General features: G+C 33.3%; 36 protein-coding genes and 1 tRNA gene (1 of these 37 only partly in view). 21 read left to right on the forward strand and 16 right to left on the reverse strand.

Annotated features, from left to right (window positions below; all coding sequences use genetic code 11):
- From FND99_RS13245 to FND99_RS13255, 3 genes are all read left to right on the forward strand, one after another.
- On the forward strand, positions 1-2,422 hold the 3' portion of the coding sequence (locus FND99_RS13245; RefSeq protein WP_144338427.1) for a glycoside hydrolase family 3 N-terminal domain-containing protein. It extends 572 nt beyond the left edge of the window; the window shows 2,422 of its 2,994 coding nt (coding positions 573-2,994); its start codon lies off the left edge, out of view; its stop codon occupies positions 2,420-2,422.
- A gap of 89 nt (positions 2,423-2,511) precedes the next feature.
- Entirely contained in the window at positions 2,512-3,783 is a 1,272-nt protein-coding gene (locus FND99_RS13250) for an acyltransferase family protein (RefSeq protein WP_144338428.1), read from the forward strand.
- Between the two features lie 277 nt (positions 3,784-4,060).
- Positions 4,061-4,612, forward strand: coding sequence for a DUF4494 domain-containing protein (locus FND99_RS13255; RefSeq protein ID WP_144338429.1), 552 nt, complete (start codon positions 4,061-4,063; stop codon positions 4,610-4,612).
- Positions 4,613-4,695: 83 nt separating this feature from the next.
- Here FND99_RS13255 and FND99_RS13260 read toward each other — a convergent pair whose 3' ends face one another.
- The gene (locus tag FND99_RS13260) at positions 4,696-5,115 is read right to left on the reverse strand and encodes a hypothetical protein (RefSeq protein WP_144338430.1); all 420 of its coding nucleotides are present in this window, start codon (positions 5,113-5,115) and stop codon (positions 4,696-4,698) included.
- 360 nt (positions 5,116-5,475) lie between these two features.
- Here FND99_RS13260 and FND99_RS13265 point away from each other — a divergent pair, with 360 nt between their 5' ends.
- From FND99_RS13265 to FND99_RS13275, 3 genes are all read left to right on the forward strand, one after another.
- Complete coding sequence (locus tag FND99_RS13265; protein WP_144338431.1) at positions 5,476-7,002, forward strand: ArnT family glycosyltransferase; 1,527 nt, start codon at positions 5,476-5,478, stop codon at positions 7,000-7,002.
- Between the two features lie 3 nt (positions 7,003-7,005).
- A complete protein-coding gene (locus FND99_RS13270) occupies positions 7,006-7,530 on the forward strand; it encodes a DUF4269 domain-containing protein (protein WP_144338432.1) in 525 nt (174 codons plus the stop codon).
- A gap of 127 nt (positions 7,531-7,657) precedes the next feature.
- Positions 7,658-7,730, forward strand: a tRNA-Met gene (locus FND99_RS13275).
- Positions 7,731-7,847: 117 nt separating this feature from the next.
- Here the strand turns inward: FND99_RS13275 and FND99_RS13280 are convergent.
- Positions 7,848-8,264 carry a hypothetical protein gene (locus tag FND99_RS13280; RefSeq protein ID WP_144338433.1) on the reverse strand — a complete coding sequence of 139 codons (417 nt, stop codon included), beginning with the start codon at positions 8,262-8,264 and terminating at the stop codon, positions 7,848-7,850.
- Positions 8,265-8,680: 416 nt separating this feature from the next.
- On the opposite strand from FND99_RS13280, the gene FND99_RS13285 reads away from it, so the two are divergent.
- Positions 8,681-10,024 (forward strand): TlpA family protein disulfide reductase, encoded by a 1,344-nt coding sequence (locus FND99_RS13285; protein WP_144338434.1) that lies wholly within the window; start codon positions 8,681-8,683, stop codon positions 10,022-10,024.
- An 88-nt stretch (positions 10,025-10,112) separates the two neighbouring features.
- Here the strand turns inward: FND99_RS13285 and FND99_RS13290 are convergent, their stop codons facing one another.
- Together FND99_RS13290 and FND99_RS13295 are read right to left on the reverse strand one after the other, a co-directional pair.
- Positions 10,113-10,709 (reverse strand): hypothetical protein, encoded by a 597-nt coding sequence (locus FND99_RS13290; protein WP_144338435.1) that lies wholly within the window; start codon positions 10,707-10,709, stop codon positions 10,113-10,115.
- A gap of 23 nt (positions 10,710-10,732) precedes the next feature.
- Complete coding sequence (locus FND99_RS13295; RefSeq protein WP_144338436.1) at positions 10,733-12,346, reverse strand: T9SS type A sorting domain-containing protein; 1,614 nt, start codon at positions 12,344-12,346, stop codon at positions 10,733-10,735.
- 266 nt (positions 12,347-12,612) lie between these two features.
- Here FND99_RS13295 and FND99_RS13300 point away from each other — a divergent pair, with 266 nt between their 5' ends.
- Entirely contained in the window at positions 12,613-13,377 is a 765-nt protein-coding gene (locus tag FND99_RS13300; protein WP_144338437.1) for a ThuA domain-containing protein, read from the forward strand.
- Between the two features lie 27 nt (positions 13,378-13,404).
- Positions 13,405-13,938, forward strand: coding sequence for a hypothetical protein (locus FND99_RS13305; RefSeq protein WP_144338438.1), 534 nt, complete (start codon positions 13,405-13,407; stop codon positions 13,936-13,938).
- Positions 13,939-14,000: 62 nt separating this feature from the next.
- Here the strand turns inward: FND99_RS13305 and FND99_RS13310 are convergent, their stop codons facing one another.
- Together FND99_RS13310 and FND99_RS13315 are read right to left on the reverse strand one after the other, a co-directional pair.
- Entirely contained in the window at positions 14,001-14,306 is a 306-nt protein-coding gene (locus FND99_RS13310; protein WP_144338439.1) for a hypothetical protein, read from the reverse strand.
- 237 nt (positions 14,307-14,543) lie between these two features.
- Positions 14,544-15,398: a leucine-rich repeat domain-containing protein gene (locus FND99_RS13315; RefSeq protein WP_144338440.1), complete on the reverse strand. Its 855-nt coding sequence runs from the start codon at positions 15,396-15,398 to the stop codon at positions 14,544-14,546.
- Between the two features lie 178 nt (positions 15,399-15,576).
- Between FND99_RS13315 and FND99_RS13320 the strand changes: the two genes are divergently transcribed.
- Both FND99_RS13320 and FND99_RS13325 read left to right on the forward strand, forming a co-directional pair.
- Positions 15,577-16,065 carry a DUF1761 domain-containing protein gene (locus FND99_RS13320; protein ID WP_144338441.1) on the forward strand — a complete coding sequence of 163 codons (489 nt, stop codon included), beginning with the start codon at positions 15,577-15,579 and terminating at the stop codon, positions 16,063-16,065.
- A 118-nt stretch (positions 16,066-16,183) separates the two neighbouring features.
- Entirely contained in the window at positions 16,184-17,329 is a 1,146-nt protein-coding gene (locus FND99_RS13325; RefSeq protein WP_144338442.1) for a peptidogalycan biosysnthesis protein, read from the forward strand.
- A gap of 105 nt (positions 17,330-17,434) precedes the next feature.
- On the opposite strand, the gene FND99_RS13330 is transcribed toward FND99_RS13325, so the two are convergent.
- Positions 17,435-18,304, reverse strand: coding sequence for a diacylglycerol/lipid kinase family protein (locus FND99_RS13330; RefSeq protein ID WP_144338443.1), 870 nt, complete (start codon positions 18,302-18,304; stop codon positions 17,435-17,437).
- 61 nt (positions 18,305-18,365) lie between these two features.
- Between FND99_RS13330 and FND99_RS13335 the strand changes: the two genes are divergently transcribed.
- Positions 18,366-19,325 (forward strand): App1 family protein, encoded by a 960-nt coding sequence (locus FND99_RS13335; RefSeq protein ID WP_144338444.1) that lies wholly within the window; start codon positions 18,366-18,368, stop codon positions 19,323-19,325.
- Positions 19,326-19,555: 230 nt separating this feature from the next.
- On the opposite strand, the gene FND99_RS13340 is transcribed toward FND99_RS13335, so the two are convergent.
- Positions 19,556-21,469, reverse strand: coding sequence for an ABC-F family ATP-binding cassette domain-containing protein (locus FND99_RS13340; RefSeq protein ID WP_144338445.1), 1,914 nt, complete (start codon positions 21,467-21,469; stop codon positions 19,556-19,558).
- A gap of 317 nt (positions 21,470-21,786) precedes the next feature.
- Here FND99_RS13340 and FND99_RS13345 point away from each other — a divergent pair, with 317 nt between their 5' ends.
- On the forward strand, positions 21,787-22,170 hold the full coding sequence (locus tag FND99_RS13345) for a DUF983 domain-containing protein (protein ID WP_144338446.1): 384 nt from the start codon (positions 21,787-21,789) through the stop codon (positions 22,168-22,170).
- Here the strand turns inward: FND99_RS13345 and FND99_RS13350 are convergent.
- From FND99_RS13350 to topA, 8 genes are all read right to left on the reverse strand, one after another.
- The gene (locus FND99_RS13350; protein ID WP_144338447.1) at positions 22,136-23,224 is read right to left on the reverse strand and encodes an NAD(P)/FAD-dependent oxidoreductase; all 1,089 of its coding nucleotides are present in this window, start codon (positions 23,222-23,224) and stop codon (positions 22,136-22,138) included. The genes FND99_RS13345 and FND99_RS13350 overlap by 35 nt on opposite strands.
- A 78-nt stretch (positions 23,225-23,302) precedes the next feature.
- A complete protein-coding gene (gene porN, locus FND99_RS13355; protein ID WP_144338448.1) occupies positions 23,303-24,295 on the reverse strand; it encodes a type IX secretion system ring subunit PorN/GldN in 993 nt (330 codons plus the stop codon).
- Between the two features lie 166 nt (positions 24,296-24,461).
- Positions 24,462-25,451 (reverse strand): type IX secretion system ring subunit PorN/GldN, encoded by a 990-nt coding sequence (gene porN, locus FND99_RS13360; protein WP_144338462.1) that lies wholly within the window; start codon positions 25,449-25,451, stop codon positions 24,462-24,464.
- Positions 25,452-25,496: 45 nt separating this feature from the next.
- Entirely contained in the window at positions 25,497-27,035 is a 1,539-nt protein-coding gene (gene porM, locus FND99_RS13365) for a type IX secretion system motor protein PorM/GldM (RefSeq protein ID WP_144338449.1), read from the reverse strand.
- A 52-nt stretch (positions 27,036-27,087) separates the two neighbouring features.
- Positions 27,088-27,735, reverse strand: coding sequence for a type IX secretion system motor protein PorL/GldL (porL, locus tag FND99_RS13370; RefSeq protein ID WP_144338450.1), 648 nt, complete (start codon positions 27,733-27,735; stop codon positions 27,088-27,090).
- Between the two features lie 56 nt (positions 27,736-27,791).
- The gene (gene porK, locus FND99_RS13375; RefSeq protein WP_144338451.1) at positions 27,792-29,192 is read right to left on the reverse strand and encodes a T9SS ring complex lipoprotein PorK/GldK; all 1,401 of its coding nucleotides are present in this window, start codon (positions 29,190-29,192) and stop codon (positions 27,792-27,794) included.
- A gap of 262 nt (positions 29,193-29,454) precedes the next feature.
- Positions 29,455-30,606 carry a formimidoylglutamase gene (locus FND99_RS13380; protein ID WP_144338452.1) on the reverse strand — a complete coding sequence of 384 codons (1,152 nt, stop codon included), beginning with the start codon at positions 30,604-30,606 and terminating at the stop codon, positions 29,455-29,457.
- Positions 30,607-30,620: 14 nt separating this feature from the next.
- The gene (gene topA / locus FND99_RS13385; protein ID WP_144338453.1) at positions 30,621-33,137 is read right to left on the reverse strand and encodes a type I DNA topoisomerase; all 2,517 of its coding nucleotides are present in this window, start codon (positions 33,135-33,137) and stop codon (positions 30,621-30,623) included.
- A gap of 433 nt (positions 33,138-33,570) precedes the next feature.
- Here topA and miaB point away from each other — a divergent pair, with 433 nt between their 5' ends.
- The 8 genes from miaB (at position 33,571) to FND99_RS13425 (ending at position 40,321) form a co-directional block, all read left to right on the forward strand.
- A complete protein-coding gene (miaB, locus tag FND99_RS13390) occupies positions 33,571-35,016 on the forward strand; it encodes a tRNA (N6-isopentenyl adenosine(37)-C2)-methylthiotransferase MiaB (RefSeq protein WP_144338454.1) in 1,446 nt (481 codons plus the stop codon).
- A 44-nt stretch (positions 35,017-35,060) separates the two neighbouring features.
- Entirely contained in the window at positions 35,061-35,450 is a 390-nt protein-coding gene (locus FND99_RS13395; RefSeq protein ID WP_144338455.1) for a GxxExxY protein, read from the forward strand.
- A gap of 175 nt (positions 35,451-35,625) precedes the next feature.
- Complete coding sequence (locus FND99_RS13400; RefSeq protein WP_144338456.1) at positions 35,626-36,882, forward strand: sigma-54 interaction domain-containing protein; 1,257 nt, start codon at positions 35,626-35,628, stop codon at positions 36,880-36,882.
- 102 nt (positions 36,883-36,984) lie between these two features.
- Complete coding sequence (locus FND99_RS13405) at positions 36,985-37,503, forward strand: LptE family protein (protein WP_144338457.1); 519 nt, start codon at positions 36,985-36,987, stop codon at positions 37,501-37,503.
- A 225-nt stretch (positions 37,504-37,728) separates the two neighbouring features.
- Positions 37,729-39,129 (forward strand): tetratricopeptide repeat protein, encoded by a 1,401-nt coding sequence (locus tag FND99_RS13410; RefSeq protein ID WP_144338458.1) that lies wholly within the window; start codon positions 37,729-37,731, stop codon positions 39,127-39,129.
- 3 nt (positions 39,130-39,132) lie between these two features.
- Positions 39,133-39,468 (forward strand): preprotein translocase subunit SecG, encoded by a 336-nt coding sequence (secG, locus tag FND99_RS13415; RefSeq protein ID WP_144338459.1) that lies wholly within the window; start codon positions 39,133-39,135, stop codon positions 39,466-39,468.
- Positions 39,469-39,611: 143 nt separating this feature from the next.
- Entirely contained in the window at positions 39,612-39,887 is a 276-nt protein-coding gene (locus tag FND99_RS13420; protein ID WP_012023920.1) for a co-chaperone GroES, read from the forward strand.
- A gap of 83 nt (positions 39,888-39,970) precedes the next feature.
- Positions 39,971-40,321, forward strand: coding sequence for a four helix bundle protein (locus FND99_RS13425; RefSeq protein WP_144338460.1), 351 nt, complete (start codon positions 39,971-39,973; stop codon positions 40,319-40,321).
- Positions 40,322-40,480: the final 159 nt, after the last annotated feature.

A 40,480-nucleotide genomic window follows, 5' to 3' on the forward strand; every position in this document is an offset into this window, starting at 1 on the left:
GCCTGTTTTGGACATCAACACTAATCCTAAAAACCCAATTATTGGAAACCGTTCTTTTGGCGAAGACAAAGTTAATGTAGCCAACAAAGCCACTGCTTTAATGAAAGGCGTGCAAAGTCAAGGCGTTTTCAGCACCGGAAAACATTTTCCTGGGCATGGCGATACCTCAACCGATTCACATCACGCGTTGCCTTTGGTTAATTTTTCAAAAGAAAGAATCGATTTAGTCGAATTGTATCCTTATAAAAAATTATTTGATGAAGGTTTAGTTTCTGTAATGGTCGGACATCTAAATATTCCGAGTTTAGAACCAACTCCAAATTTGCCTTCTTCCGCTTCTTATAATGTGGTTACGAATCTACTTCAAAAAGAATTAGGTTTTGAAGGCTTGATTTTTACCGATGGTTTGGCCATGAAAGGTGCAAGTAATTTTAAAGGCCCGGGCGAACTTGAAATTGCAGTTCTTCTAGCAGGAAATGACATTTTATTGTGTCCAGAAAATGTTCCTGTGGCGGTTCAAAAGTTAGAAGAAGCGTATGCAAACAACATCATTACTGAAGAACGTTTAGCGCATTCGGTTAAAAAAATTCTGCATTATAAATTCAAAGCGGGCTTAAATCATTACAAACCTATTGAAATAGCAAATATTTACAATGATCTTAATCCGTCGCAAAATGACGCGTTGCATTATAAATTATATGAAAATGCTGTTACGGTTTTAAAAAATGAAAAAGAAATACTTCCGATAAAAGAACTGGATCAAAAAATTGCTTACATAAAATTAGGCGATGACACCAACAGCGCTTTTATTTCTACTTTAAAAAAATACACTGAAATAACTGAAGTTAAAGACACGAATCTTGACAGCTTGAATCAGGAATTGAAAAAGTTTGATAAGGTTATTATCAGTTTTCATAAAGTAAACAAGCCTTGGGAAAAACAAGATTTTTCGCTAACAGAAATGCTTTGGCTGAAAGAAGTTGCAAAGCACAACAAAGTGATTTTGGATGTTTTTGCCAAACCGTATTCCTTATTATCAATCACTGATTTTGATGACATTGAAGGTTTGGTGGTTTCGTACCAAAATTCAGATATAAGCCAAGTTGTTTCTGCCGAATTGCTTTTTGGAGCTATTGATGCCAAAGGAAAATTGCCAGTCTCTATCAATAATTCTTTCCATGTAAATGACGGATTAACAACTCAAAAACTAAATCGTCTGGCTTTTAACGCTCCTGAAAATGTTAATATGAATCCTGCAATTCTTTCAAAAATTGATGCCGTAGCGCAAAAAGCAATTGACGGAAAAATGACACCTGGAATGCAGGTTTTGGTTGCCAGAAAAGGGAACGTTATTTTCCAAAAATCATACGGAGCACAAACCTATAATAACGGAAAAAAAGTAACGGACACCGATTTATATGATGTAGCTTCGATTTCAAAAATGATTTCGACTTTGCCAAATGTGATGCAATTGTACGATAAAAACAAAGTGACTCTGGATACGAAATTGAAAGATATGATGCCTTTTTTTGCAAAAACGAACAAGGAAAACATCAGCTTTAAAGATTTGCTGAACCATTACGCCGGACTTCAAGCTTGGATTCCTTTTTACAAAGCAACGTTGGACAGCAAAAATTATCCTTCTCAAAAATACTATCGAAAAGTAGCTGAAAACGGTTTTACGACAAAAGTTGCCGACAGTCTTTATTTGAGAAATGACTATCATGACACCATTATGAAAATCATTGCTAAAAGTCCAGTTTCTTCAAAAATTGAATACAAATACAGCGATTTTACTTTTATCATTCTGAAGGAATATCTGGAAAGAAAAACACATGAAAAAATAGAAGATCTAAGCAAAGAGAATTTCTACAATACTCTAGGAATGAATTATACGCTTTATAATCCGCTAGATAAATTTGAAAAAAGCAATATTGCTCCTACTGAAATCGACAACTATTTCAGACATCAAACAATTCAAGGTTATGTTCATGACATGGCAGCGGCGATGGAAGGCGGCGTTGCAGGACATGCCGGAATTTTTTCAAATGCAATGGATGTTGCCAAAATGATGCAGCTGTTTTTACAAAAAGGAAATTATGGCGGTATTCAATATTTTTCGCCACAAACTTTTGATGTTTTCAATACTTGCTATTACAAAGACAAAGGCGTTTTAAGAGGCTTAGGATTTGATAAAAGAATTGGCAAAGACGGTCCAACTTGTGGTTGCGTTTCTGAAGCCAGTTTTGGACACACAGGATTTACAGGAAACATGGCTTGGGCTGATCCTCAAACTGAAATTGTCTATGTTTTTCTATCCAACCGAACTTATCCAAAAGTTGTAAATGATGAAAATAAATTAGCAAAAGGAAAAATCAGAGAAGAAATTCAGCAAATCATTCAAGACGCCATCATAAAATAATTCAAGGCAAAAGTCTTGCATCTTGCCTCTTTCTTCTTAAAATCTAACTATCTAAAAATCCAAAAATCTAAAAATCTAAAAAAAAACCAATGACAAAAGAACGTTTAACCTCGCTTGATGTATTTAGAGGATTTACTATTTTATTGATGACAATAGTGAATAATCCAGGAAGCTGGGACTCTATTTATGCACCATTAGAACACGCCGAATGGCACGGCTGTACGCCAACCGATTTAGTATTTCCTTTTTTTGTTTTTATAATGGGAACCGCAATACCTTTTGCAATGCCAGTAAAACATTTTGATGGAGCTGTTTTTAATAAAATCTTAGTTCGTTCGTTGCGCATTTTCTGTTTGGGATTGTTTTTGAGCGTTTTCAGCAGAATCCATTTATTTGGTTTGGAAGGAATTCCGCTTTTGGCAGTACGATTGGTCATTGCTTTTGCAGTCGCTTATGCCCTTTTGGGAAACTTTTCAATGAAAATCAAAACCATTCTTGCAGTCGGAATATTTTTAATACTTATTTCATTAGCATTTAGTGGTTTGGAACATTTTGAAGATACTAGAATACCAGGAGTTTTACAGCGAATTGCCATTGTCTATTTCTTTAGTTCCATTTTATATCTAAAAACAAATTTAAAAACACAGCTTGTTGTTCTAGCCACACTTTTAATTGGATATTGGATTTTAATGGCTTTTGTTCCCGTTCCCGGATTTGGTCCTGCCAATTTTGATAAAGGCACTAATCTTGCCGCTTGGTTAGATAATACACTTTTAAACGGACATTTATGGATCGCTTCTAAAACTTGGGATCCAGAAGGAATTTTGAGTACATTGCCAGCCATTGGAACCGGAATTCTCGGAATGTATATTGGGCAATTATTAAACCTTCAAATATGCAAAACCGAAATTATAAAAAAGACAGCAATCACTGGAGCTGCTTTAGTAATAGCCGGTTTGTTTTGGAACATCATTTTCCCAATAAACAAATCCCTTTGGACAAGTTCATATGTTTTATACACTGCCGGAATTGCAACAATATGCTTGACAATTCTATATTATATAATCGACGTTCAAGGTTATAAAAAATGGACGAAATTCTTTTTAATTTGGGGAGTTAACCCAATGATTGTATTTTTCTTTTCGGGTGTAATTCCAAGAGTTCTAACCGCCATAAAAGTTCAAAATCCGGAAATTGGAGGCGAAGAAATCAGTCTTCAAACTGCTATTTACAAACATGGAATTGCGCCATTGTTTGAAAATCCGCTGAATTCGTCATTGGCTTTTGCCTTGGCTTATGCGGCTTTCTGGTCGATCATTCTTTGGATTTTCTACAAAAAGAAATTGATTTTTAAAGTTTAGTTTTACTATTTTTTTGCCACGACCCGAGCGATAGCGAACTGGCGAAGCAATTCACTAATTTTCACGAATATTTATTTTGTTAGTTATTAAAATAAATTCGTGGAAGTTTGTGAAATTCGTGGCTGTTTTTTTTTAAATACCTTTTATAGAGACAGTATTAAACACTATAAAATATTCTGAGTGAACCAGATTTTCAAATTGTGAATATCTATTTGAGAATTTACACTTTATTTTATCGGTAAAATCTATCTTTGGCATCCTTAAAAATTACAAGAAAATGAGCGCAACTTGGTACGAATGCAAAGTAAAATATAGAAAAACTGACGAAACAGGTGGACAAAAGGTATTGACTGAACCTTATTTAGTCGATGCCTTGTCTTATACAGAAGCTGAAAAAAGAATGACGGAAGAAATGGCCACTCTTACTAGTGAAGAATTCAAAATCACGGCTATCAAAGTGGCAAATTATGCCGAAATTCATCCTTTTGAAAACGCAGACAGATGGTTTAAATCTAAAATCACTTTAATTGCTTATGATGAAGAAAGCGGAAAAGAAAGAAAAACAAGCATGTATATGCTGGTTCAGGCAAATGATGTTCGCGAAGCTTTTGACAACACACTTCACGTAATGCAAAATACAATGGGCGAATATTCTATTCCGGCTATTTCTGAAACAGCAATTATGGATGTTTTCCCTTATTTCAGTGGTGAAGAAGGCGAAACAGAAATGTTGGAAAGATTCAATACGCTTAAAGCTTCTAAACCAGTAGCTGCCGAAGTTCAAGATACAATGGAATTTGATGCTGCTTATTTAGAAGAAAGTCTTTAAATTCAAGACATTTTTAGATAAAATTGAAAATAAAAAAAGCAAAATAGATTACTATTTTGCTTTTTTTATTTTACACTATTTTTTTAGTAAAGCATTTTTGCCAACGGTGTTACCGCCGAAGCTGATTTTGGCAATAAGGCAGTAAGTGCATCAAATTGTGTTGGACTTATATTTTTTTTCATTTTGGCTATAAAAGACTCTCTTGTACTAGTCATTTTAGAAGTATAACCTGATTTGTCTGTAGCCATTGAAGGCAAAATATTCTTCTTTTTATTTAGAGTTTCATTTACCAATGAATTTACAATTGGTTTTTGAGCATCGGTTAATTTCAATTTTGGGGATAAAACGCCCATAACCTGATTCGAGAGACTGGCAACATCAAAAGCAGGAACTGCCGCTGTTGACGCCTTGCTCGCCGCTTTTGTAAGATCTCCCATACTTTGTGCATTTGCAAATGAAATCGTCCCTAAAAGGACAGCCAAAATCAATAATTTCTTTTTCATGGTATTTTCTTTTTAAAGTTATTGCTTGATATTAAAGGTAATAAAAATGTTAATTGAATCGACATTTACAAAACATAAATATCTAAATATCTGAACTTTACAGTGTTATTGTCGTTTTTTTATTCAACACATAGTCCCGAAGTCTCGGGATAGATTTATAGTTCCAGAAAAGAACTTAAAAAGAAACTAGTTTCTTACACATAGCCAACTATGTTTGTTAAAAGCCCCAAACAAGGTATATCAAGAAATATTCTGAATATTCCAAAATCAAAATAAATCCTATCTTAGCTTTACAATTATGCGTTGATTTAAAACCACTTGCAATACAAAAACCACACAAACCAAGAAACCGAAATCTCCATGAATAAAAAGACACTTATTTTAATTGGATTTATCATTTTAAAATTTGCACTTCAATACATTTTGCTGAGTCCTGAATACGATTTGCAGCGCGATGAATATCTGCATCTGGATCAGGCACATCATTTGGCTTGGGGGTATTTATCTGTTCCCCCAGTTACTTCCTGGTTTTCGTATATTATTTATATGCTTGGAAATTCCGTTTTTTGGGTGAAGTTCTTCCCTGCCCTTTTTGGTGCTTTGACAATTGTAGTTGTTTGGAAAACGATCGAAGTTTTAAAAGGAAATTTATTTGCATTGGTTCTGGCTTCTACTTGTATTTTACTGTCATCACTTTTACGATTAAATACGCTTTTTCAGCCCAACTCTTTAGATGTTTTATGTTGGACAGCTTTTTATTTTGCAGTTATTCAATATATTAATACCGAGAAAGCGAAATGGTTTTATGCTGGCGCAATAATTTTTGCTTTTGGTTTCCTAAATAAATACAATATTCTTTTTCTCTTAATCGGACTTTTGCCGGCGCTTTTGCTTTCGAAACAAAGAAAAATACTTGCCGATAAAAATCTTTATTTTGCTTTGATTTTGGGATTAATTTTAATTCTTCCGAATCTTTTGTGGCAATACAACAATCACTTTCCCATTGTTCATCATATGAAAGAATTGGCCGAAACACAACTCGTAAATGTCGATCGAGCTGGATTTTTAAAAGAACAGTTATTGTTTTTTCTTGGCGGTTTTATTGTTACTCTTTCTTCGTTTTATGCATTGCTTTTTTACAAGCCTTTTTCCAACTATCGATTCTTTTTTACGTCGATTGTATTTACACTTTTGATTTTTATTTATTTCAAAGCTAAAGCCTATTATGCAATTGGTTTATATCCTATTTACATGGCATTTGGCGCTGTTTTTCTAGCCGAAATTTCAAAAACGGGCTGGAAACGTTATTTACAACCTTTGTTGATTTTGATTCCGCTTTTGCTTTTTATTCCGATTTACAATGTCGCTTTTCCGAATAAAACGCCTGAGGAAATAATTGCAAAACCAGAAAAATATAAAAAACTCGGAATGCTGCGCTGGGAAGACGGAAAAGATCATGAATTGCCACAAGATTTTGCCGATATGCTGGGATGGAAAGAACTTGCCCGCAAAACAGATTCGGTTTATGCATTATTTCCGAAATCAGAAAACACACTTGTGCTTTGTGATAATTACGGTCAAGCCGGAGCTATAAATTATTACACTAAAAAAGGAATTCAAGCGGTTTCTTTTAATGCTGATTATGTCAACTGGTTCAATTTGAATATTTATTACACGAATCTAATTCGAATAAAAGAATTTGATCAAAACAATACGGAACTTGCAGAAACAAGTCCGTTTTTTGAAAAAGCGACAATTGGCGGTCAAATAACAAACAAATATGCGCGCGAATACAAAACCACCATTTTCGTTTTTACCAAAGCCAAAATCAATATCAACAACAGATTAGCCCAGGAAATTAAAGAAGAAAAAAATTACGACAAGTAAACAATGATTGATTTCACGACAATTGACTATTTAAAATCAGGAAACGAAAAGCAAATTCTGGCTTATGAAACTTTGACTAAAAATAAGGTTTTAGAAATTTTATCAGAATTTGATCCAATTCTAGTTGGTACAATTCCGATAAATATTGACATTGAAAATAGCGATCTTGATATTATTTGTTATTGGCTGAATAAAAATCATTTTGTAGAAAAAATCACTTCTCTTTTTAAAAAAAAACCTGATTTTAAAATCATTGAAACCATTATAAATCAGCAAGAATCTGTAATTGCAAGTTTCAAATTAGATGATTTTGAAATTGAAATTTTCGGGCAAGATGTTCCAACTCAAAATCAAAATGGCTATAGACATATGATTATTGAACATCAAATTCTGGAATCACGAGATGAAATCTTTCGGCAAGAAATCATACAGCTCAAGAAAAACGGCTATAAAACGGAGCCGGCTTTCGCCAAATTATTAGGTCTGAAAAACGATCCTTATTCCGAATTACTCGAATATAAAATCTGATTTTGAAATAAAAAAATCACAACCAATTAAACACCAAACAGTTAACGTTACAATTTCTTAATATAAAAATATTTCACTAATTCCTTTGAAAAACTGTATTTAGTGCTTATCTTTGCACCCGAAACATCGCGGGATAGAGCAGTAGGCAGCTCGTCGGGCTCATAACCCGAAGGTCACAGGTTCGAGTCCTGTTCCCGCTACTAAGACAAAAAGCTTCAGAGAAATCTGAAGCTTTTTTGTTTTAACTATCTTTAAAACCTCTCTTTTTCAATACCTTTTTGCGTTAACCGAAAGCAGAGTGCCTTACCAAAATCAACTTAGTCAATAAATTTACCATCCACAACTTTAATCAAGCTTACAAGGCATTTCGTGTTTTTATCTTTTGGATTTGGATATGATAGATTTATAATAGTCCCATCAATATGTTCGATTTTATATTCAAAATTTCCCCAGATTAAAATTGAATCATTTTTAACTATCCATTTTTTTGGAGCATTTGAAGAGTTTTTAATTAAATAATATCCATCTTTTAAATTGAATCCATATTGATGAGAAGTTCCATCTTTATCAAATTGAAAATTCACAGAAGTTCCAAAAGTGTTACTACATTCGCTATTAAACTGCCAATAATAGTTTTTAGAAGTGACAAAAATTTTCTCCTTTGTCTTTTCTTTATTGCATGCAACTAAAAAAGCAAAGAAAAGCATCATAAGCAGTTGGCTGATTTTTATCATCTTTTATTTTTTAATAATTAAAAATCTGAAATAGATTTTATAAAAAGTTATACCTCGCTGCGCAAATGTCTCCGACTTTGCGCCATTTTACAAATATGCAATTTAAAACGAAAAAGCCATAAAGTCTCCGACTTTAAAACTGAATTTCTTAAATGCAATTTATTGAAAAGAAAAAAATCAAAACAGCATTAAAACTGACAATAAAAAGTCAGAGACTTTTGAGACTCTTTCATTTTCTAAGAAACAAAAAAAATTGCGCAAAGTCAGAGACATTTGCGCAGCTTCTCAGTTGAACTCTTCACGGTGCGGGAGCTTCAGAATCCAAAAAATCTCAATTCATAAATTCATTCTTAAATAATAATCCCTATTTTTAACAAGATAATTTTTTCCAAAACTAACTCTTTAACCACCAAAAAATGAAAAAAATCTGTTTCTTATTACTAATTGCAGTTTTGTATTCGTTCACAACTTCTGAAGAAACCATAATTATTTCAGGTAAAATCACGAATACCGAAAATGGAATAATTAAAATTAAAGGAGAATTAGTCAATAAAGAAATCAAACTAAAACCAGACGGCAGTTTTTCGGAAAATCTAAAATTAGGTTATGATGGCATTTATAAAATTGAAACTGGCAAAAACAGCATCCCTTTATATTTAACCAAAGACTCTAAATTAATAATAGCAGCTGATGACGCGAACTTAGCTCCAACTTTAAAATTCACAGATAAAGGAAGTATAGAGAATCAATATCTTGCCAAAAAACAGCTTATAACTTTGGTAATTCCAAGCGAAGAACTTTATAAACTTGATGAAAATGAATTCTTGAAAAAACTTCAAGAGATAAAAACTTCAGTCAACACGTTGTACCTCAAAACAAAATTCACTGATGCCGATTTCAAAACAAAAGAAGCCAGAAGTATTCATTATCTAGAACAGAAACATTTGCTTTATTATAAAAACCTCCATAATTTTTATGCTAAGCTAAATGGTTTTGAAGTTTCTAAAATATATCCAAAACTTGATGAGACAATCGATTTTGATAATGAATCTGAGTTTTTATTTTCAAATGAATATCAAGAACTTGCACTATACAAATTCTATGCAAACATAAACGGAGACGGCTCTCAACCGGCTAAAGATAGAATGACCGAAATTAAATCTTTAAAAAGCCAGAGCCTAAAAAATCATTTAATCGAAAATTCAACAAACGATGTTAATATGGAAAATCCTGATTTTGAAAAAACATATCAGGAATACTTATCTATAACAAACGATCCAATTATCAAACAAACACTGACGGCTAATTACAACGCAACAAATGCAATACAACCTGGCAATCTGTCTCCAAAATTTGATTATGAAAATCATAAAGGAGGAAAAACCAGTTTAGAAGATTTAAAAGGAAAATATATCTACATCGATCTTTGGGCAACTTGGTGTGGCCCTTGTCGCGAACAGTTTCCATTTCTTCAGAAAGTGGAGGAACAGTATAAAGAGAAGAATATTGAATTCGTTGCTATTTCTTTAGATGCAATAAAAGATCATTCAAAATGGAGCAAGTTTGTTACAGAGAAACAACTAAGCGGAATTCAGTTATTGGCTGATAATGAAATGAAATCAAAATTCATAAAAGACTATGGCATTTATGAAATCCCAACGTTTATCCTTATTGATCCTAGTGGCAAAATTGTCAATGCACGCGCACCAAAACCATCTGATCCTAAACTTATTGATTTGTTGAACAGTTTAAAAATATAATTCTGAATTTCTAAAAAACAAAAAACTGCGCAGTTTCGAAATTTTTCGGAATTACGCAGTTTTTTATTTGATCATTTTGAGAGCAGAATTACAACGCTTTTCTAGATTCCAGCAAAAGTTTTGAAGCCGTTTCAAAAACATCATGAATCTCTTTGTCTTTCTTAAATTCAGTGATTTTGTTTTCGTACAAATATTTCCCCCCTCCGGTTAAAACATATATTTTCATTTGGTTCTGTTCTGGTGCAGTTCTTTCGGTTGCAGGTGTAAATGAAGGCAATACTTTTTCAGCTTTTTCTATCAAAGAAATTGAAAGAGAATTAAAAGACTGCGGATTCTTTTCAAATTGCATATCCATATCATTTAAAAGAAAGCTGGCCTCACCAGATTTAAAAGCAACAATTGAAGTTTTATTATTATTTAAAGCCCAATCGACAATAACTGCATACACTTCTTTACTTTTTGGAAGAGAATCTTTACCATAGATTTCACTTGGCTTTAATTCAAAAGCTTCTGCAGCAGTAATTTTATTTAATGATTTTGGCGTCGCTTTTGGTTCGGCAACAACCGAAATTTCTGCTGAAGCACCATTTTCTACAACAACAGGAGTATCATTTTGCACTTCATTTTTACAGCCAATTGTCGTTAATAGAATAGAAATCAAAAGTAATTTTGAGACATTTTTCATTTTGGTCTTGGTTCAATTGGTTGCTAATTTTTTATTACTCTGAATGCATTTTCTTTTTCAGCCTTGAAAAAATAAACTCCAGAAGGCAAAAAATCAACATTTATTTCATTCAATCCTGTTTTCAGCTTTAGCCCTTTTATTTGATCTCCCATAACATTATAGATAGACATTTTGCATTCAGATTGCACATTGATATTTATTTTACCATTTGTTGGATTAGGATAAAAAGAGGTAGATGCTGAAATATGATTCTCATCAACAGAAAGAACACCGCATTTAGAAACCACTTCATCTCTATTATTACAATCTGTGGTGTTTGAACGAATCGCGGCGCTTGACTCAATATTTGCAAGATAATTGCATATGCTTGTAACGGCACAAGATGACAATAAAGCATTTAACTCAATAGTGACGTAACCAATTGTCTTATGGTCAATATTTTCAATACCTTTCAAACTAGTTAAATTGTCACAATAACTGACCGTCAACGGGCTATTATTCATGTTTTTTATACTTTCTAAACCAACTAAATTTTGAAGATTTCTACATCCAGATACGTAGAGATTTCCAATCGAAACTAAATTATTAACACCTTGCAAATTCACCATATTTAAATTATCTGATATTTCGAATGCAACTCCAACTTTAACTAAACCAGTTAATCCATTTAAATTTTTTAATTCATCACAAGCTTTTATTTGCAACATTCCATCAACAGAGGAAAGGTTTTCTAAACCACTTAAAGAAAGGAATTTATCATTTCCAAATAAGGTTAAATTTTCTTTTATAGTTTTAAGATTATCCAATCCTTTAAGATTAATTAGATTATCATTATCCACTACGAACAATCTATAAATCGTATTAAGATTTTCTAAACCACTGAAACTAGTAAGATTACTATTCTTCTCTACATCAAAAAATCGACCTGTTGTCAATAAAGCGCCTAGACCTTGAAAATTTTTCAAACCATTATTTGATGTAATTTTCAAATCTCTTTTTACACTCTTCAAATTATTTAAACCATCTAATGACGACAAAAGTGGATTTCCATCAATTACCAGATCATTAGTGATTTCAGTAACATTTATTAATCCACTTAATGTTGTAAGCTTGTTATTTCCGTAAATAATCAAATCTTTTCCAAAATTTGCTAAATTTTTAACACCATTAACATTAATTAGTTCACTATTACTGCTTATTTTAAAATCACCACCAATGGCAGTAAGTTTTTCAAGTCCATCAACATTATTTAACACATTATTATTTTCAATAATAAAATTTCCACCAATGGAATTTAAACTGCTAAGTCCTTTTAAATCAATCACCATTGAATTACCGCTGATTGTCAAATCACCGGCTACAGAAACCAAGTTATGCAATCCGTTAAAATCTTTTGATATAAATTTAAGAGTAAGGCTTCCTGAAATTGATTTTATTTGTGACAAACCAGAAAGATTGGAAACATTTTGTATTAATACATCTCCGCCAATATTAGTACAACCGGGATAATTTTTTGAAAAATTGTCAATTTGATTCTGATTAGTGAATGTTATACCTGATGGTAGGCAATTTTGCGCAGAGCAAATTGTAATTATAAGTATAGTTATCAAAAAAGACAATATTCCCTTTTTCATCATTTTATTTTATTGTTTAAAATTAAATTAATTTTCATCTCAAACATACAATAAAAAAGTAGTTTTAAAAAAAGGCTTTTTAAATTTATTATCAACATGAAGCTCTTCATTATATTCTATAAACATCATTTTTATTTCAAACTACTATCAAACAATCATCGAACATTTATTCAACGCGATGTCGCGCAATAAGGTTTAGAAAATAGACTTAAAAACAAACACCTTTAAAAAAGATTTTTTTCTATCTTCCTAAAATAAAATTTTCAAAAATGAACCAACTATTTTCAATAAAAAAATCATTTTTATTTGTCTTTATTCTAGTGTCGAGTTTCTTTCTGGTTTCATTTCATTCAAAAAATACGGAAGAAATCACTTCAGCTAAAATCAAAAAAGTGCTGATTTTTTCTAAAACCAACGGCTTCAGACATGAAAGCATAAGTGCTGGAATCACAGTAATAAAAAAACTTGGACAAGAAAATAATTTCCTCGTTGATGCTACCGAAGATTCTCTTGCCATTAATTCGAAAAACTTAAAGCAGTACAAAGCTGTTATATTTTTGAGCGCTTCTGGCAATGTTTTAGGCGAAAATCAGAAATTAGCTTTACAGAAGTTTATAGAAAAAGGAAATGGTTTTGTTGGCATTCATTCGGCAACAAATTGTGAACCTGATTGGAATTGGTACACACAAATGATCGGTGGCATTTTTGAAGGACATCCTGAGCCACAAAATGCAAAACTTATTGTTGTTGATCATGAACATCCAGCTACAAAACATCTTCCTGAAATTTGGGAACGAAAAGACGAATGGTACAATTTTAAATATCTAAATCCTGACGTACACGTGCTCATAAAAATTGACGAATCTTCGTATAAAGGAGGCAAACATGGCAATAATCATCCTTTGGCTTGGTATCATGACTATGATGGCGGTAGAGCGTTTTATACCGCGTTAGGACACAGCCCGGAAAGCTACAGCGATCCGCTCTTTACGCAGCACTTGCTTGGCGGAATTATATATGCTATTGGGAAATAAATTTGCTAACTACTATTTAAATAAAATATGAACTCAAATCTGAAAACTCTATTTCTTTCTGTCTTTTTAATCTTAACTATTTTAGGATGTTCAGATAGAAAAACAAAGTCTATTCCGCAAAATCCTTATTTAAAGGAATTAACAGAGAAACAAATTGGAGAAACCAATTATTATATTTCTATCCCGAAAAAATATACAATTAAGGAAAACAGAGGTCCAGATTTTTCTGTTTATTATTTCTTTCCTATTGATACAACAGATACTGCTAGCTTTTCAGGCGGTTTTTATTTTGGTAATTATCCTAGTCTGTTCGAAGCATCTAGCGACAGCTGTAAAACTGAAAAAAGAAAAAGCAATATCTTAAATAAAGATACAGATTGGACTGTCTATAACTGCAACGGCAAATATTCTATTCAGTCAATCGTTGAGAGCGGAAGCAATGAAGGCTGGAATCACTACATTCATGCCTTTGCAAATGCAAATTCTACTGCAGATTTAAAAAAAATATTTCTGATTTTGGAAACAATGAAAAGGAAGAAATCAAACAAACAACCAAAATAATTATCAAAACAAAAAAGACCGTTCAAATCGAACGGTCTTTATATTTTTATTTATCTCAAAACTTATGCTCTGAACAAAGCATATTTATTGTAATTGAATAAAACTCTGTCGTAAGGAACGTAAAGCGAAACTATTTTCTCTGAAGATGCATCAAATGTGATTCCGTGATGTTTTCTGAACAAATAAATTTCTTTTAAACAATTTGAAAGACTTTGATGAATTTCAGTTGTAAAAGTCGGCAGTTTTTTATCTCCTACCAAAAGATCAATTTGATAATTTGAACTGCTTTTTGATAAATTATTTCCAATAATTCTCAATGTAAATGTTGTTGGCTTTCCGTATTCTTCGCCTTGATATTTAAGTATCATAATTCTAACATTAAAAGGTTAATTACTTTCTCTCTCCGACTTTAACCAAAAGACCGAATCTAATTTTAAAGTTAAAGAAAAAAAACAAAGATTTTCAAAAATATTTAGACAAAAATAAACAATAAATCGAAAAAAAGTAGGAGCATAAAAAAACCGTAACGAGTTACGGTTTCGGCAATTAACTAAATATATTTAATCAACTTTTTTTCACGAGTAAAATTCATTCCATAAGCACGATTAATTTTCGGTAATATTTTTTTGTCTTTCAGCATTTATCTCTAACAAAAACGGATTCCCATTTTCATCAAACATTGTCATATTTAAAGCGTCTAACAACGCCATTTTTCTTGAAACTCCTCCTTTAAATTTATTATAAGAAAGATTCATTTCAGAAAGATTGTGAAGCTTTCCAAGTCCTTCCGGAATTTCTCCGTCAAAACCATTATCAAATAAGCTCAAATTCTGCAAAGCTCCAAAATTCACAATTTCCTTGCTCAGGCTTCCTGAAAATTTATTGCTGTTTAAAAGCAATATTTTCAAGGTCGAAATCTTGTAAATTGAACTTGGCAATGCGCCTTCCATTTCATTATTAAAAAGCGACAGAATTTCCAATCGGCTTAATTTTCCGAGATCAGCAGGCAATTCACCCGATATTTGATTTTTAAAGAGCTCCAGATCTTTCAGTTTATTTAATTCGCAGATTCCTGCCGGAATTGTTCCAGAAAACTTATTTTCAGAAACATTTAAAACTTCAAGTTCTTTTAGGTTTTGGATGTTATTTGGCAAATTTCCTTCGAGTTTATTCTTCTGAAAATTCACTTCAACTAAATTTACCAAATCAAAAAACTCTGAAGGCAATTCGCCTTGCAGATTATTATTTGATAAATCGAGGCCAATTACTTTTCCATTTTCAGCACGGACTCCATACCAGGTTGATACCGAAAGGGATAAATCCCACTTGATCTTCCATTGAGAACCATTTGTTGCATGATACAACTTTATCAATGCCTCTTTCTCTTTGTCTGAAACAGTATCTGCAAAAGAATTCAGAGAAAAAGCAAATACTAAAAAAAAAGTAATTAAGCTTTTCATAACAGATTTGGGGTTTGTTACGAGCGTAAAAGTAGGAATTCTATAGATATAATGCACTAAATGTCGATAAACTGTTAACAAGTAAATATTTAGTAGCTAAAATACTACTTTTAATATAAATGTTAAATGAGCGTTTTTTTGATTAAATTTGACTCACCTAACATAAAAACCTCATATTATGGAAATTAACTTTATCGCACTGTTTTTAGCTGCTGTTACGACATTACTTACCGGTTTCATTTGGTATCATCCAAAGGTATTTGGAACAATATGGATGAACGAAAACAACTTCACAAGAGAACAACTTAGAAGCGGAAACATGTTAAAAATCTTCGGATTAACTTATGTTTTTTCTTTGATGATCACTGTTATTTTAATGGCTTTGACCATTCATCAAACTGGAGCAGTAAGCATGGTAGGCGGACCTCCAATGTTGGCAAACGCAAAACCATCATTTGCTGCCTTCATGGCCGATTATGGAACATCATACAGAACCTTCAAACACGGAGCGCTTCATGGTTTCATGTCTGGTTTATTTTTTGCTTTTCCTATTATTGGAATCAATGGCTTATTTGAAAGAAAATCTTGGAAATATATTTTTATTCACGCAGGATTCTGGATGTTGACACTAATGTTAATGGGTGGTATCATCTGCGCTTTTGCATAAATCAAAATTTACAAAACCCGTTTGAAATCAAAACTCAAACGGGTTTTTCTTAATAATAACTTAAAGAAACCAAGTTATTGTAAATATTATCTAATTTTGAAGAAATTAGCGCACACTTTTGAATACAACTTATTCTTTTCAAATCTACAATAGAACGGCTTCACTTCCTACAGAATGGAATTCGCTGGCTGCTGAAAACATCTTTTTGACACGGGAATATCTCGAAGTACTGGAAAATTCATGCCCAGTAAATATGATTTGTCACTTTATTGGAATTTTTGAAGAAGAAAAACTTTCAGGAATCGCCCTGACTCAATTTCTATTTGCGGAAAAACTGGAATCTTTTGGCGAACGCGATCAGTGTTTAAAAACTTCAGTCCGAAATTTTGCTTTCAAGAATTTTGCTTCGCATGTTTTGTTTGTTGGAAACAATATGCTTACAGGACAAAATGCTTTTGCTTTTGCAAAAAATATTCAATTGCCAAAAGCTATCAAAACGCTTCACAAAGCCATAAACCAACTAAAAAAAGATTTAAAAGCTGCTGGTAGAAAAGTCCATATTACCAGTATAAAAGATTTTACTTCAGAAGAAATAAAACCGCTTCAAGCTGAATTCAAAAAAAATTACACGTTCTCGACGCAGCCCAATATGATTTTTGAAATCAATAAAAATTGGAAAACCGAACAAGATTATATTGATGCTTTATCCAAAAAATACAGAGATCAGTACAAACGTGCCCGCAAAAAATCGGAAGGAATTGTAAAACAAAAAATGTCTTTATCTGATATTAAACAGTATGAAGATGTTATCTATGATTTGTATTTTCATGTGGCAAAAAATGCGCCTTTCAATACCTTTTTTCTAGCTCGAAACCATTTTAGTTTTTTCAAAGAAATCATGAAAGACAACTTCTTGTTTTATGGTTATTTTTTAGACGGAAAACTTATTGGTTTCAACACCTTGATTAAAAATGGTACTATAATGGACACGTATTTTTTAGGTTATGATGAAAATCTGCAACGCGAAAAAATGCTTTACCTCAATATGTTATACGACATGATCGCGTATTCAATAAATCAAGGTTTTTCTTCCATTGTATTTGCCAGAACAGCACTTGAAATCAAGAGTTCTGTGGGCGCAAAACCACTAAAAATGTACGGTTTAATAACGCACAGCAACGCTTTGATCAATCATAATATTGCAAAGTTATTTCAGTATTTGGAACCAAAAACAGAATGGCAGGAACGGAATCCGTTTAAATAACAATTTCAATGGCAATGGCAAATTTCAAAATCAATTCAAAATCAATTCAAAATCAATTCAAAATCAATTCAAAATCAATTCAAAATCAATTCAAAATCAATTTTATTACGGAACCGCCATTTTCATTTGTTTGTGCAGAATGTGAATTTCTAAATCGGTTTGTGCGCCACAATATTCACCATCAATTTGAAAATTAACCGGATAATCGGTTTTAATCGTTGCTTTATCTGTCGAAATAATTACAACGTCATCAGAATCAATTGGCATATTTCCAGTAATAATTTTCCCGATAAGCAATAAATCTAGGCTTTTTAAAATTACCAATTCAAATTTCCCATCGTTCATCGCGCCATTTGGATTAATGACTACACCAGTTCCATATTTCTGAGAATTAGCAATAACAATCATTCTAGCAGCATGTTCTACCGTTTTATTATTGGCAGAAATTGTAGCCGTAAATGGCTCTTCAGATTCGGTTAAAGTGGTAAAAGCCTGCAATGCATATCCCCAAAAACCGCGCACATCGCTTTGTTCGTAGTTTTTTACCAAACTCGCATTCAAACCCAAATCACTCAAATGGATGCTTTTTTTGCCATTTATACAAATCATGTCGATTTCAACATAATCATTCAAAAACGCAACTTTTAAATTCTCTTCTATTCCAGCTGGCAAATTCAAATCGACAGACAAACCGTTTGCCGATCCTGCTGGCAAAATACCAATAATAATATCGTATTCTTCCATTGCTTCGGCGACCATTTTGATTGTTCCGTCGCCTCCGGCAACAATAATTCGCTCAGGCTGAAATTCGTTATAAAGCGACTTGATTTTATCCAAATCATTTTTTCCCGTCGTTTCATATACTTTCAGATCTATATGATTTACAGTTGCAAATTCTTCCACAATCTCGATTAATTCACTTTTATCAAGGTCGCCAGAAATGGGATTTACAACAAATATGATGTTCTTTTTCAAAATTTTCTCTTTAAAATCAATTAAATTAAGTAATTTACAGTTACATAAATATACGTAATAAATGAAACCAATTTTACAATTATATCGAGGTTATGCCAACGAAGAAGAATTAATTGTAATGGGACATGTTTTTAAAAGAACGTACGAATATGATTTTCAAAAGAAAAATTTAAAAAATGCCACTTCGATAATCAACCAATTTCGGATAAAAACAATCGAAAATTTTGATGTTTATCTAAAATATGGGAACCAAGAAATTCACACTAAAACATTAGACGACGGACATTTTAAGTTTTGTATTCCGCTTGAAAAAGAAACTCACTTTGGATGGATGAATTATGAAGTCAGTATTAAAATCAACTCACAAATTATTACTTCAAAAGGCAGTTTCATACGTCCGCACACCGGAAAACTAGGGATCATTTCAGATATTGACGACACTTTTTTAATTTCTCACACCAATAATATTTTTAGAAAAATATACATTTTGCTTTTTAAAAATGTAAATGATCGTAAAGTTTTTAAAGATGTCGTGGCGCATTATCAAGCACTGAGTTCGGCCGGTAGAAAAAATAAGGAGGAAGTGAATGCCTTTTTTTACATTTCAAGCAGTGAGTGGAATTTATATCGTTTTATAGTTCAGTTTACCAAAATACATCATTTGCCAAGAGCGGTAATTTTGCTAAAAGATATTAAACGCGGTATGACCGATTTCTTCATGAGCGGACGCGGTAATCACAATCATAAATTTGAAAAAATAAAACATGTTTTGGAGTTTTATCCCAACTTGAAATATATCCTATTAGGCGATGATTCACAGCATGACCCCTTTTTATATGAGCAAATATGCAAAATATTTCCAGTCACGGTAATTGCCGTTTATATTCGCCAAACTGGAAAAACCCCAAAGGACGAAGTCAAAAAAATCATGAAGAATTTAGAGTCGCTTGATGTTGCTGCTTGCTATTTTAAAGAAAGCAGCAAAGCGATTGAGCATTCTAAATCTATTGGGATTATTTAGGTTTTTGTTTCAGGTTTCACGTTTCACGTTTCACGTTTTGAACTGAATGAATATTTAACCGCAAAACACGCAAAGTTTTTTGATCTGTTAGGTTTTATAAAACGCAAAGTTCGTAAAGCTTTGTAAAAAAACTTTGCGAACCTTGCGTAATCCTTTGCTTGCTTTGCGGTTAAATTTACTCGTCAAGATTGCAACTTGAAACTTGAAACTTGAAACCTGAAACAAAAAAACTAAGCATTAAAGCTATCAATCTCTTCTTGAACAATTTCCCAGTCTATAAGCAATTGTTCAAGAACATCTTTCTTTTTGTTGTAAGCAGTAAAAAATGATGCGTCTTCGATATGTTTATCGTAATTTGTTTCGAGCATTTTATCGTCGTGCTGAATGTCTTTTTCTAATTGCTGAATCTGACTTTCAATTTTGCTTAATCGATTTTGAAGCGATTTTCCTTTTTTCTGATCTTCGTAGGATACTTTTGAGTTTTCCTTTGGCGCTGCTGTTTTTACAACGTCTTTTTTCTCTACTTCGCGCATATTTTCAAGATTGCGCTGTTCTAAGAAGAAATTAATATCTCCTAAATATTCTTTGATTTTTTGATCTTTGAATTCGTATACAATATTTGACATTCCTTGAAGAAAATCCCTGTCGTGAGAAACCAATAATAAAGTACCGCCAAATTTTTGAAGTGCTGCTTTCAAAACGTTTTTAGATTTGATATCTAAGTGATTCGTAGGCTCATCCATCAGCAAAACGTTTATTGGTTGCAACAACAATTTACACAATGCCAAACGGTTACGCTCACCTCCAGAAAGTACTTTTACTTTTTTCTCCACATCATCACCACGGAACAAAAATGACCCCAGCATATCACGCACTTTCATTCGGTTTGTATCTGTTGCCGCGTCTTCCATAGTTTGCAGCAAAGTGATTTCTCCGTCTAAATATTCGGCTTGATTTTGAGCAAAATATCCTAATTGAACATTGTGTCCTAATTTGATATTTCCTTCGTATTCAAACTCATTTACCAATGCTTTGATAAATGTCGATTTTCCTTGCCCGTTTTGACCCACAAAAGCAATTTTACTTCCTCGTTCAACAAGTAAACTAATATCTTTTAAAATCGTTTTGTCTCCGTAAGCTTTTGTTACGTTTTCGGCTTCGATAACCACTTTTCCTGGCTCTTTTGAAACTGGAAATGATATATTCATAACTGAATTGTCATCTTCATCAACTTCAATTCTTTCAACTTTGTCTAATTTTTTAATCAACGATTGCGCCATTGAAGCTTTTGAAGCTTTTGCACGGAATTTCTCGATTAATTTTTCAGTTTCTTCAATCTTTTTCTGCTGATTCTTTTGCGTAGCTAATTGCTTCTCACGAATTTCATGACGCAATTCTAAGTATTGAGAATAAGGCTTATTGAAATCGTATGCTTTCCCTAACGAAATTTCGATAGTTCTATTGGTTACATTGTCCAAAAACATTTTATCGTGCGAAACAATCACGACAACGCCTGGATAATTGCGAAGGAAATTCTCTAACCAAATGATACTTTCGATATCTAAGTGGTTGGTTGGCTCATCCAGAAGCAAAACATCATTTGACTGCAATAAAAGTTTTGCTAATTCGATACGCATTCTCCATCCGCCAGAAAATGTTTCTGTCTGATTATTGAAAACTTCTCTTTTGAAACCAAGACCTAAAAGAATTTTTTCTGTATCTCCTACATAATTATAACCTCCAAGAAGATCAAAACGATGTGTATAATCAGATAAATCTTCGATAATTTGTCCGTATTCTTCACTCTCATAATCGGTTCTGGTAACCAATTGATGATTGATTTCTTCCAGTTTTTTCTCAACAATCTTAATTTCAGTAAAAGCTTCATACGCTTCTTCTAAAACAGTTCTTCCTTGTTCAAAATCAATATCCTGACGCAAAAAGCCCATTTTGATGTCTTTTTCCTGAGAAATTACTCCAGAATCTGGTTTAAAATCTCCTGCCAGCATTTTAAGCATTGTCGATTTACCCGCTCCGTTTTTACCAACAAGACCTACGCGGTCGCCGGCGCCTAAACGAAAAGTAACTTCTTCAAATAAATATGTTCCACCAAAAGAAACTGAAAGATTGTGTATATTAAGCATAATGTTTTGCTGAAAAATCTAGAAATTAAAAACATTGCAAACTGGCTCATTGCCGTTTACAATTTTGAAAGTGCAAAAGTATAACTTTTAATTGGAAGTTTTAGGACTGAAAGAATTCCTTAACCAATATTTCTGAATTTCAATTATTTTGGCTTTCGCCAAAGAAAAACAGTTTAAAAATCTATTGGCATTATTTTAAAAGAATGACCTACATCTTTTCAACCGTAAAATCTTATATTTGCAAAAGAAGTCCTATAATTACACTGCTCTATTAAAAATCAATTTATTTGATTTCAGCATTAAAAACTACACAAAAAATGTTTAAAAAAGGGTCTAAAATAAACAGTATTTTTACTGGAAGCTGTCCAAGATGTCAAAAGGAAAGCATGTATCAAGACAAGAATCCGCTTCATTTGACAAAAGTTTTGAAAATGAATGAAAACTGCGGTCACTGTGGTCTAAAATATCAAATTGAACCTTCCTTTTTTTATGGTGCAATGTATGTGAGTTACGGACTTAATGTAGCTGTCGGAATAGCTGCTTTTATTGTTTCGTTTGTATTTTTTGGAACCACTATCGAACAATCATTTATTGCAATTGTAATTACTTTGATTCTTTTATTTCCGTTTGTTTTAAGGCTTTCCCGCAATTTATACATCAATATGTTTATTTCTTACGATCCGAAGGCTGGTCAGAAATAATACTTTTCAAATATCTTTTATGAAATCGCTTGATGTCGGCTTCTTGTGGCAACGGAATTTGGTTCTCAATGTGATCATATAAAGCCAATGCCAAAGCGGGCCCTAGAATCACCCCACGAGTCCCAAGTCCGTTAAGAATATGCAACGATTTGTGAACTTCATGAGTTCCTAGCAATGGTCTTCTGTCTGCAACAGTCGGACGAACGCCAGCAAAATGTTTTACAATTTCAAAATCGCAGGTAATTATTTCTTTTATTCGCTCTAAAAGTTCTTGTTTGCCTTCTTCTGTTGGTAAATCGGTTTTGTCGTGCCAATTGTAGGTTGCACCGACTTTGAACAAATTTTCGCCCATTGGCAAAATAAAAACACTTGTATTTACGATTAGATCCAAGTTTAAATCGGGTGCTTTTATAATAAACAATTCACCTTTTGTTCCATCCAAAGGCAAATAATTAAAAAACGGATTTTTGTGCATTCCAAAACCTTCCGCAAAAATAATATGTCGTGCTTGAATATTTTTGTACTGAATCCCAGTTTCTAAAAATCGAATATCCTCAATATTAAAATCTTCTTCGAGAAGTAAATTGTTTTCACGTAAATATTCTTGGTATTTATCAAGCAACAACGCCGTATTTACATATCCTGTATGCAATACTTCTCCATAATCGTGCGGAGAATCAATACTTGAGTATTTCTTTGTAATTAATTTAGTAGATAAAAATGGCGCTAAGTTTATTTTATCTGATGCTGCGAACCAATTATTCTGCTCTTCGATTGAGAAAAACTTTCTTAGAATAGGCATTTTAAAATTGAATTTTTCTTGCAATTTCTCCTCTACTCTATCATAGAAATCATTCATTAAAGCCAATTGTTCTTTCGCATTCCAAACTTCACTGAAACGCTTTAAGATTACAGGATTATATAGACCACCTGCCACTCTCGATGAATGCTGCGATTTATTATCGATTAACAAAATAGATTTATTGTTCTTAAGTGCTACTTCGGCAAAAGAAATTCCGGCCAATCCAGATCCGACAATTAAATAATCAAGCATTGGTGCAGTGTATAGGTAAAATAAAAAACTCTTACTACAAAGATAGTAAGAGTTTGTCTTATAAATTCGTTAGGAAACTTAGTAATTCCACATATCTTCTTCGAAGTTGCGAATCTTCTCTTTTACTCTTTCTGATTCCAACAATTGACTCTGCGCATTATCTTTAATATAATCCTTGATTTCTCGGTCGCCATAAACATTCTCTTCTTTATATATAATAGAATTAAAACGTCGCGAATTCAAGATTTGATCAAACGAAATTGCTGCTGCGGTATTGGTTTCATTAAAAGCTTTTGCTTCATGCAGCACCGTCCGAGCATTGGGGAAGAAAACCCAAAACAATTCAATATAATCTTTTTCATCACTGTTCATAGTATAGACATCAGGCGTGACGGGACAAATTCCAATTAAGCGATATTTCAATTCACTCTCACGCTTATCAAAATACCAATAGCCTTTAATTTTATATTGAGAAACATCCTGAGCAGTTAAATCTTGTTTTAAGATATATTCGGCAGGAACCGTTCTAGTTGGCCCAACATTCTCGTCAACATACGTTACAGATTTCTTCTTGCCAGTTCCAGTGACCACTTTTTTCTTCACGACACGTGATTTATAATCATCTGGATTTTGATTGATAAGTTCCCTTCCCGCATCAGTTGTATCAACGCGAGACAAGGAAGCTTCAATATCTTTCATTGTCTTTTTGGTATTGAAATAACTGTCTGTGTATACTTCTGTTATTCTGCCAGTCCTTATTCCCTTTGTCAAAACATCATAAAGAGAACGCCTGTCAGGACCAATATTTACAGTATCTACAGGATAATAAAGAGGGAAGTTGATTTTTTCATTCAAATCAATAATTTCCCAAACCATTTTTCCCATCAAAATATCTCTGTCTTCAACATAGCCATAAGCTAACGGTTTATCATTATCAGAGATTAATTGTGCGGGTGTCTTAATACCAATTTCGCTAGCGGTTTTAGCATTGAGTAAATTAGGTTGTGCATTAGAAACAATATTTCCAGCAACAAAAACCATAACGATCAAAAAATTTCTTACTTTCTTCATAACAAACAGTATAAGAAACTAAACGAAAAATTATACAAAACATTGTGTGCGTGTTTTCTTCCAAATTAAATCATGTTGATTTACTTAACCGTCAAAAAGTTCTTTCCAAAAAAAAACTCTTACTACAAAGGTAGTAAGAGTTTTTATTATAATGTAATACTGGTACTTAGTAGTTCCACATATCTTGTTCGAAGTTACGAATCTTCTCTTTTACTCTCTCAGATTCTAACAACTGATTTTGAGCGTTGTCTTTCATATAGTCGCTAATTGCTCTGTCTCCGTAAAGATTTTCTTCTTTGTAAACTACAGCATTAAAACGTCTAGAGTTTAAGATTTGATCGAATGAAATTGGCAATGCAGAGTTATTATCGTTGAACGCTTTTGCTTCATGCAAAGCCTCTCTTGAATTTGGGAAGAAAACCCAGAACAACTCAATATAATCCTTTTCATCACTGTTCATTGTATAAACGTCTGGAGTTACAGGACAAATTCCAAGCAAACGATATTTCAATTCACTTTGACGTTTGTCAAAATACCAATATCCTTTAATTTTGTACTGTGTAACATCCTGAGCAGTTAAATCTTGTTTTAAGATATATTCTGCAGGTACAGTTCTTGAAGGAGGCACAGTTTCATCAACATAACTAACAGATTTCTTTTTACCAGTTCCAGTAACCACTTTTTTCTTCACAACGCGTGTCTTATAGTCGTCAGGATTTTGGTTGATAAGCTCTCTACCAGCATCAGTAGTATCAATACGAGATAATGATCCTTCGATGTCTTTCATAGATTTTTTAGTATTAAAATAACTATCTGTATACACTTCAGTTATCTTACCTTTTTTGATAGCTTTCGTCAAAACGTCATAAAGAGAACGTCTATCAGGGCCAATGTTAGCTGTATCTATAGGAAAATATAATGGAAAATTGATTTTTTCATTCAAATCAATGATCTCCCAAGTTGTTTTTCCCATCAAAATATCTCTATCATCAACATAACCGTAAGCTAAAGGCTTATCATTATCTGAGATAAGTTGCGCAGGAGTTTTAAGTCCTATTTGAGCAGGTGTTTTCGCGTTAAGCAAATTAGATTGTGCGTGAGAAGCAAAACCTCCAGCGATAGAAACAATAGCTATTAAAAAATTTCTTACTTTCATCATGATATCATTATAAGATATTGAGTGTAGTTTTACCTACATTTATTATTGTATTTCGAAAATTACTGGAGCAGTTCTTGGTAATAAATAACTTCCAGCTCCAACAAGTTTAGTTTTAATTTCAGAAATAGTAACTTGATCACCTCTACCAGCTCTTGCAAGTACTTGTTTACATTGTGCATTTAATTTATTACCAGTAACAACAACTGTAGGCTGTCCAGCAATTTTGAAGTTAAATCCAACAACATCTAAACCAACTTCAAAATCAAAATCCATTAATTTCGCACCAATAGTCGCAACTTCTAAATTAGATTTAGGCCCTTTAACAACACCATAATCACCTCTAATTGTACCTGTTGGCCCAGGAATACCTTTAATTCTGAATGTTTTCTTATCTGAAACTTTATCACCGTTTGGCAATGTACCTGTAACTGCAATAGTCGTTTCAGTACCTGCACCTGGGCTCATGTTATATTTACCTGGTTTACCAGCTGAACTTAATCCTGGAGCACTAGCAACCACTTTATTGTCAGCAACACCAGCGAAAGATACAGAGATTGGGTTAACAACACCTCTATATACTACGTTCATTTTATCTGCAGAAATTGTAGCAGAGTTTGGTCTTGGAACTACAACATACTTTCCAGCGAATTTAAGAGGAATGTTTTTTCCATCTTCCAAGAAAGTAAATTGTCCGTTGATATTTTGCTCTCCAACACCTCCAGCAGTTAATGAGATAACAGCTTGTCCGTTTACGATTTGTCCAGGACCTTGGAAAGAAGTTGGTTTAGTATTTTCGTCATAACGACCTAAAACTACCTTACCAGTAACTTTTTCACCTTGGAAGTAAGCATTTTTATCTAAAACTACAATTGCTTGGTAATTACTATAAGATGCAGCAGCAACCGCAGCTTTTCCTAAAGCACTGTTGTAAACATCAGTTTCTGCTTTTTGAACATCATTTTGCCAAGCTGAAAGTTTAGCTAATGAAGCAACCGCAGGGAAACCTTTAAAGTGGTAAGCTAAATATTTGTCTTTTAAACCTTCTTTGTTTTTTACGTCAGAAACATCAAATTTCTTTTCAACCTCAGCTAAAATTGCAGCATATTTTTTGTCTGACAAAGCAGCTTTCATGTCTGCTTTATATTTTTCGATGTGAGCAATGATTTCATTACCTTTTTTAGTGTATCCTTCACCAGTAAACCAGTTGTCGATATTATCACCTTTGTCCATAGACTCGTAAGGTAATTTTCCAGTCTCTTTATCTGTTTCAAAACCTTTTAACACATCACCTTTCAAAGATCCGATGTATGCATAAAATTCTTTTGATGTTGTTTCAACTTTATGTGCCGTAACCGCAGCAACAGCAAATTCTCCTTTTGCTTCAGAAGCTTTTTGATCTAACGACGTTAATAAACCTGCATTTGATGTTTCAGAAGACGTGTTAGCGCTTTCAAATTTTTCATTCATTAATCCAAAAGCAGATAAAACTTCTTTGGACATGTTCATTGCTAACATTGCGATGAAAACCAGATACATCAGGTTAATCATCTTCTGTCTAGGGGTTAATTTTCCTCCTGCCATTTTTTTCTAATTAGTTCTTATTAATAATTTTAATATAATAGTTAAAAACTAATTATCCTTTGTTACTCATTGCAGAAAGCATACCACCGTAAACGCTGTTTAAAGAAGCGATATTAGCAGTCATAGATTGCATTTGCTCTTTTAATTTAGCTGCGTTCTCAGCGATTTCGCTATTAGCTTGTGCGTTTCTTGAAGCACTTTCTAATTGAACTTTGTATAAACTGTTTAATGATTCCATTTGTGCAGCTGCCATAGACATCTCTTCAGCATATTTCTTTTGTCCTGCGATAGAATCTACAGTTGGAGAGATTGCTTTTGCAGCTCCTTCGAAGTTTTTGATTGAATTTCCTAAGCTTGCCATTAACTCACCGTCAACTTTAGCTTCTTTTAACATGGCATCTAATTTTTGAGACAATAAACCTTGAGCATCAGTTGGAGCCTCAGCTTTAGCCTCTTTTTTTCTAGCTTGTCCGTTTGCTAATTCTGGGTAAACAAGAGTCCAATCTAACTCATCTTCAACTGGTTCGAAAGCAGAAAGTGCAAAAATTAACGCTTCTGTCACCAATCCAACAGAAAGCATAACAGTTCCTGTCAACGGTCCAATTTCAAAGTGAGTAATTTTGAATAATGCTCCAATAATTACTACTGCCGCTCCCATACCATAAGCGAAATTCATTGCTTTTTTACTTAATAATGCCATAATACTTTTTTTTAGGTTTTAAAATAGATTTGTTGGTTATTGAATTTAATTATAAATTACTTTTTTTTGCTGCTTCCAGTTACTTGAGTTCCCATGTAATCTTGTACAGTTCTGAAACCAATATAACTTCTTGCTGAATCAGCGTATTCGTGATCACGAGTACTTACTTGTAGGAAGTAAGCAACATCTTTCCAAGATCCTCCGCGAACCACTTTTCTTTGGTTGTTTCCATCAATTACGTTAGGGTTCATTGTAGAAACATATTCGTAAGCATTTGGATTATAAGCTGAATCTGTCCACTCTGAAACATTTCCTGCCATATTGTATAAACCATATCCGTTTACTTCATAAGATTTAGCCTCAACTGTATATAAAGCCTCATCTGCAGCATAATCTCCTCTACTTGGTTTAAAGTTTGCCATGAAACAACCTCTATCACTCTTAGTATAAGGACCTCCCCAAGGGTAAGTTGCAGACTCCAGACCTCCTCTTGCAGCATACTCCCATTCAGCCTCTGTAGGTAATCTGAATGCGTTTACTAAATCACGTCCTTTTTTCTTAGATTTGATATAGCTGTTTTTATTTAAAGTTCTCCAAGCACAGAAAGCTTTTGCTTGCTTCCAAGTAACACCAACTACAGGATAATCTCCATAAGCTTTGTGCCAAAAATAATCATTGTGCATTGGCTCATTATATGAATAAGCGAAATCTTTAATCCAAACCGTAGTATCAGGATAAACGCTTACTTGTTCTGTTTTTACGAAATCTTTTCTTTTTCCAACTTTAGCTTTTGCAGCTGCCTGAATATCCATCCAAGAATAACGGAATTTCAATTTGTTTACGTCAATAGTTCTTAAACCATTGTATGATTCTTCAATTGGAAGATACATAGAATCCATAACCTCAGCATAATACTCGTCTGGATACGCTTTTGTATCTTTAATCAACTTCACTTTTTTGTTTAGTTTTCTACCAGCATAAGGATCGTCTTTAGTTCCTACACTATAATAATTATCATACATATATTTATCATAAGCCGTCATTTTATCTGGCTCAGAATCATTGAATGCATAATCAGCAATACTGCCACCTTTTTTCCCTTTTCCGTCAGGACTAGCTTTTTGACCAGTTTCATCAGCTAAAATTGCTAAACGAACTCTCATTGTAGAATCTTTTACCCATTCTACAAACTGACGATATTCACTATTTGTGATCTCCGTTTCATCCATATAAAATGAACGTACAGTCACTGTTTTAGTTGGAGCATCTTCTACATTAGCTAAGTCAGCATCTGATTTACCCATAATAAAAGATCCACCTGGAACCAAGGTCATACCATATGGCTTTTCAGGATGCCATTTCCCTCCTGTAACACCAACTAACTCACCTTTGTCACCTGATTTACCACAGCCAATTACCAGTGTTAACATTGCTGTAAATGCAATAAACTTCTTCATATAAATTTGGGATTATCTATTCATTATTATAGTTCGTAAACGTATTTATTATTTATCTAAAAAACAATACTAGTTGCGAAATTTATTTTACCGTTCAAAAATAATGTTAAATAAAATAAAAAAAAAATATTTTATCGATAAACTAGCACAAAAAATCGACGTAAGACATTACATTTTATAATTTATAATCTATTTCTTACTAATAATTACTTAATAATTTTTTAACATTCTAAAAAATTAAGATTTTCATTAAATTTTTCTTTTACAAAGCATTTTTTCGCTGTGCTTTCCACCATCTTTCTGGCAACTCTTGGTTGCAAGCGCATAAATATTCGTCATAAGAACACGGTAATAACGTATTTCTTTTCAATTTATTGCTGCCGTTAGAAACAAATGGAATTTCGATCCACCAACGGTCTGTTTTATCACTTTTGTAAAAGATAAGCTCCTCATCTTCTAAAGGAACAATGTACTTCAAATAATTTGTTCTACTTCCAAATGGATATTCTTTTGAACGATAGTGATACCCTTCTATAAAATACCATGCAATTTGCGCTATTAAAACAGCTTCATGAACTGTACTATTATGATTAAAGATACCGAATGCCGACACTTTATCACTGATTCCTGAATATCGAGCTAATGAGCATATCTCTTTTCCATTAAAACCATTAGGCTCAAACGAAACCAAATTACCCGATTCTGATGATTTTACAGAATTCAAATCAATACTAACTAAATCAGCATCTCTAAAAACTGGTTCAGCCAATGCTATATTATTTGAAATCTCACCTAATCGATAAGCATCAAAAAACAATTTTTCGATCAAATCAATCTCTTCCTGACTATTATAGTAGGTCTGATAGCCAATATTGCAATAGTTGAATAGGTTATTTGGCTCATCAATAATGATTTTCGTAAGATATGAATTTGCCGAAACAGACTCATTTTCTTTGCCAAAATCAAATCGATTATCAACTGAAACCAAGTTTACCATTTGCTCAAGATCATCGTAAGCACGATATAAAGCATAAGTCAAATCCTGCGAACCTCCCAGGACTATAGGAATGACTTTATTCTTAATTAATGAAGCCACAACTTTTTTAAGTGCGAAATAAGTATCATCTACAGAGTCGCCAGCCAAGATATCGCCTAGATCAGCAATAGATGCGTCCCAGTTTCCTGGATACATGCTATAAAGCTTCTTGCGGATTGAAGTCAGATTAACTTCATTTACCATATTGATGTTTCGTCTGTCTTCTAAAACACCAACAATGGCAATATTTATTTTACTAATATCTGGAAATTGATCATGAGTATGCAACACTATTTTACTACCCAATTCTTGAGAAGACAACGAATTGATAAAATTTACAATTCCGTCGTTAACTGGTTCTAGAAAATCAAATTCCATTTATTGTGCTTAAATTATTTCTTTTTAGCTGCTGCTTTTTTAGCCGGAGCTTTCTTTGCTGTTGTTGTTTTTTTGGCTGGAGTCTTTTTGGCCGGTGTTTTAGCCGCAATCATTTCCTGAACTTGAGGCAATGTTAATTTCGTCGCATCAACATCTTTGCTTAGTTCAATTTTGATTTTTCCTTTTGTGATGACAGATCGTCCCCAGCGCGCTTTTTCAACCAAAATTCCTTCTTCTTCCCAATTGTGAAGCACTTTGTCAATGTTTTTCTGCAATTTATCTTCAATCAATTCCTCAACATCGGCCTGAGATAAATTATCAAAATTGTATTTTTTGCTCACATTCACAAAAAGACCATTCCATTTGATAAACGGACCAAAACGCCCCACACCTTTTTGAACAGCTTCTCCTTTATACACAGCAATTGGCGCGTCAGCAAGTGCTTTTTCGTCAATTAATTCCTGTGCTCTTTCTTTAGAAACTCCTAAAGGATCTTCTCCTCTTGGCAATGAAATAAAAACACTTCCGTGACGCACATAAGGACCATAACGCCCGTTATTTACTTCCACTTCTTCGCCTTTATATTCACCTAAACTTTTTGGAAGCAAGAATAAATTCAAAGCTTCTTCAAGCGTAATATTTCCAATATTTTGATCCGCCATTAAGCTGGCAAACTTTTTATCTTCGTCGTCTGCTTCTCCAATTTGAGCCATTGGGCCAAATTTTCCTAAACGAACAGAAACTTGTCTTCCGTCAGCATCTTTACCAAGAATTCTTTCACCGCTTTCACGTTCAGCATTTGCTTCAACTTCCTTTACATTTGGATGAAATTGATTGTAAAAATCCTGCATCATTTTTGCCCAGTCGATATTTCCCTCGGCAATTTCGTCGAAATCCTGCTCTACTTTTGCAGTAAAATTATAATCAAGAATATTTCCGAAGTTTTTAACTAAGAAATCAGTAACGATTGTCCCAATATCTGTTGGAACTAATTTCCCTTTATCAGAACCTGTATTTTCTTTTAAGACTTTCTCAGCAACTTTATTGTCTTGTAAAGTAAGCTGTGTATAATTACGCTCGTGGCCTTCAAGCGTTCCTTTTTCAACATAATTTCTATTGATGATAGTTGAAATAGTAGGCGCATAAGTTGACGGACGTCCAATTCCAAGTTCTTCTAATTTTTTCACCAAAGAAGCCTCTGTATAACGTGCCGGTGGTCTTGAATATCGTTCTGTAGCCGTAACATAGTTATTTATCAGCTTTTCGTTTACTTTTAAAGCCGGCAACATTCCTTCTTGCTCTTCCTCGTCATCATCATGACCTTCCAAATAAACTTTTAGGAAACCTTCAAAAAGCAATACTTCTCCAGAAGCTGTAAAAATTTCGCTGTGGTTATCTGCCTCAATTTTTACGTTTGTTCTTTCTAACTGTGCGTCGCTCATTTGCGAAGCTAAAGTTCTTTTCCAGATCAAATCGTATAAACGAGCCTGATCACGATCGATGTTTACGCTATGGCGCGACATATCTGTCGGACGAATTGCTTCGTGCGCTTCTTGTGCTCCTTTGCTTTTGTTAGAAAAAGTTCTCGGTTTCGAGAATTCTTTTCCGTATGATTTTATAATTTCAGCTTCAGCGGCGTCCATTGCTTCTTTAGAAAGATTCACCGAATCGGTTCTCATATAGGTAATAAGTCCGGCTTCGTATAAACGCTGTGCTAACTGCATTGTGATTCCAACTGGTAAATACAATTTTCTTGCAGCTTCCTGTTGAAGCGTAGAAGTTGTAAACGGTGCTGTTGGTGATTTTTTGGTAGGTTTAGTTTCTAAATCGGCTACCTTATATTTTGAACCGATGTTCTTGTTCAAGAAATCTTCGGCTTCTTTTTTAGTATTGAAGTTTTTCGGCAGTTTTGCCTTGAAAGCTTTTCCGGCTTCGTTTACAAACTCGGCAACAATTGAATAGGTTGCTACTGCAGTAAAGTTTTGGATTTCGCGTTCTCTTTCAACAATCAAACGTACTGAAACAGATTGTACACGACCAGCAGAAAGTCCGCCTTTGATTTTTCTCCATAAAACCGGAGATAATTCGTAACCCACCAAACGATCCAGAACACGTCTCGCCTGTTGTGCATTAACTAAATTATAATCAATTTCTCTAGGATTATCGATTGCTTTAAGAATCGCAGATTTTGTAATCTCGTGAAAAACAATACGTTTTGTTTTTTTATTATCCAGTTTCAGTTCTTCCGCCAAGTGCCAAGAAATAGCCTCTCCCTCGCGGTCCTCATCGGATGCCAACCAAACCATTTCGGCATTTTTAGATAGTGTCTTCAGTTTGCTTACCAAGGCTTTTTTATCCGGAGAAACTTCATATTTAGGTTTAAAACCATTCTCTACATCTACTCCTATTTCCTTTGATGGTAAGTCGGCTATGTGACCATAACTTGACTCCACCTGAAAATCGTTCCCAAGAAATTTCTCGATCGTTTTCGCCTTTGCAGGTGACTCCACTATTACTAAATTCTTTGCCATTGCTCTTATTTTCTGCAACAAAAGTATTTATTTTTTTTAAATATTAACCTTATGAATGAATTTTTGAGTTATTTTAATATTATGTTTCACAAAATTGCAGATTTATCTGTAATCCTACCTATTATATATATAGGTGTAACTTTTAAAGGATTATGACCGAGAATTGTTCTTTTAAAACCAATCCTCCTAGCCCAGATTGAAGCGAAAAGCCCGGAGTAAAAAATGCAAAAGTTTCTTGTTTTAAAAAAGCGACCAACGGAAGCTCTTTTTAAAACATTAGAAACTTTGCTTTTTTTATGAGGACTTGAAGCGGAAAGCTGGAATAGCTTCTAAATACTATAAAATCTAAAATCTGAAAACATTGTTAATTCTTTATCTGACATCTTGTCATATTCACATCAATTAACCTATCTTTGCACTTTGAAATTTTACAATGGAAAAGATTATTGAAGAAAGCAAACAAGGCGAAAGTCTTGTTTTAGAGAATAAACCTGAAAATACCAAAAAACTATTTATAGAAAGTTACGGCTGTGCGATGAATTTTTCGGATAGTGAAGTCGTGGCATCCATATTATCTGACGGAGGTTACAACACTACTTCTGTTTTAGAAGAAGCCGATTTGGTTTTGGTGAACACTTGTTCTATTCGTGATAAAGCCGAACAGACAATTCGCAAGCGTCTGGAAAAATACAATGCAGTAAAACGTACGAATCCGAAAATGAAAGTGGGCGTTTTGGGCTGTATGGCGGAGCGTTTGAAAAGTCAGTTTTTAGAAGAAGAAAAAATAGTCGACCTTGTTGTTGGTCCTGATGCCTATAAAGATCTACCAAATTTATTAGCAGAAGTTGAAGAAGGACGCGACGCAATCAATGTAATTTTATCAAAAGAAGAAACGTACGGAGATATTTCACCGGTTCGTTTGATGAGCAATGGAATTACCGCTTTGGTTTCTATAACTCGTGGTTGCGATAATATGTGTACATTTTGCGTTGTTCCTTTTACGCGCGGACGTGAACGCAGCCGTGAACCACAAAGTATCATGAATGAAATTCAGGACTTGTGGAATAAAGGTTTCAAGGAAATTACGCTTTTAGGACAAAACGTTGACAGTTATCTTTGGTACGGCGGCGGATTGAAAAAAGATTTCGTAAATGCTTCCGAAATGCAAAAAGCAACTGCGGTAGATTTTGACCAATTACTGGAAATGGTTGCGGTTGGTTTTCCTAAAATGAGAATTCGTTTTTCGACTTCAAATCCTCAGGATATGCACGAAAGTATTTTGCATGTCATTGCAAAATATCCAAATATTTGTAAACACATTCACTTGCCAGTTCAATCTGGAAGTAATCGAATTTTGAAAGAAATGAATCGTTTGCACACTCGTGAAGAATACATGGCTTTGATTGACAAAATTAGAGCGATTGTGCCAGATGCTTCGATTTCGCAAGATATGATTGCCGGTTTCCCAACAGAAACTGAAGAAGATCATCAAGATACAATGAGTTTGATGGAATATGTAAAATATAATTTTGGTTATATGTATTCGTATTCTGAACGCCCAGGAACTTTGGCAGGAAGAAAAATGAAGGATGATGTTGAAGAAGAAACAAAAGCGAGAAGATTACAGGAAATTGTTGATTTACAGCAAAAGCATGCTTGGTTTAGAAGCGAGGAATTTGTTGGGAAAACGGTTGAAGTTTTAGTTGAGAAAGTTTCGAAGAAATCCAAAGAAGAATTTTCTGGAAGAAACTCTCAAAGTATCACAGTAGTTTTCCCGAAGGAAAATTACAAAATTGGAGATTTCGTAAACGTAAAAATCACGAATTGCACTAGCGGAACTTTAAAGGGTGAAGCAGTTGGGTATTCTGAAATGAATTAGTTTTTTAACCGCAAATTTCACAAATTTCCGCAAATTAATTATTGATGATTGATACAAACGAATATTACTACAAGAAAGATCAAAATTATCAAATTGTAGATATATGCATGGAAGTACATAGATTATTGGGACCTGGCTTACTTGAAATCGTTTATAAAGACGCATTAGAAATTGAATTCAAAAACAATAACATTCCTTATCATCGAGAAAAGGAATTTTCAATAGAATATAAAGGAGTTATTTTGCCTCATAAATTTTATGCTGATTTCATAGTTTATGAAGATATAATATTAGAAGTAAAATCAGTGAGAGAAATTAGCAATGATCATCTTGCCCAAACATTAAATTACATGAAACTTGCAGATACTCCAGTTGGAATAATTGCAAACTTTCAAAACAAATCATTAGTACACAAAAGATTGATAAATTCATAAACAGAATTTGCGCTAATTTGTGTAATTTGTGGTTAATTTAATAATAAACATTTCTAACTGATTTTAAAAAATCTGTGTTAATCATTTTAATCTGTAGCAAAAATACAAGCCAACGTTTTAAGTTTTAGAGAAAATCTAAAACCTGAAACAAATAAAAACTTGAAACAAAATCGATATGGAAACAGTTCAAGCAATAAAACAGCGATTTGAGATTATTGGTAATGATCCAAAATTAAATCGTGCCATTGAAAAAGCCATTCAGGTTGCTCCAACTGATATTTCGGTGATGGTAACTGGGGAAAGTGGTGTTGGTAAAGAAAACATTCCTAGAATTATACATTCGCTTTCACACAGAAAGCACGGAAAATATATTGCCGTAAACTGCGGAGCGATTCCGGAAGGAACTATTGACAGTGAACTTTTTGGACACGAAAAAGGCGCTTTTACCGGCGCTACAAGCACACGTGAAGGTTATTTTGAAGTGGCTGACGGCGGAACCATTTTCTTAGATGAAGTTGGAGAATTGCCTTTAACTACTCAAGTTCGTTTGCTTCGTGTTTTAGAAAACGGCGAATTCATTAAAGTAGGTTCGTCTCAGGTTCAAAAAACCAATGTCCGAATTGTAGCTGCAACAAATGTGAATTTATTCAATGCTATTGAAAAAGGGAAATTCCGTGAGGATTTGTACTATCGTTTGAGCACTGTCGAAATCACATTGCCTCCGTTGCGCGAAAGAAATGAAGACATTCATTTATTGTTCAGAAAATTTGTGGCCGATTTTGCTCATAAATATAAAATGCCGCCTTTAAAACTAGATGATGATGCAATTCAGCTTTTGCAAAAATTTAGATGGAGCGGAAATATTCGCCAGCTTCGAAATGTGGCGGAACAAATCTCTGTTTTAGAAACAAATAGAGATATTAATCTGGCAACACTTCACTCGTATTTGCCTGCTGAAGGAAGCAATTTGCCGTCTGTAATTAGCGACAAGAAAAAAGAAAGTGATTTTAGTACCGAAAGAGACATTTTGTACAAAGTCCTTTTTGATATGAAAAGCGACTTGAACGATTTGAAAAAACTGACTTTGGAATTGATGAAAAATGGTTCCTCAAAAGTTCAAGACATTAATCCGAATTTAATTCAGAAGATATACGGTAATCAAGAAAACGACAGCGAAATTGATTTTGAAGAAGAACCAAGAACTGCTGTTATGACTCCGGCAAGCCGAGAAGATAATTACCAAATGCCCGATGACAATTATTTGTTTGCCGAAACCATCGAAGAAGAAGAAATTTTACGTTTAGAACAGAAAGAAATCGAAATGATCAAAAAATCATTAGAAAAAAACAAAGGAAAACGTAAAGCAGCTGCCGACGAACTGGGAATTTCAGAAAGGACTTTATATAGAAAAATCAAACAATTTGACCTATAAAAAATAAATTTCAATAATTAAAAATCCACATTCCAATTGCCTATATTTGGGCACCTATTGGGATTTGGAATTAAATAAATTGGAATTTTCACATACAATTTTATGAAAAAAATATATTCTTTATTTGCCTTATTAAGCTTGTTCTTATTAAGCGGATGCAATGTGTACAACTTTACTGGAACAGGAAATATTGATGCTAAAACATTTCAAGTTAACTTTTTCCAGAACAATGCCGACTTAGTTGAACCTGGAATTGACAGACAATTTACACTGGCTCTGCAGGATATCATTATGAATCAGACCAACTTAAACTTAGTAAGTAATAGCGGTGATTTGGTTTATGAAGGTGAAATTACAGATTATAGGATTACACCAATGACTGCAACTGCTGCAGACGCAAATGGCAATATGGGAGCGTCGCAAAACCGTTTGACAATTCGTGTAAATGTTAGATTTTCAAATAGGAAAAAAGAAACGGATGATTTTGAGAAACAATTTGAGTTTTATAATGACTTTAAAGGAACAGATCTTCCAACTGGAGCAGTCTTAAATAACGCAATTCAGACCATTTTCGAAAGAATTACTCAGGATATTTTTAATGAGTCATTGGCAAAATGGTAATTTTATAGTTTAATCGGTTAATCGTTAAGTCGTTAAATCGATTAAATTATTAAACAGTAAAATCGGTTAAACAAATTTCCGATTAAACAGTTAAACAAATGAACGATTAAACAGTAAAATCGATTAAATTATCAAACAGGAAAATCGGTTAAAAAAATTTCCGATTAAACAGTTAAACAAATAAGCGATTAAACAGTTAAACCAATAAACGATTAAACAGTAAAAATGAACGTAACCGATTATACCTACCTAATAAACAAACCTGACACCGTCACAGAAAAACAGGCCGAAACATTAGGAAGTGTTTTGAATGAATTTCCATATTTTCAAAGTGCACGTGCATTGCGACTAAAAGGACTTTACAAACAAAACAGCTTTAAGTATAATTATGCCTTAAAGGTTACGGCGGCACATACAACGGATCGTTCGGTTCTATTCGATTTTATTACTTCAGAGGATTTCACTCCTATTCAAGGAAACTATTATAATCGAAAATTGAACGAACTTTTAAATATTACTGTTTTTGATGCTGAAATTGTTTCGGCAGAAGAAAAAAAGAAACTTGCCGAAGTTCGTATCGATCCAATTGAAAAATCAATTTTAGATTCTATTAAAGAAGCAACATCAGTAACTTTTGAGGAACCTATTAAAGTTGAAGAAAACCCAATTGAGACAGTAATTGAAGAACCTATTATACATTCTGCTGTAGAAGAAAAACCAATTGAATCTACAACTGAGGAACTTGTTACACTCTCTACTATAGAAGAAACACCTATTATTAAGGAACCAAGCCGAACTTTTTTAGAAGACAGATTAGACGATGAAATTCCTAATGTTAGAATAGATCCAATTGAAAAATCAGTTTACAATGCCATAAAAGAGGCGGAAAATGTTGTTTTCGAAGAAGCCAAAACTGCTGAAGAATCAGTTGTAGTTGAAAATTCAGAAGAAGCAAGTACTATAGAAGAAACGATTGCTGCGGAAGAACCGAAAGAAATCGAAATTCAAGAAACACCAATTATTGCTGAAGAAACTGTAATTATACCGGAACCAGAAGAAATTGCGATTTCAGAAACTAAAACAATTTCTGAAACAGAAAACAATGAAATTGCAGAAGCAGTAAAAATTGCAGAAGAAAATCTGGAAATTGGAAAACCGTTAGATTTTTCTGCAAAAGAAAAGCATTCGTTCCAAGAATGGCTGCAACTAGCAAGAACTGAACCTATTGACAGAACAAAAGAAGCTCCAACAGAAGAAAATCTGCCAGAAAATGCTATTGAAAAAGCAGAACAAACGCTAGGAACAGTCTTTGAAGAAGAAAAAACGGAAGACGAGAAAAAGAAAAAAGCCGAAATAATTGATCGTTTTATAGAAGCAAACCCAAAAATTTCTCCTATAAAACAGACTGCAATTACAGCCGCAGTTCAGCTTGACATCAATAAAGACGAGAGTTCGTATTTAATGACAGAGACTTTAGCCAGAGTATATTTGGAACAAAAAAAATATACAAAAGCAATTCAAGCATATGAAATATTAATTTTGAAATATCCAGAAAAAATTACTTTCTTTGCAGACCGCATATCGGATATAAAGATTTTACAACAAAATAACAATAACAATAATTAAGTAATGAGCACATTTTCAATTTTTTTAGTTTTAATCACAATAGTTTGTTTTCTATTGATCGTAGTAATCATGGTTCAAAACCCTAAAGGAGGAGGATTATCTTCTACTATCAGCGGAACACAAATGTTAGGTGGTGTTCAAAAAACAACTGACTTTTTAGATAAAAGTACTTGGACGCTAGCAACTATTTTGATCGTTTTAATTTTACTTTCTAGCTTAAGCTTTACAGGCTCATTAAACGATGCTGGATCTAAAATTATTGAAAAAACAGAAGCTCCTGCAAATACACCAGCTGCTCCTGCTCAAGGAACTCCTGCTCCTGCAGCTCCAGCTAAATAATTATAGCTTGATATAAAATCCAATGCCAGCCTGTCAAAGCTGGCATTTTTTTTAAGAAAAAATGTCAGTTTATAGACCATGGCATAATTTCTGAAAGTTTCTTGAACAATAAAAAACGTATAACCTAATAATAATATAAAATCATGGCATTAAACATTAAACCACTTTCAGACCGCGTACTTATTGAGCCTGTTGCAGCTGAAACTAAAACTGCCTCAGGTATTTTTATTCCAGATACTGCCAAAGAAAAACCACAAAAAGGAACTGTAGTTGCAGTAGGAAACGGATCTAAAGATCATACTATGACCGTAAAAGTTGGCGATACTGTTCTATATGGCAAATATGCAGGAACAGAATTAAAATTAGAAGGAACTGATTATTTGATTATGCGTGAGGACGATATCTTGGCGATAATCTAAAGATTGCTATAAGCCGTAAGCTTTAAGCTATAAGCTCAGTAAAATGCCTATAGCCTACTGCCTAAAGCTTAAAGCCAATAAAAATGAGAGATTTTAAAAAATACGATATTTGGCAACTCAGTCATTCTTTAACTTTAGAAATCTATAAATTAACTTCTTTCTTTCCAAAAGAAGAACTTTATGGATTAACTAGTCAGATAAGACGGGCCTCTTCTTCAATTCCAACCAATATCAGCGAAGGATGCGGAAGAAATAGTGACAAAGAATTTAATCAATTTCTCAACATAGCTTTAGGTTCTGCCAATGAAACAGAATATCTTTTGATTTTAGCGAAAGATTTGCAATATCTCAATAATGAAATTGCTGAAAATCAAATAGCAAAAATCAACAGCATAAAAAGCAAAATTTACAAATTAAAACAAGTATTAGTTTAGCTATAGGCTATAAGCCGTAAGCAATAAGCTTTCAAATAAAGCTTAAAGCAACAAAAAAAATCAGCAGTAGAGAAGCCTAAAACTTAAAGCCTACTGCCTAAAGCAAATAAAAAAATATTAACTCAGCAGTAGAAAAGCCTAAAGCTTAAAGCCTACTGC

This window comes from Flavobacterium daemonense (assembly GCF_007341385.1).
In the GTDB taxonomy this organism is placed as follows: Bacteria; Bacteroidota; Bacteroidia; order Flavobacteriales; family Flavobacteriaceae; genus Flavobacterium; species Flavobacterium daemonense.

Coding starts and splice junctions, on each gene's coding strand:
- FND99_RS13250 (WP_144338428.1), top strand. CDS start 2,512: ATGACAAAAGAACGTTTAACCTCGCTTGATGTATTTAGAGGATTTACT.
- FND99_RS13255 (WP_144338429.1), top strand. CDS start 4,061: ATGAGCGCAACTTGGTACGAATGCAAAGTAAAATATAGAAAAACTGAC.
- FND99_RS13260 (WP_144338430.1), bottom strand. CDS start 5,115: ATGAAAAAGAAATTATTGATTTTGGCTGTCCTTTTAGGGACGATTTCA.
- FND99_RS13265 (WP_144338431.1), top strand. CDS start 5,476: ATGAATAAAAAGACACTTATTTTAATTGGATTTATCATTTTAAAATTT.
- FND99_RS13270 (WP_144338432.1), top strand. CDS start 7,006: ATGATTGATTTCACGACAATTGACTATTTAAAATCAGGAAACGAAAAG.
- FND99_RS13280 (WP_144338433.1), bottom strand. CDS start 8,264: ATGATAAAAATCAGCCAACTGCTTATGATGCTTTTCTTTGCTTTTTTA.
- FND99_RS13285 (WP_144338434.1), top strand. CDS start 8,681: ATGAAAAAAATCTGTTTCTTATTACTAATTGCAGTTTTGTATTCGTTC.
- FND99_RS13290 (WP_144338435.1), bottom strand. CDS start 10,709: ATGAAAAATGTCTCAAAATTACTTTTGATTTCTATTCTATTAACGACA.
- FND99_RS13295 (WP_144338436.1), bottom strand. CDS start 12,346: ATGATGAAAAAGGGAATATTGTCTTTTTTGATAACTATACTTATAATT.
- FND99_RS13300 (WP_144338437.1), top strand. CDS start 12,613: ATGAACCAACTATTTTCAATAAAAAAATCATTTTTATTTGTCTTTATT.
- FND99_RS13305 (WP_144338438.1), top strand. CDS start 13,405: ATGAACTCAAATCTGAAAACTCTATTTCTTTCTGTCTTTTTAATCTTA.
- FND99_RS13310 (WP_144338439.1), bottom strand. CDS start 14,306: ATGATACTTAAATATCAAGGCGAAGAATACGGAAAGCCAACAACATTT.
- FND99_RS13315 (WP_144338440.1), bottom strand. CDS start 15,398: ATGAAAAGCTTAATTACTTTTTTTTTAGTATTTGCTTTTTCTCTGAAT.
- FND99_RS13320 (WP_144338441.1), top strand. CDS start 15,577: ATGGAAATTAACTTTATCGCACTGTTTTTAGCTGCTGTTACGACATTA.
- FND99_RS13335 (WP_144338444.1), top strand. CDS start 18,366: ATGAAACCAATTTTACAATTATATCGAGGTTATGCCAACGAAGAAGAA.
- FND99_RS13340 (WP_144338445.1), bottom strand. CDS start 21,469: ATGCTTAATATACACAATCTTTCAGTTTCTTTTGGTGGAACATATTTA.
- FND99_RS13345 (WP_144338446.1), top strand. CDS start 21,787: ATGTTTAAAAAAGGGTCTAAAATAAACAGTATTTTTACTGGAAGCTGT.
- FND99_RS13350 (WP_144338447.1), bottom strand. CDS start 23,224: ATGCTTGATTATTTAATTGTCGGATCTGGATTGGCCGGAATTTCTTTT.
- porN (WP_144338448.1), bottom strand. CDS start 24,295: ATGAAGAAAGTAAGAAATTTTTTGATCGTTATGGTTTTTGTTGCTGGA.
- porN (WP_144338462.1), bottom strand. CDS start 25,451: ATGAAAGTAAGAAATTTTTTAATAGCTATTGTTTCTATCGCTGGAGGT.
- porM (WP_144338449.1), bottom strand. CDS start 27,035: ATGGCAGGAGGAAAATTAACCCCTAGACAGAAGATGATTAACCTGATG.
- porL (WP_144338450.1), bottom strand. CDS start 27,735: ATGGCATTATTAAGTAAAAAAGCAATGAATTTCGCTTATGGTATGGGA.
- porK (WP_144338451.1), bottom strand. CDS start 29,192: ATGAAGAAGTTTATTGCATTTACAGCAATGTTAACACTGGTAATTGGC.
- FND99_RS13380 (WP_144338452.1), bottom strand. CDS start 30,606: ATGGAATTTGATTTTCTAGAACCAGTTAACGACGGAATTGTAAATTTT.
- topA (WP_144338453.1), bottom strand. CDS start 33,137: ATGGCAAAGAATTTAGTAATAGTGGAGTCACCTGCAAAGGCGAAAACG.
- miaB (WP_144338454.1), top strand. CDS start 33,571: ATGGAAAAGATTATTGAAGAAAGCAAACAAGGCGAAAGTCTTGTTTTA.
- FND99_RS13395 (WP_144338455.1), top strand. CDS start 35,061: ATGATTGATACAAACGAATATTACTACAAGAAAGATCAAAATTATCAA.
- FND99_RS13400 (WP_144338456.1), top strand. CDS start 35,626: ATGGAAACAGTTCAAGCAATAAAACAGCGATTTGAGATTATTGGTAAT.
- FND99_RS13405 (WP_144338457.1), top strand. CDS start 36,985: ATGAAAAAAATATATTCTTTATTTGCCTTATTAAGCTTGTTCTTATTA.
- FND99_RS13410 (WP_144338458.1), top strand. CDS start 37,729: ATGAACGTAACCGATTATACCTACCTAATAAACAAACCTGACACCGTC.
- secG (WP_144338459.1), top strand. CDS start 39,133: ATGAGCACATTTTCAATTTTTTTAGTTTTAATCACAATAGTTTGTTTT.
- FND99_RS13420 (WP_012023920.1), top strand. CDS start 39,612: ATGGCATTAAACATTAAACCACTTTCAGACCGCGTACTTATTGAGCCT.
- FND99_RS13425 (WP_144338460.1), top strand. CDS start 39,971: ATGAGAGATTTTAAAAAATACGATATTTGGCAACTCAGTCATTCTTTA.